This is a genomic window from Phycisphaeraceae bacterium (assembly GCA_015709595.1).
GTDB lineage: Bacteria > Planctomycetota > Phycisphaerae > Phycisphaerales > SM1A02 > CAADGA01.
Map to the genome: position 1 here is coordinate 518,027 of CP054178.1, position 56,847 is coordinate 574,873.

A 56,847-nucleotide genomic window follows, 5' to 3' on the forward strand; every position below is an offset into this window, starting at 1 on the left:
CCACTTGGGGCTGACGAAACTGGTGACTTCAATCTCCGCCACCCCGCTGGCGGAAAGCGCATCAATGTACGCCACCTTGTGCTCGGTGGAGATGACGACCTTCTCGTTCTGCAGCCCATCGCGCGGGCCGACATCGGTGACACGGATGGAGTTGGGCACGTCGCTCACGTCGCAGTCCCTTTCTCAATAGGCCAGAACCGCAGCGACTGCACGACGGCGGCATACGCCGCACCCTCTGCATGCACCACCAGGCGCGTGCCCGGCGCGGCGTGACTGGAGCGCACCATGCCGAAGGCGATCGGCGTCGCGCCGAGCATGGGGCTGAGCGTGCTCGAGGTCACCACGCCCACCTGCGGGCCGGGAGCATCGCTCACAACCCCTGATTCCGGCAGCGCGAAGATCTGCGCCTCGGCCACGGGCAGTCCCTCGCCTTCCACGCGAAGCCCCACCAACTGCTGCTTCGGCCTGCCCAGATGGTGCAGGCGCGAGACGACCTCCTGGCCCAGGTAGCAACCCTTGGTGAAAGACACACGCTGGTCCACGATGCCCGTTTCGTGAGGCAGCTCGGTCACGCCGAAATCCACGTTGAACAGCGGCGTGCCATGTTCGATGCGCGCGATGTTGTACGCATACCACCCCACAGGCCGGATGCGGCGCTTGCCTTCCGCCAGCGACGCGTCCGAGTCCAGCAGCGCATCCCACGCGCCCACCACGGACTCGCGCGACACGAACAGTTCAAACCCCGGCTCGCCCGTGTCGTCGAATCGCACCGCGTGGATCGTGGCGCCGAAGATCTCGCCTGACCAGACGCCGCCGACCGGTGGCGCGGGCATCGGCGGTGCAGGCGTCCCGCCGGCCCACCGCAACACCTCCCACGCGCGCGGGCCGTGGATCGACAGCCGGTGGAACGACTGCCGCGCATCCTCGAACACCACGTCCTCGGCGAAGGCGTAGGAGCCGAGCGACTGGATCGTCGGCCCGACCAGGTGCGCATCCACGTCGATCAGCAGGTCATCGGCACGCGCCATGAGCAGCAGGTCGGCCTCGATGCGGCCCTTGCGATTGAGCCAGAACGATCGCACGCCGCGAGCCGTCTCCGCCGGGCCTGCCGCCAGTCCCCGCAGATCCTGCGTGAGCATGCGATGAAGAAAATCCACGCGATCCGCCCCCGTCACGCGGATCACGCCTCGCTCTGGCCGGTCCATCAGCCCCGCCCCGCGGCGGATGGCGGCGTACTCCGCCTCCACCAGACCCCACGTGGCGACGATCTGCGTCGACTGGTCAGGCGGACCGTACGGGATCGTCTCGACTTCCGCCCGGAGCAGCAACGACGCGGCTTCGGTTTCTGAAATCACGCCGCCTGCCTGCGGCGCCGTCCCGCTTCGCCCGCCCCCCAGGGCGCGCAGCGACCGCGCGTAGTCATCGTGTCGGTTGCGAAGTGGCGAGGTTTCGGCCATGATCTGCATCCCTCCGGGGACCGCATGGTAGTCATGCGGTCCCCGGCGTCAGCCGTTCGCCATCAGCAAGAAACCAACAGCACCATGAACATCGACCTTCTCCGTCGTCTCTGCGAAACACCCGGCATTCCCGGCCGCGAGGAGCGCGTCCGCGCCTTGATCGAGCGGGAAGTTGCCGGCCTCTTCGACGAAGTCATCACCGACTCGATGGGCTCACTCATCTGCACGCGCCATCCCACACGTCCCCCCGTGGGCCGGAACAAATCCGCCCGCCCCACGCGCGTGATGATCGCCGCCCACATGGATGAAATCGGCTTCTACGTGCGCCACATCGACGAAAAGGGCTTCCTGTGGGTCAACCCCGCTGGCGGGTTCGACACGCGCAACCTCTTCTCCCGCCGCGTGCTCGTCTGCACCCGGCACGGCGACTTCGTCGGCGTGATGAACCCCGGCGGCCGCCCCGTCCACATCTCGAAGGAAGATGAACGCAAGAAAGTGCCCACTGTCTCCGAGTTCTTCATCGACCTGGGCATGGACGCCAAGGAGGTGAGCAGGAAGGTGCTCATCGGCGACTATGTGGTCATGCACGAACCCTTCATCGAGCAGCCCCAGAGCATCGTCTCCAAGGCCCTGGACAACCGCATCGCCTGCTGGGTGGGCGTCGAGACCATCCGCGCCCTGACCCGTGCCAAGGGCGACGCAGGCAAGCACAGCGCGTCGATCACCGTGGCCTTCACCGTGCAGGAGGAGGTCGGGCTGCGCGGCGCGCTCACCAGCGCCAACCGCGTCAGCGCCGACATCGGCATCGGTCTGGACGTCACGCTCGCCTGCGACACGCCCGGCGTGCCCGACAACGAGCGCGTGACGAAGCAGGGCGACGGCGTGGGAGTCATGGTGCAGGATTCATCCATGATCGCCGACCATCAGCTCACCGAGGAGCTCTGCGCGGTGGCGACGAAGAAGAAGATCAAGCACCAGCGCTGCATCCTGCCCGCGGGCGGCCAGGACGGGGCCGCGATCCAGCGCTCCGGCCACGGCGCCCGCTGCGCCGCGGTGGTCGTCGGCACGCGCTACATCCACACCGTGACGGAGTCCATCTTCAAGAAGGATCTGCAAGGCGCGGTCGATCTGCTCGCGGCGTGGCTGCCCACGGTCAAGTGACGTGGCGCGAGACGGCGGGGTGCAGCCGCCACCCAACACCCCTCTACCATCGCCCATGTCCACGCACGAAATCATCATCACCCGCCCGCTGCCGGGCGATCCCGCCGGGCGGCTGCGGCAGGCGGGGTTCACGCGGCTCTGGATCAACCCGGCGGATGAGCGGCTGTCGCCCGAGCAGTTCCGTGAAGTGGTGAACAGCGCACACGGTGTCCGCGCCATCATCACCACGCCTGTTGATCGCGTGGATGGCCCGCTGCTCGACGCGGCGGGCGGGGGGCTGGTGATCGTCAGCAACTACGCCGTGGGCGTGGACAACATCGATCTCGCCGAGTGTCAGCGGCGGAGCGTCATCGTCGGCCACACGCCCGACGCCGTAACCGAGCCGACCGCGGACATCGCGTGGCTGCTGCTGCTGGGTGCGGCCCGTCGCGCCTGGGAGGGGGTTGACCTCATCCGCACCGCCGGGCGGACGGATGGCACGGCGTGGAAGGGCGTGGCCCCGTGTGAACTCAACGGCACGCGCGTACTGGGCAAGACGCTGTTCATCGTCGGCGCGGGGCGCATCGGGCTGGCCACGGCGAGACGGGCGCTGGGGTGGAACATGCGCATCCTGTACCACGCGCGGTCGCGCCATGCCGAGTTCGAGGCGTCGCCGGTCAACGCACAGCGCGTGACACTCGAAGAGGGGCTGCAACTGGCGGACTTCGTGTCACTCCACACACCGCTGACGAATGAAACGCGGCACCTCATCAATGCGCAGCGACTGGCGCTGATGAAGCCCGAGGCGATTCTCATCAACACCGCCCGCGGTGCGGTGGTGGATGAAGCCGCGCTGGTCGAGGCGCTGCGGACACGGACCATCGCCGCGGCGGGGCTGGATGTCTACGAACATGAACCGAAGGTGCATCCGGGACTGCTGGCGCTGCCCAACGTGTTCCTGCTGCCTCACCTGGGCAGCGCCACGCGCGAGGATCGCGAGTGGATGATGCGTCTGGCGGTGGACAACGCGGTCGCGGCCCTGCGGGGTAAGCCCGTGCCGCACCGGGTGGCGTGAGGAATGCTCTCGGTGAGCCGCGCGTGCGAGCGCGCGGTCGGTCCATCGCTCCCCGACGGTCGCGGCTCGCTTGGAGCGCCCCCCTATCCTCCTCCTCCGAGGGGCTGGGCCGGGGCTAATCCTCGGCTCCGGAGGGCGGCGCGATCGCGGGCCAGCCGAGTTCGGCGCGGGCGGCGGCGTCGCGTCGCCAGGCCTCGTTCCATCCAGCGGCATCGACCTTGCGGGCGTCGCCGTTCTCGGAGACGATGAACCGGCGACCATCGGGGTCAGGCAGCGCCCAGCCGAAGATCAGGTCCGCGCGGTTCTTCCACGTCGTGTTGCGGATGAACCAGTAATCGCCGAAACGGTAGATCGGCCGGTCGGCGACCGACGCGATGGCGCGTTCGAGCAGGCCGCGGTCGAGCAGCTCCATGCCGCGGGCGGCCTTGTCGCCTCGCATCTCCTCGACGTAGGGCTTGGCATCCACGGCGAGATCGCCTTCACCCACTGTCCACACCGTACCGCCCGGCTGGCGCGGATCGACCAGCAGTTTGGCGCGAAAGTAGTTGTTCGGCAGCAGCAGGGCCATGTGCTCGGGGTAGCGGCCCTCATGCTCCTCGGCCCAGACGGCGGCGGCCTTCCACACCATCGCCAGGCCGATGCCCGCCTGATTGGAGCGCACGTTGGCCGCCCCGTCGATCATGACCAGCGTCGAGGCCACGCCCGTCACAAGCACGACGGCGAGGAAGACGATCACGATGAGCTTGCCGGTGGTCATGCCTGCTCCCGCGGAACGAGGGATGATAGGGAGCGATCGCGTACGGACCCGAAGCCCGTGCTCGGCTAGCATCCACCGCGTTCCCGAACGATCATCCCCCGACCGCGAGGCGCCGCCGTGACTCACCCCGCTCAGCAGCTCTTTGACACCCACCGCTCAACGCTCGATCACGCGCTGAGCGCCATCCGCAACCGCACGTACTGGAGCGCGTACCCCGAGGTGCCCAGCGGCAAGGTGTACGGCGAGACCGCCCGCGACGACGGCCAGAAGGCGTACGAAGCGCGGCTCAACGCCCGCTTCGATCCGGATCAGCCCGCCACGCTGGGGTGGGTCGGCGGCGAGGTGTCGCCCTACGGCCCCGCGCTGGGCGTCACGTATCCCAAGGTGGATGTGCCGGGACTGCTTGCGGCGGCCCACAGCGCGATGAAGTCGTGGGGAAGCGCTTCCATCGAAGCGCGCGTGGGCGTATGCCTGGAGATTCTCCACCGCCTCAACAGGCGGTCCTTCGAGATGTCCTTCGCCGTCATGCACACCACCGGGCAGGGCTGGATGATGGCGTTTCAGGCCGGTGGTCCGCACGCGCAGGACCGCGGGCTGGAGGCGGTGGCCTACGCCTACGACGAGATGACCCGCACCCCGGCGCACGCGACCTGGGTGAAACGCGTGGGCAAGGAGGAGACGGTGACGCTGGAGAAACGCTACCGTCTCGTACCGCGCGGCGTGGCGGTGACCATCGGCTGCTCAACCTTCCCCACCTGGAACGGCTATCCGGGGCTGTTCGCGTCGCTGGCCACGGGCAACGCGGTGGTGATGAAGCCCCATCCAGGGGCGATTCTGCCGCTGGCGATCACGGTGGAGATCGCGCGGGCGGTGCTGAAGGAAGCCGGCTTCGACCCCAACGTGGTCACCCTGGCCGCGGACACGCACGACGCCCCGATCACCAAGGAACTGGTGACGCACCCGCTGGTGCGCATCGTCGATTACACCGGCGGCAGCGCGTTCGGGGAATGGATCGAGCAGCACGCGCGGCAGGCGACGGTCTACACCGAGAAGGCGGGCGTCAACTCGGTCGTCATCGACAGCGTGGAGAACCTCAAGCCCGTCACGGGGAATCTCGCCTTCTCGCTGTCGCTCTACTCCGGACAGATGTGCACCACGCCGCAGAACATCTTCATCCCCCGCACGGGCATCGATACGGCGGAGGGGCGGAAGTCCTTCGATGAGGTGGCCGGGGCGATCGTCAAGGCGCTCGACTGGCTGCTTGGCGACCCCAAGCGCGGCGCGGAGATTCTCGGGGCGATCCAGAACGAGCACACGCTGAGGCGAATTGGTGAAGCCCGCGCCGTCGCTCTGGCCGCGGGGGGGGCGGTGCTGCGCGAGAGCACGCCCGTGGCGAACGAGCAGTATCCCGCCGCACGGGTGCGAAGTCCGCTCGTGGTGCGCGTGGAGGCGGCGCGTGAGGAGGCGTTCATGCGCGAGTGGTTCGGGCCGATCGTGGTCATCGTCCCTACCGACGGAACGGAGCAGTCGATCGACCTGGCGGCGAAGGGGGCGAAGCGCTGCGGGGCGATCACCGCGGCGGTGTACTCCACGAACGCCGACGTGCTGGCGCGGGCGGAAGAGGCCCTGGCTGAGGCGGGCGTGTCGCTTTCGTGCAATCTGACGGGGTCGATCTGGGTCAACCAGGCGGCGGCGTTCAGCGACTTTCACGTGTCCGGGGCGAACCCCGCCGGCAACGCCACGCTGTGCGACAGCGCGTTCGTGGCGGGTCGATTCCGCGTGGTGCAGAGCCGCGTGCTGGCGCCCACGGCGGCCGCGGTGGCGGGGTGAACAGTTGGGTGCGAGGATGAGGGGCGAGGCGAAGACCCTCACCCCGGCCCTCTCCCGGAAGGAGAGGGAGTTCGAGCGTTCTCACCCCGGTCTTTTCCCATGGGAAGAGGGGAAGAACGCAACACGACGCTTGGGGACTCCACTACTCGGTCGCGGCGCGTTCGATCACGATCGTGGCGTCGTGCCCGTTGAGGTAATCCTGCCGGAAGCGCACCAGCGGCGACTGGTCGAGCGACCACTCCAGCATGGCCACGGTGTCGAACCGGCGGGCCGGTCGCATGACGTGAGGGTTGATGCTCGCATCGTGCCGATCCGAGAGAAAGTTGAAGACGACGCCCCGCCTGGCGGCGACGAAGGCGGCGTGGATCACACCGCGGGCCTTGCTTTCGGACAGCGTGTTCAGCGAGCCGGAAAAGCAGACCCAGTCCGGCTCGATCAGCCGAAAGGCCCCGGCGTCGCGCACGAAATCCGCCACGTGAAACTCGCAGCGCGGCAGCCGGCGCTCACGGGCCAGAGCGATCTGCTGCTCCACCGCGTCCACGCCGATGAACCGGGCGAAGGGGACGTGACGTTCGATGAGCCGGACCGCGAAGTCGCCCGACCCGCACCCGGCATCCAGCAGCGTGGCGCCATGAAAGCAGGCCATCTCGGCCATGATGTCGAACCGCAGCACCTGGGCCTCGCGGCTCTTCCACATGGTGGCCTCGAACCCCCCGCCGTGCCGCTCGGCGGCGGCCCGGTACGGCGCGAGATAATCTTCGTTTCCAACCGGGTTCATGGAGGAACGATGCTATGCAGACGGGACATGCCCGCCGGAGAAGCGACGGCGCATCATGTCCCGGATCGACCGGCGGCGACTCGATTCGCCCGGTACACTGGATGCGGACGCATGGTCCAACCACCCTGTTCATCTCGGCTGCCCGCCCCGGCGGCGCGATTGGCGACGTTGCTGATGTGCCTCGTCGCGTGGACCGCCGCGGCGCAGACCGACATCACCGCCGACAACCTGCGCGATGAGCACGTGCAACTGGCGATCAACGCGTTGGTGGAGGAGATCCACGCCCGCAGAACCGTCGACCGCTTCTGGGAACCGAACCCCTACCCCGGCGACACCACGCGCACGCAGGCGGGCGGCTACACCGCGCTCGCCGTGCTGGCCCTGTTCTACGCGGGCGAAACCTACCAGAGCGAGCGGCTGAAGGACGCAATCGAATACCTCACCCGGACGGACTTCGGCGGCACGTACGCCATCGGCATCCGCGCCCACGTATGGGCGATGCTGCCTCCCAAGTTCGATGCGCTGCTGGACAAGGATCGCACCTGGCTGCTCAGCGCCTTCAGCGACCGCGCCGCCGGGTGGAACTACGAGCACGAGCCGACTACGGGCCGGCGCGACAACTCGATCACGCAGTACGGGGCGCTGGGGTTGTGGGAGGCCGCCAAGCGCGGGCAGCGCGTCGAGCCGCGCTACTGGCAGCTCATGGAGGATCGCTTCATCGCCATGCAGCTGGCCGACGGCGGCTGGAACTACACCGGCGACGGCCCATCCACCGGCTCCATGACGACGGCGGGACTGACCGTGCTCTTCATCACGCAGGACTTCCTGCACGCGCAGGACGCCGCCAGGGTGGGCGCGGCGAAGGAATCGCCCAACCAGGCGGCCATCAACCGCGGGCTCCAGTGGATGGACGCCAACTTCTCCGCCACGAACAACCCCGGCCGCGATCTCGATTACTACTACTACCTCTACGGCGTGGAGCGCGTGGGGCTGGCCAGCGGGTACAAGTTCTTCGCCGGGAAGGACTGGTACCGGGAAGGGGCGGCGGAACTCATCCGCCGACTCTGCGCCTGGAACCCCGAGGCGAAAACCATGACCATTCACCGCACGCTGGGCGGCAACCCGCGCGCGGGTGAACTGCGCACCGTGGACCTGTGCTTCGCGCTCATGTTCCTGTCGCGCGGGCGCGTGCCCGTGGCCATCAACAAACTGAGCGACCCCGCCAGCACGTGGAACAACCGGCCCCGCGACGTGGCCAATCTGACGCGGCGCATCGCCGAGAACGCCGAGGCGGGGCTGAACTGGCAGATCGTGAGCACCCAGGCCGAGCCGGAGCAGTGGCTGGATGCGCCGCTTCTCTACCTGGCCTCGCATGAGTATCCCGCGTGGATTCCGCGCGACCCGGCGGTCATCAGGCGGGCGACGGAGGAGCAGCAGCAGTTCCGCGCCCGCCGCGCCGCGGGCGAGGCGAACGGGCAGACGCCCCCCGCGCTGCCCACGACGGAGCTGGACAAACTTCGGCGCTACCTCGACCTGGGCGGCACACTCTTCGCCGTGTCCGAAGGCCGCAGCACCGCGCTGGCCGACGCCGTCCTGGCCGCGGGACGCATGATGTATCCGCACCTGGAGTGGCGCGACCTGCCCCGCGATCACCCGGCGTACACGATCTACCAGCCGGTGCGCGGCGCCATCCCGGTGCTGCGGGGATTGTCGAACGGGGTGCGGGAGCTCATCATCCTCTCGCCCGTCACCGACTTCAGCGAGATGTTCCAGGTTTCGCCCGGCAAGGAAGACCCGCTGTTCAACATCGGGATGAACATCTTCCTGTACGCCTCGGAGATGAACCGGGCGCGCCCCCGGCTGGATCAGCACGTGCTGCAGCGCGATGCGGCGCGGGTTGGCTCTGTGCCCGCCACGATCGTTCACGCGACGCACGCCGGGGCGTGGGACGCCGAACCGCTGGCCCTCGACGTGTTCGCGGCGTGGGCATGGAACGAACGTGGGCTGGATGTCACCGTGCTGAACCGCCCCCTCGCGACGATCCACACGATCTCGCCGAGACCGTCGCTGGTGATCGTGAGCGGGCTGACCGGCCTCGAACTGTCCGAGGCCGAGCGTCACGCCGTTCGCGCCTTCGCCGAGGCGGGGGGAATGATCCTCTTCGAGAACACCGGGGGCCGGGGCGATTTCACGCTGAAAGCGGAGGACGCCCTTCGCGGCCTGTTCGCCAACCCCATCCGCGCGCTGCTGCGTCACCCCGTCATCACCGGCGAGGGAACGCCCGGCGCGACATCCGTGGGACGCATCACCTACCGTCCGTTCTCGTTCGAGGTGTTCGGCTCGCGCGAGACGGCGACGCGCATCCGCGGCATTCTCGGCGCGGATGATCGCCCGCTGGCGCTCTTCAGCCGCGAAGACCTGCTCAACGGCGTGCTCGACCAGCCGACATGGGGCGTCAACGGGTACGCCTCGAACTGGTCGCGCGAGATTCTCGCCAACATCGTGCAGTACGCGGCGACGCGGCGATGAGTTCCGGCTCGACCGAGGGTGATCCGTGGAGGTGTTTGAGCAGCATGGTGAGGATGTGCTCATCCGCGTCAAGGCGGTGCCGGGATCGTCGCGCGACGAAGTTTCCGGCGTTCTCGGCGATCGGTTGAAGGTGCGCCTCAGCGCGCCGCCGGAGGGCGGCAAAGCCAACCGGGCGCTGCGCGGGCTGCTCGCCGCCGCTCTGGGCGTACGGACGCGCGACGTCACCGTGGAATCGGGAGCGGCGAGTCCCGAAAAGGTGGTGCGGGTGCAAGGCGTGAACGTGGCTCACGCACGACAACGACTCCTGGCCTGACCATCGCGATATTCGTCCCGTCGCAGCGCCCGGCGACGCGCGAAATGACCTCGATCCGGTACGATGGTTTGTCATGGGCGGCGGCCCCGTGGGATGACCCGCATGTCTGACGATGAAACCGCAATCACCGTTGTGTCGCTCGTCATCGGGCTGATCCTGTGGTTCAGGTGGTACCTGCGCGTGGCGCGGGTTTCACGCCGACTCTCCTCGCCCGCGCGGCGGCTGCCCCTGATGCTCACGCCGCCCGCGGCGGCAGGCGGGTTGTTGATCGTGCTTCGGCTCTTCGCCGATGACGAGGTGCGGTACGCGCCGCAATACCTGCTGCTGTACAGCGCGATGGGGTTCGCCTGGACGGGCGTCTTCATCCACGTGATGGCCTCGATGGGGCTGTGCGCCCGCGACGATGTCGCCGAACGCAACAACGCCGCCGCCGTCCCCGCGCTCATGGGAGCCATCCTCGGCTCGATGGGCGCGTTCGCGGGCGGCAACATCGGCGAGGGACCGGGGTGGTGGGTGGTGGTTTTCTCCAGCGGGCTGGCGACGATCACGCTGCTGGCGATGTGGATCATTTTCGACCGCACCTGTCACGTCATCGAGCACGTCACCGTCGACCGCGACCCCGCCACCGGCTGGCGCGCCGGAGCAATGCTGCTGGCGACCGGGGCGATCACGGGCCGGGCGGCGGCGGGAGACTGGGAGTCACCCATCGGCACGGTCATCGACTTCGCGGTGCTGGGCTGGCCCGCCGCGCTGGTGCTGATGATCGCGATTCTGCTGGAGCGCGTGTTCGGCGTGAAGCCGCAGCATGAGCCGGGCGGCGCATTCCTCACCGGCTTCCTGCCGGGGCTGGTCCTCCTGTCGCTGGCGACCGCGTACCTGGTCCTGCTGGGGTGGTGGACATGACGGCGCCGTGGATGCCGGTGAGGTCGCTGGATGAAGCCGAGCGGCGGACGCTGCGCCGCCGCATGATCTTCGAGCATGGCAAGTTCGACCCGCGTGTGGGAGACGTGGAGGTGATCGCGCCGTTTCCCATCATCCTGCGGCCCGAGGCGTGGAGCGAGATTGCTGACGCCGCGGAAGCACTGGCAGCCGAGGCGATGGCGGCTGAACAGGAGTTGATGGACAGGCCGGAGCTGCATCGCTCGCTCGGGTTGCCCCGGTCGATCCGGGCCGCGCTGCGTCGAGGCGATGCACCGGTTTCGATCGCACGGCAGATTCGCTTCGACTTCCACTGGACGACCGAGGGATGGCGCATCTCCGAGGCCAATACCGACGTACCGGGCGGCTACCTTGAGGCGGAGGGACTCTCCCGGCTGATGGTGGAGCATCATTCCGACTTCCACCCATGCGGCGACCCCATGGCGGCGCTGGTGCGATCCGTCGCGGCGGGGACCGACCCGGACTCGGTCATCGCGCTCGTTCACGCCACCGCCTACACGGACGATCGTCAGACCATGGCGGCGATGCAGCGCCGTTTCGAGGTGATCGGGCGGCGGGCGGTGCTCATCGCGCCGGACCACGTCACATGGCGAAGCGGCAGGGCGCGCCTCGACCACGCGTGGGCCGACGGCGACATGGGCGCGATGATCCGATTCTTCCCGGCGGAGTGGCTGGCCAATCTCCCGCGGCGCACTGGCTGGCGTCACTTCTTCGCCGGTTCGACAACGCCTCAAAGCAACCCCGCCTGCGCGCTGCTGACGCAGAGCAAACGCTGGTCATTGCTCACCGATCGGCTCAGGGCGCCGCTGGAGCACTGGCGGACCTTCCTGCCCGAGACGCGCGACCCGCGTGAGGTGGCGTGGAAACGAGATGAGGGCTGGGTCATCAAGCCCGCGCTGGGTCGCGTGGGTGATGGTGTGGGCATCCGGGGCGTGACGCCGGAAAAGGATTGGCGACGCATCGCCCGCGCCTGTTCGTGGTTCCCCGGCCACTGGGTCGCGCAGCGACGCTTCCAGTCGGCGCCGATGGAGACGGACGACGGGCCGGTATATCCGTGCATCGGCGTGTTCGCCATCGACGGCCGCGCCTGCGGGGCATACGGGCGCGTGAGCCGCATGCCGCTCATCGACCAGCACGCGATGGAGGCGGCGGTGCTGGTGGCCGCGCCGCGGCCCGTGGGCGACAGCCGCGGATCGGGCGCGAGGGGAAAGGAGGCCGCACATGCAGCCGCTCGACCTGTTTGACGTGTGGGCGCCCTCCGGCGGACGCTGGACCGGATGGGCCAAGCCGGTGCTCTTCGCCAGCGTGCGCCCGGACGCCCTGCGAGACGTGCCGGCGACGTTCATCGAGGCCGTCCGTTCGATGGACGTGTCGTGGGCGCCGCCCTCCAAGGAGGACGCCGCCCTGGTCATCGACCTGCCGGGGGCGCAGTCCCTCACCACGGGGCTTGCCCTGGCGTTCCGGGGCTACTGGCCCGTGCCGCTCTACAACACCACGATGCACCGGGCGGCGATCGTGGAAGTGGATTCGATCATCGGCCTGCTGGAGCAGGGTGCGGCGGTGCTTCGGAAAGCCGACCCGCCTCAGACCGGCCCGCCGGCCTTTCTGCTCGACAGCCGCCGGATGACCGGCAGCCCCGCGCCGCTCAAATACGACAACCGATGGATGACCTTTCCGCAGGACTTTCCCTCCGCGACGTACCTGCAGCGATACAAGATTCTCGACGCGGTGGTGGTGCAGGAGAAGACCGGGCAGCCCGCCTCGGACCTGCAGCACATCCTGCGGCGATGGCAGGAGGCGGGCATCCGCATCTCGACCGTGCGCCCGGAAGCGGGACAGAAGCCAACGTCGATCGATGTCGCCAGGCCTTCGGGCTTCCGATCGCTGTGGCACCGGATGATGGCCACGTTCGGGCTGCGGCGCAACAGCGCGGGGGGCTTCGGCGCCGTGGTGCCGCAGCCGTCGCAATCCGGCGGGTATGGTTGAGGGCCTCGTCTCAGCCGCGTGAGCGCGCCCTATCCCGCCGCGGCCTGGCGCCTCTCAACGCTGGCGTGCCTGGGCGTCGCCGCCCATTCGGCCAGACGGTCAACGCCCTCCACCACGTTGCGGCAGTGATGGTGCAGGAAGTCATCCGGCAGGGGTTGGTCGAGCGGGATCGACTCCGAGGCGGCCAGCGCGGCGGCGCCGTCGAAGTCCACCAGGGCGAGCCGGGCGGTCAGCTCCGCCCGGGAGCGTCCGAAGGACGCTCCCGGCAGGGCCGCCGCGCCGACATCCGTCAGCGCGCGCTCGCAGAGCGACCAGCCGTCCACCACCTCGCGCGAGGCGAGTGCGTCGGAGTGGGGCGAGAAGTCGGGGAACAGGTAGAACGCGCCATCCGCGGATATCAGACGCGCGCCCGAGCCGCGCAGCGAGTCGGCGCAGCGGGCGGCCAGCGCGGCCAGAATACGCCGCGCGTGCGCCAGATAACGCTCGATCTCAGGCCCGCAGCGAAAGGCCTGGATCGCGGCGTACTGAATCGGGGCGCTGACGGCGGTGTACGTCTCGCTGGCCACCGCGGTCATGGCGTCGCGCAGCCAGCGCAGGTCGGGCGGGAAGGTGAACGTGCCCAGCCGCCACCCGCCGGCGCCGCACCACTTGGACAGTCCCGAACTCTGAATCGTGCCTTCAGGGTAGAAATGCGCAATCGACGTGTGTCCGCCTGAGAAATGCAGCTGGGCGTAGATCTCGTCGGAGAGCACGACGACCTCGTATTCGCGGGCCACGTCGGCGATGGCGCGAAGCTCCAGTTCGTTGTAGGTGCCGCCGGTGGGGTTGCCGGGGTAGTTGAGGATGAGCAGGCGCGGCCGCGAATCGTCGCTGACGGCCTTCAGCGCGTGATGAAACTGCTCGGCGGTCAGCTTCCAGCCGGATTCGTGCGTGGTGTGGATGAGACTGATGCGCCGCCCGATGATTCGCGCCTGCGGCAGGTACGAGACCCAGCAGGGCGTGGGCAGAATGATCTCGCCGTAGTAGGCGATCTGCAGCAGGAACATCAGCTCCTTGGAGCCGGGGCCGACGATCACATCATCCGGATCGCGGTCGATGCGATCCTTGCGCCGGTGAAAGTCCGCCACGGCCTCGCGAAGGGCGGGCAGGCCGCGCACGGGCAGGTAGTCCTTCTCCGGCGCCGCCAGCCGCAGCGCCTCCACCACCGGCTCGGGCACGGGAAACGGCGACTGACCCAGCCCCAGGTCGTAGACATGGCGACCCTCGCGGCGCAGCGTGCGTACGCGGTCCTTGATGCCCAGCGTGGCGGATGTTCCCATGCCGCGGACGTTGAGATTGAGACTGACCTGCTTGCGAAGCGTCATGCGTGACCTCAGTCGCCCCTGATCTCTGATCGGTCGGCGAAGGGCGATGCGTTCAACTTGCGCCGGACGCCCATGCCGCAGAGCCACGGCGACAGCACGGGCGCCCCGTTCAATCCGGACCATCCGAGGCGTCAAACGCCTCCGGGGACGGGAATCGAGGCGCATCTGCCGCCGCCGGCTTGAGGTCGTCGAGCCAGTGCGCCTGATCGTTCCGCTCGTAGATCATGAAGCGCCCGCGATTGGCGGCGTCCTTGGCGCGGTGGTAGCGCAGGTAGATGTGCCGCTCATCCACGGCGAGAATCTCCACCTTGCCGGTCTCATGCGACATGGTGTAGCGGGCCCGACGCGCCAGCCCGGAGCCATGGCGCAGGGCTTCGCGGAAGATCTCCCACCCGCGCGTCAGCGGCACGCTGTAGGGCTCGTTGCCCGCCGTCGGGCGGCACTGGAACAGGTAGTAGGGCGGCACGCCGATCCACGAAAGCGTGCGATAGAGATCGCTGAGCGTCTTCGGGTCATCGTTGATGCCGCGGATGAGCGGACACTGGTTGACGCAGATCACGCCGCACCTGATGAAGCAGTCCAGCCCGTTGATGGCGTCGTCGGTCAGTTCGCGCGGATGGTCGAAGTGGGCCATCAGGTAGATGCGGGCCCTGGGGGTCGAGTAGGTGCGGAAGGCGTTCTGCAGCTCCTCATCGCGCGTCAACCGCCACGGGTCGAAGGCGGGCATCTTGGAGCCGATGCGGATGATCTTGACGTGCGGGATGGCGCGGAGCTGCTTGAGGATCTCCACGATGCGCCGCGTGCTCATCAGCAGCGGGTCGCCGCCCGTCAGCAGCACGTTGGTGACGTTGGGGTTGGAAGCGATGTACCTGATTCCCTCGGAGACGTCGTTGGTGACCTCGTCGTTCTCATCCATGAACAGGCGCTTGCGGAAGCAGTAGCGGCAGTACGCCCCGCACACCTCGTTGCAGAGCAGCAGCACGGTGTGGGGGTACTTATGCTGCACGCCCTTGGCCACGGTGACGGCGGCCTCGTTGCTGGCGTCGAGACGGCCCCACTCCTTCAGTTCCTCCTCGCGCGGGATGATGAGCTGCCTGATCGGGTCGTTGGGGTCGTTCCAGTCGATGAGAGAGAGGTAGTAGTCGTTGGCGCGGAAGACGTATTTTTCGGTGACGGGGCGCAGCGCTTCGCGCTGGTTCTCCGGGATGTTGGCCACCTGATCGACCGTGCGGATGTACCTGACCTTGCGTCTGGGGTCGTACGCGCCGGGCGGTGTGTCGGCCACGGGGAGGGAAATGCGCGACATGGCTGTGCTCCGTGCAGGGTCATCTGTCCGGCGTGCGAACGGAGACGCTGAGTTGTCGTGGGATGGCGGCCCGACCATCCGGTATGCCTGCGCGCCCGCACGGGCACGCACCCTTGTTCATCGTTTCTACCCGCGCAAGCGGCGCGGGTCAACGAAGAAGCGGAAGATTGTCAGTCATCGACGATCATGCCGGCGTCGGCAGCACGCCCGGCGCGTCCGGCCCCGCCTGCTCGCCGGACCGCGGCTGCTGGGCCGCGGCGGCGCGGGCGTCCTTGCGGGCCTCCGCCTGCAGCAGATCGGCGACCGTGGGCTTATGCAGACGCTCGCCTCGCATCAGGCGGTCGATGTCGTCGGCGCTGAGCGTCTCGTGACGCAGCAGCGCGTCGGCCACCGCGACCACCTTGTCCCAGTGCTCCTCGATCAGTCTCTTCGCGTCGGCGTAGGCCTCGTCGGTGAGCCGCTTGATCTCCTGGTCGATCACGGCGGCGGTCTCGTCCGAGTAGCCGCGCTCCGGGATGAACAGGTCGCGCGTGTCCTCTCCGGCGTAGTTGACGAAGCCGAGCTTGTCGCTCATGCCCCACTCGAGAATCATGTGACGCGCGTACGCGGTGGCCATCTTGATGTCCATGCCCGCGCCGCTGGAGATGTCGCCGGTCTTCTTCTCCTCGGCGATGCGCCCGCCGCACAGCACGCGCATGGTGGCCTGCAGGTATTTGCGCCCGTAGCCGTAGCGGTCCTTCTCGGGCAGCGAGAAGGTGGCGCCCAGGGCTTGCCCGCGGGGGATGATCGTCACCTTGTGAACCGGGTCGGCGTCGGGCATCAGCGCCTGCACCACCGCGTGGCCCGCCTCGTGGTAGGCGGTGGCGATGCGCTCCTTCTCCTCGATGCGGCGGCTCTTCTGGGCGCGGCCGAAGCGCACCTTGTCGCGGGCCTCCTCGAGATCCTCCATCTCGATGAAGTCCTTCTCGCCCATGGTGGCGATGATGGCCGCCTCGTTGATGACCGCCGCCAGGTCCGCACCGGAGAACATGGGCGTCCCGCGGGCCAGCCGCTCCAGGTCCACGTTGGGGCCGAGCTTCACCTTCTTGGCATGCACCTTGAGGATGTCGTACCGCCCCTTCATGTCGGGCAGCGACACCGTCACCTGCCGGTCAAACCGGCCCGGGCGCGTGAGCGCCGGGTCCAGCACGTCCGCACGGTTGGTGGCGGCGATCACGATCACCTGGTCGTTGGCCTCGAAGCCGTCCATCTCGACGAGAATGGCGTTGAGCGTCTGCTCGCGCTCATCATGCCCGCCGGTGGTGAACCCGCCGCCGCGGCGGCGTCCCACCGCGTCGATCTCATCCAGGAAGATGATGCAGGGCGAGTTTTCCTTGGCCTGCTTGAACAGGTCGCGCACGCGGCTGGCGCCCACGCCCACGAACATCTCCACGAAGTCCGAGCCGGAGATCGAGAAGAAGGGAACATCCGCCTCGCCCGCGATGGCCTTGGCCAGCAGCGTCTTGCCGCACCCCGGGGGGCCCACCAGCAGTACGCCGCGCGGGATGCGCCCGCCCAGCCGCTGGAACTTCTTGGGGTTCTTGAGGAACTCGACGAGTTCGTGAACCTCATCCTTGGCTTCATCCACGCCGGCCACGTCGTTGAAGGTGACGCTGACGGTGTCCTTGGTGGACAACCGATGCCGCGACTTGCCGAAGCTGCCCAGCATGCCGCCCGGCCCGGCGCCAGCGCTGCGCATCGAGCGCGCGATGAAGAACCACACCAGCAGCAGGATCAGCACGACCGGGCCGAAGTTGAGCAGGATGGGAATCCAGATCGAAGGCCCGCGCTCGTCCTGGAAGTTGTTGGCGGTGATCTCCGCGATCTGGTTGGTGTACCACTCCCGGTTGGCCGGGTTCATCTCGAAGTAGATCTGCAGCGGCTTCTCGTTGTTGAACGCCCGGTCGCCGGACCTGATCGTGGCCACGATGCGGTCATCGCGCAGGATGACGGGCATGTTCGGCTCCAGCCGGTCGGGCGCGATGTGCTGAACGAACTGGGCCCAGGTCTTGATCTGCGTGCCGCCCGACGTGCTGGTATTGAGCACCACGAACACAAAGACCAGCAGCAGCACCAGCAGGAACAGCCCCCACGGGTTGCGGTTGACCTTGGGAGGCATGGGCGGCCGCCCACCGGACCCGCCATCCTGCGGGTTCCCGCCGGGCTGGCTGGGCCTCTGCCCCGGTCCTGATTGATCCTGGCGTGGGCTGGGCATGTCGGTCCTACTGGGTTCCCCCCGCAATGGTTCGTCAGGTGAGGTCGGCGGTTCCACCCGCCCGGTTCACCAGTCGGCCCGCATTTCGGCGACGATGTCCTTCGCCAGCCGCTGGGCCGCCGCAAAGACAGCATAGTCCTGCGGTTCGGAATGCGGCTGGGAGGGCACGAACAGCGAGTTCGCCGTGAACCCCCGCCTCGATTCGATCACCTGCCCGCTGCGGGCGTCGACCCACTCAAAGTCCACCGTCACGCTGAGGATGACTTCCTCGCCCAGCCCGGTGCGCCGGGACTTGGAAATCTGGTCCCGCTTCACCTCCACGATGCGACCGCGCAGCACCGTGTCCGCCCGCGACGAGGCGGTCACCTTGTATGGTGTCCGCTGCTCGATCTCCTTCACCAGCGCATCGGCCAGCTCGAACTCGATGTCGCGGTCAAAGGTGTCGTTCTCGAAGATCGGCACCGCCACCGTGCGGTAGCCCGCCGGAAAGGTGGTCGCCGTGGAATATCCCTGGGTCGGGTCGCTGGCGCAACCGACAAGCGCAAGAAGCAGAACCGCAACGGCCGCCATCGGTCGCATCATGGCTGCGACCCTCCCTCGGAACCGCCCGGAGTTTCTGAACCGGCCTCAACGGTTTCCTCACCCAGAATGGCCAGCCGCTTGGCGGCGTAGAACGGCTCCGCCTCCGCGCGCACGTTGGCTGAAAGTCGTTCGATGACCTCGGGAGCCAGCCGGATCGCCTCCGTGGCGGCAATCGTCCGCTCGTGCTTGCGCAGCAGGCGGCGCAGCGTCAGGTCCGCCGCGATCACATCGTTGGTCTTCAGGTAGTACCGCGCGGTGACCAGCATCTTGGCGGCCATGCGCTCGTCGATGCCCGCCAGCAGCCCTTCCGCGCCCAGCTGCTCGGCGGCGGCGGGCTCCAGCACGCGCATCTCGCGCAAGCGCTCGCGGGCGTTCTGCAATCCCGTGGCGTCGAACGCCGGGCCCTTGGACGACGCCAGGTGAGCCGCGATCAACCGCTGCCGCGCCCGCGTGACGCGCGGCGAATCCGGGTAGTTCTGGATGAACAGGTCGTAGGCATCCGCCGCCAGGCGCATCTCGCCCCGGCGGAAGTAGAAGTCGCCCAGCTCCATGCCCGCCTCCTCGGCGAGGTTGCTGCCCGGCAGTCGCTCCTGCACCCGGATGAGCAGTTCCTCGCCCTCGGATGACGCCCCGACGATGCGCATGCCCCACAGCTTCCGCTTGCCGCCCCGCGCGTAGTCGCGCCCGATGGCCAGCTCGCGCTCCAGCGCGGTGATGAACACGTCGCTGCCGGGGTAGACGCGGGCGATGGTCTCGTAGTCGAACAGGGCCTTGTACTCGTTGCCGCCGAAGTACAGCGCGTCCCCCCGTGTCAGGTACGCCAGCGGCGCCAGCGCGTGACGCGGGTGCTGCTTGAGCCAGTTGTCCGTGATCTGTCTGGCCCGGGCGTACTGCTTGTCGGCCAGCGCCCGCCGGGCGGCGGCCAGTTGCCCCTCGGGCGACGCCGGGTCGGCGGAGTCGACCAGCTTCCACGCATCGTCCGCGCCGAGGTCGTAGGTGTCCTGCGCCGCAGCCCGGTGGGTCAGCGGCGTGGCCGCCAAGACGAGCAGCAGCACCGGCACGATGGTGGGGATGGAGAAACGACCTCGCATGGGTACGCGATGGTACGGCATTCAGGGGGAATGCTCAATGGGCCGTCAGGGGCTGTCGGCCCCCGGCTGTCAGCCGCCGTCCGGAAAGGTCAGGCACCACCGCGATGATCACCTCCCAATTCGTGGCGACGCCCGCTGAGGGGACTTCACAAGGGCCCATCGGGCTGGTCGGCCGCGTGGATGGCACGCACGGCGCGCCCCTCGCTGGGAAAGTGCAGCGCCGCCATCAGCACCACGCAACCGCCCGCGATGGCCAGATCGATCGGCTCACGACCGAGCAGATGAATCACGACGCCGAACAGCGCCGGGCCTTCGAGCAGCGCCAGTCCAACGATCGTGGCTACGAAGAACCGCTGAAATGCCCAGTGCTCCGGACTGGAAACCTGCATCGTCATTCCCGACGTGGGCGCCGGGAGACGCGACATCGACTGCCTGATGACCAGCCCGCCAACGAGGCCGCTCCCGGCCAGCCCCAGGCAGATCAGGCGCAACATCTGGATGTCCAGCCCCGGCGCGCCCGCCCCGCCCCCTCCACCGCTTCCCGCGCCGCCGGTCATCGGCGGCATCGCCGCAACCACGGCGCCGAAGATCATCACGCCCATCACCAGCGCGGCGGTGATGACCTGAAGGACACGCAAACGCGGCCGCAGATCGGGGGGAAGTTCCTGGATCATCGAAACGCTCTCCTGATGGCGCGATCGCGCGGAAACCACTTCCTCTCCGCGTTCGGGGTCATTCTTCGGTATTATGCCCGCGTTCGTTCAGCGGTGCAATCCGCCAGTTTGAGGAGAGTCGCCTATGCACGATCCCCTTCGCCGACACGTGTTCGCCTTGTTGACCGTGCTGGCCGTCATCGTTGGCGCCAGCGCCGAGGCCCAGCCCGCGCTCAATCTGCCCGACGGGCTCGCCCCGCGCCTGATCGAGCGCCTCGAACAGGAGATCGAGAAGCAGGGGCTGGTCGGGCTTTCCGCGGGCGTGGTGATGGACGGCAAGGTCGCGGGCACGCTCCACTTCGGTCACGAGGATCGCGAGAACGGCATCGCCTCCTCCAGGGACACCATGTACCGCTGGGCCTCGATCTCCAAGCCGCTCACCGCCATCGTGGCCATGCTCGCGGCGGAAGATGGAAGACTCGACCTTGATGCCGACATACGGACTTACGTGCCCGAGTTTCCCGAGAAGCCGTGGACCATCACCGCGCGGCAGCTGCTCACGCATCAGGGCGGCGTCGTCCATTACTCCAACGGGCCGGTCATCCGCACCAGGCGCGAGTACGACGTGGCGAACCCGTACAAGGACACCATCCTTTCGCTCGACACGTTCAAGGAATCACCCCTCGTCTGCGAACCGGGCACGAAGCACTCGTACACCACGCACGGCTACATGCTGCTGGCGGCCGTGGTCGAGCGGGCCACGAACACGCCCTACGCCGAACTCGTGCGAAAGCGCATCGCCCGGCCGCTGGGCATGAGCACGCTGCGGCCTGACTACCAGTGGGAGGACATTCCACATCGGGCCGTCGGGTATCGCACGAACCGGCAGGGCGAAGCCGTCCAGTCCACCAACACCGATGTGAGCTGGAAACTGGGCGGCGGCGGGTGGATCTCCTCCGTCGAGGATCTGGCCCGGCTGGCCGCGGGGCTGATGGATGATTCGATCGTGCCAGCGCCCGTGCGTGAGCGAATGTGGACGCGACAGCGCACACGCGACGGGGCGGAGACCGGCTACGGACTGGGCTTCACCGTCGGCGTACTGGATGGCATGCGGCTCGTCGGCCACAGCGGGTCGCAGGAGAAGACGCGCACCAACATGCTCCTCTGTCCGGAACTGGGGGCCGCAATCGTGCTGATGAGCAACTCGGAACACGCCGAACTTGGCGCGCTCACACGCGACCTGCTGCGGGCCGTGGTGGAGGCGACGAAAGCCGCACGCGACGAATCACAAGACACCGGGACCGGCGACAAGCAGCCGCTCAAGCAGGAGGCGTGAGATCGACGCGCGAACCGGAGCATCGCGCCACCCACTCCCTGGCGGCTCACACCTCACTCCTTCCCTCATCCCTTCCCCTCAACTCATCGCCGTGGCGTACTCCGCCAGCCGCCGCAGCACCTCGTAGGGTCCCTGCACGAGCAGAGAATCCCCTTCGTGGATCGTCGTCGCGGGCGGCGGGAACAGCGCCGCCTCGCTTGGCCCGCGCCGCAGTTTCACGATTGACACCCCGTGGCGGGCCATGATGTCGGCGATCGTCATTCCCATCAGCGGCCCGCCGGGCCTCACATCCCATCGCTGCAGCACCACCAGGTCATCCCCCACGATGAACGAATGGATGATCGACGGCTCCACCGCCGACATGGCGAAGGCCGGCGCCGACACCGCCGACTGCGACATCGACTGGTGGATGTTGAATCCCTCGCCCACCTTGTTGGCCATGTTCTGGTCGAACATGCGCAGCACCACGCGGATCCGGGGGTTGATCCGACGCGCGTCCAGCGCGACTTCCAGGTTGGCCAGGTCATCGTTGGTGGCCACGATGATGCTCTTGGCGTGGGCGATGTTGGCGTCCCCCAGCAGCACGTCGCGACGGGCGTCGCCGATCAGCAGCGGCACGCCGTCGCGCCGCAGTTCCTCGAAGAACTGGTTGTTCGGGTCGCGCTCGACGACGACCACGCTTTCGCCCAGCCGTCGCAGCAGCAGGTACGTGCTGTAGCCGAGCTTGCCGAACCCCACGAGCACGATGTGATTGCGCAGTTGCGAAGCCATCATCACGCACCAGCTCCGTTCCGACCGCTTCCGGTCGCGCAGGACGAGGGCGAAGTCGATGATGCCCTCGATGATCACCGTCAGCCCGAGAATCGGCATGACGAAATACATCAGGTCGAGCACCAGCGAGTCAGGGAAGTCATAGGGCGGGGTCTCGGCGAAGATCAGCAGCCACGCCGACCACAGGGCCTTGAGGTAGGGCATGTCCCGCTCGGGGCCGAGCGTCTTGAAGAGCAGCGCTCCGCCGTTGAGCACCGCCAGCATGATGATCGCCCGCACCGCGAAATGCCGCCCCAGCACGCGCAGGAAGCACCACTCACGCCACACCCGCAGCCGCCACCGATTGCGGCGGGGATGCGCCAGGGCGAGATGATCGAATGGGGTGACGGGCACAGGGGTTCCGAGGACGGCCTCGCGGGAGACGCGACGGCGGGACGGACGACCGAGGATACCGCGCTCGTACCGGTTGGGGGGTCGCGTCGAGTCATCATCGACTCGCGCAACAGGCGGGACGCTTGATTCCGTACAATCCACGCATGAGCACCGCCGCACTCACCGTCACGGACGCTCGCAAGCACTACGGCCGCACGCCGGCCCTGACGGGCGCCTCCTTCCATCTGCAGCGCGGCGAATGGCTGGGCCTGCTCGGCCCCAACGGAGCGGGCAAATCCACGCTCGTCAAGGCCATCGCTGGGCGCGTTCGGCTGGATGGCGGCGCCATCATGCTTCTCGATGCCTGCGTCGCTGGTGAGGGCGCGGCGAGAGACGACCGACCTTCCGCGTCGCCCGCCGACGCCCGGGCGCGGCTTGGCGTCGTGCCCCAGGAGATCGCCATCTACCCTCTTCTCACCGCGCGTGAGAACCTGGAGGTGTTCGGCTCACTGGCGGGTCTGGCCGGCGCGGCGCTCGCCGAGCGCGTGACATGGGCCCTGGACTTCGCCGGACTGGCCGACCGGGCGCGCGACCGGGCCGGCACATTCTCGGGGGGCATGAAGCGGCGGCTGAACATCGGTTGCTCCATCCTTCACAGGCCGCAGGTGATCCTGTTGGATGAGCCGACCGTTGGCGTCGATCCGCAAAGCCGCGAGCGCATCTGGCAGATGCTCGCCCAGCTGCGGAACGACGGGGCCTCGATTCTGCTCACCTCTCATCAGCTTGATGAGGTCGAACGCGTCTGCGACCGCATCGTCATCATCGACCACGGCAAGGTCGTGGCCGAGGGTACCGTGGAGTCGTTGATCGCCGCCACCATCGGACGCGAGCGTCGCGTGACGATCACGCTCGACCGCGCCGCGAGCGACGTGTCGCTCAATGACTTCACTTTTGATGGTCCGCGCGCTGTCGGGCGCATGGGCAACGTGGCGGCGGAGCTGCCTGCGATTCTCACGCGGCTGGCCGAGCGCGGCTGCCGCGTGGAAGACGTTCACATCGACACACCCACCCTCCAGGCGGTCTTCATCCACCTCACCGGACGCGAACTGCGGGAGTGACCCTTTCCCAGCGGCGCAGGCGTCTCGCCTGCGTCACAGAACCCTCGGGAATGCTCGCCCCCAACCTCGACACAACCCATCAATGAACACCCTTCTCCGCATCAACTGGCTCAATCTCAAGCGCGACCACGTGGCGCTGGGGCTGACATTCGTGCTGCCGATCATCTTTTTTTCGATCTTCGCGTCCATCTTCGCGGGCATGAGCGGCGGCGGCGTGGGAGGCGACAACGCGATTGATGTCATCGTGGTCGATGAGGATGGCACCGAGGTCGCCCGCCGCTTCATCGACACGCTCACGCGGACGGACGGGCTGGCCATCCACACCGCGCCGCGCGCGACGCACGAGAACCCATCCCCAGCGCGGTACACCCGCGACACGGCCCGTCAGCGCGTCCGCTCCGGCGCCGTGCCCGCGGCGGTCATCATCCCGCCCGGCTTCGGCGACGGCTTCGGCGACTTCGCCGCCGCCTCGCAGGGAGCTGGCGGAGCGAGCGTGCAACTCATCTACGACCCCGCCGACCCCATCGCGCAGTTCGCCGTCAGCGGGTTGATGCAGGCGGCGGCCTTCCGCGCCGCGCCGGACATCCTGATGGAGCGAGGGCTGGGCGCTCTCGACCAATTCGGCGGCGGACTCACCGAGCAGCAGCGGCAGGCGATTGACCAACTGCGGCCCTTCCTGCGAGGCGAGCAGGCGTGGAACGACATGGAAGGCGTGAGGGACGAGCCGCCAGCCACCGGAGGCGACAAGCCGGCGGCCGATCGCCAATCGCCCACGGCCGGCTTCGAGGGACTCATCCGCGTCGAATCCCTCAACGTGCGCGCCGATGACGCCGCGAAGGAATCGCCATCCATGATTCCCTATTACGCCGCGGGCATCGGCGTCATGTTCCTGCTGTTTTCCATGGCCGGCGCGGCCGGGTCGCTGCTGGAGGAGCAGGAGGCCGGCGTGCTCGACCGCCTGCTCACCGGCCGCTCCACCATGACGGGCCTGCTTGTCAGCAAGTGGCTGTTCTTCACGCTGATCGGCTTCATGCAGGTGTCGATCATGTTCATCTGGGGCGCGCTGCTCTTCGGGTTGGAACTCTTCACGCCCACGCGGCTGACGGGGTTTGTCATGATGGCGCTGATCACCGCCGCCGCCGCCAGCGCCTTCGGCCTGGTGCTGGCCACCCTCAGCCGCAGCCGGGCGCAGTTGAGCGGGCTTTCGACGATCATCATTCTCATCATGTCGGCGGTGGGCGGAAGCATGATTCCCCGCATGTTCATGCCCGAGGCCATGAAGGCCGCCGGACGATTCACGTTCAACGGCCACGCGCTGGATGGCTTTCTGAAGGTGTTCTGGAACGACGATCCCGGCGCGACTGTGGCGTCATCCTTGGCGTCCATCGCGCCGCAGGTGGGCATCCTTGCTGCAATGGGGGCGGCGTGCCTGATTCTGAGCCGAGTCTTCGCCCGCAGGTGGGAGACGGCGTAAGCAATGGTGAGCGTCGGCGCGACCGCGAACGACGCCAGCGTGGCGGCGGTTGAACGCATACCCACGCCAGTGCGTGAGGAATGGCCGCAACTCAGCGGTCGCTTCGGTCGTCGAACCGGAACTCGAAATCCTCCCGCTCCGGCGGCAGCCCCGGCTGGCGCGACTTCTGACGGGATCGAAGAAATCGCAGGCGGCGCTCACCGGCCTCATCCAATCCCGAGTTCTCCGATCCCGGTCGACGCACGTCGGGCGCAGCGGGCTGCCGCGCCGGCTGGCCGGGCGCCATCGGCTCACCGGCATTCCGCATGGTCGGATCCGATTGCATGGTCTCGCCGCGCATGGGCTGATCGCCCTGCATCGCCTGGCCTCCCGCGCGTGACCCTCGCTCCCGGGCGGCGCGCTCGGCCATGACTCGGGCGGCCTCTTCGGCCAGCATGGTCTTGAAGCGCGACTGCTGCTCCTCCGTCAGCAGTTTCCACGCCTGCTCCTGCACCGATTCCAGCCGGGGCATGGCGGACATGAGTCGCTGACTCTCGGCGACCAGGTCGGGGTCGAGAGGTCGGCGGGACTGCTCGGCCTCGCGCCGGAGGCGGTCCAGCCGGCGCAATCGCTCGCCATGCTCCTCGCGGAAAGCGGCCTGCCGATCGCGGAAGTCCGCGAGCAGTCGCTGCAAATTCCCCCGTTGATCCTCGGAGAGTTCGAAGGCGAAGAGCATCCGCAACCAGCGCTCGGGCGGGATGGGGGGCTCCTGGGGGCGTCGATCGCCTCGACGGTCGAAGGGCGAGCCGCCTCGGGCGTCCTCGATGACCTCCGGCCCGCCGAGAATGCCTCCATCGCGGGTGGCAGAGGCGTCATCGGACTTGTTCCGCTCGCGCTGGGCGGGGGGATCCGTCCGAGAGGATGCGGGCGGGGAATCCTGACCAGATGATGCGCCAAATGACGCCAGCGACGTGGCCAGACAGATGGAGAGCAGCAGGACGCCTCGTGGCATGTCGATTCCTCCATCGGGAGAGTGACCGCTCGGACAACGAATGGACCTGACGGCTATTGCACCCCCGCGGGGTCGCCGGGACGGGCCTGCGGGGATATCCCGTCTGGACCGATAGGCGCGGGCTGCGGGGGTTCACCGGCCAAGGTGGGTGCGTCGGGAGACGCTGAAGCCGCATGGTCGGCGGCGGACAGCAACGTGGTTGAAACACGCGTGATTCCCGCATCGCCGGTGTCCGACGAATCCGGCAGGGCGTCATCCAGAGTCTCTGGCGGCGGGGGCGCGACCTCGCCAGGCGCGTGAATGCTCAGGTGCTCAACCAGCGAGGCGTGCCAGCGCTCCCACCGGTCGATGAGCGCGCGGGTGCGCCGGACCTCACGAATCAGCTCGTCGCGCGTCATCTGCATCGGGTCGCGTCGGTCTCGGGCCGGCTTGACGCCCAGCCGCCGTCGGAAACGATCGGTCGCCTCCAGACCGATCAGCAGCGTCACGACGTAGCGGAGCAGCTTCATCCCCACGCCACGCAACGCAAAGACGCGGCTGGTGCGCGCCAGCGCGGCGACCCGGATGGGCCGCAGCAGGGGTAGACAGAGGACGACGATGTCGAGCCAGTTGCGACGGCAATACTCGACGCGGCATTCCGCGATGGCCACCTTGATGGCGAACTCGATGAAGAAGGCCGCCCAGATGACGGCGATCGACGCCGCGCTCGCCCACCATTGCCATGTGCCCGGCTCCGGCGGCCAGAGCAGCTCCCACGCCAGCAGGGGCAGGATCGCCAGCGCCAGGATGATCATCGGCCAGTAGAACAAGTGATCGACGCGACGGCGCAGGTCGTCATCGGCCACCACCAGCCCGATGGTGAACACGCGCACATGGCGTACGCCGGGGCGGGGCGGGGGCACGACTTCTCCCCGCCGGATGACGCGGATCGGGTGCACCCGGCCCGCGGCGGACCGGCGCGATGCATGCTGGCGTCCGGAACCGTCGTCCATGCGTCAGTCCTTCAGGACGTGCTCGCGGAGTTTCTTCACCGCCTCCAGCCCCGCCTGCTCGCCCGTGCCCGCGTTGGAGCAGACGACGATGGCCAGATCATCTTCGGGGAAGACCCACATCCACGCAAAGAACATGCCCGCGCTGCCGTTGTGGGCCGTGCCGGGCGTGCCGAACTGCCCCGAGGAGAACCACCCCATGGCGTAGTCGTTGAGCGCGGGCTGATGCAGCCGCTTGATGGTTGCGGCCTTGAGCAGTTTCGTGTCCTCGCCGCGCAGGCCCTTGAGGTGCAGGGCGACGAACCTGGCGAAGTCCTCGATCGTCGCGTGAATGTCGCCGCCGGGTTGGAGCACGGGAGGCAGATTCACGCGCGGGTCCGGCGCGATCGGCGCCAGACCATTGCTCATGGCGAAGTGGCCCCACGGCTGGTCGGGCGTCTCCTGCCGCTCGCGCGAGCCGGGGAGTCCGAAGCCGCTCCGATTCATGTCCAGCGGTTTGAAGATGCGCTCGCGGATGAGGTCTTCCCATGACTGGCCGGTGAGCCGCTCCAGCATCGCCGCGACGATGGTGTAACCCGCGTTGGAGTACTCGTACTTCGTGCCCACTTCATGCAAAGGCGGCTGCTTGAGAAGCCGTTCGATGAACGCACGCCGCTGCTCCGCGGGCGTGCCTTCGAGACGACCGGCGACCTGGCTTTCGGTCGGCCCGTTGCGCGTGAAGGCCATCACCCCCGCGCGGTGGGTGAGAAGCATTTCCAGCGTGACGGCCTCGTACGCAGGGTGAACCACGCCTTTGAGCTCGGGCAGAATGTCCACGATGGTCGTGGACCAGTCGAGTTTCCCCTCCTCGATGAACATGGCGACCAGCGTGGAGGTGAACGCCTTGGTGCAGGAGCCGATATGGAATCGGTCGTCGATCTGGACCGGGGCGGATTCAGTATTGCGTCGGCGCAGCCCGACGGCGCCGCGGGCGATGGTTTCGCCGCCCCGCACCACTGCCGCGGCCATGGCGGGCTGCTCGTGCTTGGCGCGGATCGGCTCAAGCACGGGGCCAATGTCGATGACGTCGCCCGCCCGCGCGGTGAACGCGAGCGAGGCGAGCGCGACCACCAGCAGCCGACGCTCCATCACGCGCATGGTCCGAGTCCTCCGAACGCTCCACCCCCCGCTCGTCTCACCGATCCCGACACGCTCGCCCGTTCACCCAGTCGTCCAATCGCCAGATATCACTGTCCACCCCTCCGCGACTCTCGGTGGCCCCCGTGTTTCAAACTTCAGGGCGTTCACACCGCCGCCGGCAGCTCCACGCGGATGTGCAGCTCCTCCAACTGGTCCGGGTCGGCCACGCTCGGCGCCTCGGCCATCAGATCCTGCCCGATGGCCGTCTTGGGGAAGGCGATCACGTCGCGGATGTTCTCCGTGCCCACCATGAGCATGACGATGCGGTCCAGCCCGAAGGCCAGCCCGCCGTGCGGCGGCGCGCCGTAGCGCAGCGCATCAAGCAGGAAGCCGAACTTGCGCTTCGCCTCGTCGCGCGACAGGCCGAGGATGTCGAACACCTTCGATTGGATGTCCTGCCGGTGGATGCGGATCGACCCGCTGGCGCATTCGTACCCGTTGATGACGAAGTCATAACTGGTGGACACGCACTGCCCGGGGTCGGATTCCAGCAGATGCAGTTGATCGGGGCGCGGCATGACGAAGGGGTGATGCTCCGACACCCAGCGGCCGGCCTCCTCGTCCCGCTGGAACATGGGGAAGTCGGTCACCCAGAGCATCCTCCACTCGCCGGTGCGGATCAGCCCCAGGTCGCGCGCCACGCGGTTGCGCACGTGCCCCATGGCGACGGACGCCACGCGCTCGGTGTCGGCGGTGAACAGAACGACATCCCCGGGCGCCAGATTCAGGCGCTTCACGAGTTCCGCGGCAATGGGCTCGACGAAGCGGGCGATGCCGGTTTCAAAGCCCCCGGTTGCCGAGCCGCCCGTGTACTTGACGACAGGCACTCCTCCCGCCTTGTAGGACTTGACGAGTTCGCTGTAGCCGTCGGTCAGTTTGCGGGTGAGTTTCTCCGCACCCCCCCCGGACGCTGAGCCGGGAACGCGCATGGCGCGCACCACGCCGCCCGGCTTGGCCAGCGCATCCAGGAAGACCCGGAACTCCGTCCTGACCGCCAGGTCCGACACGTCCGCGATCTCAAGATCGAAGCGCAGGTCCGGCTTGTCGGTGCCGTAGCGGGCCATGGCCTCGGCGTAGGACATCACGGGAATGTCGGAGATGGCGGCGTCCACCACCTCCTTGAACAGGTGGCGCATGAAGTCGCTCATGATGGCGAAGATGTCTTCGCGCGTGACGAAGGACATCTCGAGATCGATCTGGCTGAACTCGGCCTGACGGTCGGCTCGCGGGTCTTCATCCCGGAAGCACTTGCAGATCTGCATATACCGGTCGCAGCCCGACATCATGAGAATCTGCTTGTAAATCTGGGGGCTCTGCGGCAGGGCGTACCACATGCCCGGCAGGTGGCGCGAGGGGACGATGAAGTCCCGCGCGCCTTCGGGCGTGGTCTTGATGAGGATCGGCGTCTCCACCTCGATGAAGCCGTGGCGATCGAAGAAATCGCGCGTCACCTTGGTGACGCGGTGGCGCGTCCGCAGGATGTGCTGCATGCGCGCCCGGCGCAGGTCGAGGTAGCGGTAGGTCAGGCGCGTCTCCTCCGCGATCTTCTCGGCGTCATGCTCGTCGGGCAGGATGGGCGGCGTGTCGGTGCGGGTGAGCACCTCGAGCTCCTTCGCCACCAGCTCCACCTCGCCCGTGGCCAGCCGCGGGTTAGCGCCGGCTTCGCGCCGGCGCACCTCGCCTCGCACGGCGATCACGTCCTCGCGCCGAAGCGACCGCGCCTCCTGCATGGTCTGCTCGCTCACGTCCTCGGCGTGAAAGACCACCTGCGTCAGTCCCGCGAAGTCGCGCAGGTCGATGAACACCAGTCCCTTGCCCTGATCGCGGTAGGTGTTCACCCATCCGTTCAACGTGACGGCTTGTCCGACGTGATTCGTGCGGAGTTGACCGCAGGTGTGCGTGCGCTTCAGTTGCATGAGCGGGGATTCCTGTCCGTGTGGGCGGGAATCCTAGCGGCGGGGCACGCGAAGGGAATGAGAAGCGTTCACTCGTCCGGGGCCGTCATCAGTCCCAGGAATAGACGGACAACCCCTCCTGCTCGCGGACAATCACCTGTCTCCCCGCGACGGCCAGATGCGCCCATGTTTCCGCGTTCGTGAGCTCCGCCCGGTCGATGATCTCGAACTTCTCGGGATTCGCCCGGATCAGGGACAGGTCGCCGTCCTGGCTCAGCGCCAGAATCCGGTCGCCCTGAGCGATCAGCGACCAGTATTCGTCGCCGGTGGGACCGCTCGTCCACTTGATGGTCCCCGTGGCAAGTTCAAGGCATGTGAAGCGGTTGCTGCGGGTGAAGTAATACACGTGACCCGCAATGAGCACCGGGGAGGTCATGTACCCCTGAGCGCCGTTGTCCCAGACGCGCTCAACCGCCCAGACCTTCTCGCCCTTGACGATGCGCAACAACTGGGCGCGCCCGCCATACGTGGCGGTGAAGATCGTGTCGCCATCGACGATCGGCGTCAGGATGTTCATCCCCCGGAAGGCGCGAATCTCCGCGCTCCAGAGCACGTCGCCAGATCGCGGGTCGATGCCCGCCAGTTGGGTGCGGCTCTGGACCACGAGTTGCCTCACCCCGCACAGTTCCGCCATGATGGGAGACGCAAAGGCGCTGCCGTTCATGCCGCCTTCGTCCACCAGCGATCGCCAGATCGTTTCTCCGGTCATCTTGTCCAGTTTGACCACGGAAGCGCCGGCCTGAACGTAGACCGCGTCGCCATCGATCAGGGGCGATGAGACGAATCCGAACGCCGGGAGCGGCGTTCGATACCGCTCCATGAAGTCGGCCCGCCAGAGAATGACGCCGGTGCGGGCGTCGAGGCAGCAGAGCACGTCGCGCATCCCGCCCACGTACAGACGATCGCCATCCAGCGCCGGAGTCGATCGAACCCATGAGCCATTGCGCGCCGCGAAGAAGGGCACGGCCATGGCGCCTTCCCATTCGGTGCTCCACACCCGTTCTCCGGTGGACCGATCGAAGCAGGTGACCACCTCCGCTTTCTTGTCGCGGGTTTCGACGGTGTAGATGAAATAGTCGCTCACGATCGGACCCGTGTAGCTCGGACCCAGGTCGCCGGCCCGCCAGGCGAGCCGCAGGGCCGCCGTGGCGCCGGGCTCAGCGGGCGTGAGACGCTCGGGCCACGTGGGACCGTTCCATTGCCCGTCGCGCGTGGGGCCTCGCCACTGGGGCCACTGGTCGCCGACGGCATCCACCTGAAACCCGACCAGCAGTGCGAGGAGGGCCGGAGAACCGAACCGGCACTGGCGCCGTGTTGACCGTCGCATCGTCATCATCCTTCGTCCATGAGACCACCCGCCCCCGGCGACGGGAATCCGGGTGCTTTCGACTCCCGCCGATTCCCGGATTCACGCGTCGGCTGTTTTCAACCCGACGGCGCAATCGGCGCACGGATCGGCCGCCCGCAATCACCGCGGCCAGCCCTGCGATGACGCGCCGCACTCGTCGACGCCCTATCCTGCGAGGCATGCGCATCATTTCGCTTCTCCCTTCCGCCACTGAACTGCTTGTCGCCGCGGGCGGGGAGCGCCTGCTGGTCGGACGCTCCCACGAGTGCGACTGGCCTCCTTCCATCACCGATCGACCGGTTCTGACCGGCCAGCGCACGCACGCCGCGACCAGCACCGAAATCGACGCGCAGGTCAGCGCGTCGCTGGCCGCGGGACAGTCGCTGTACTCGCTGGATGTCGAGCGTCTCAAGGCCCTCAGGCCCGATCTCATCCTCACACAGGACTTGTGCGAAGTCTGCTCGATCGACCTGAACACCGTGCGAATGGTGGCGGGGTCCATCGACCCGCCGCCGCGCGTGCTTTCGCTCGATCCACGCACGCTGGAGGACGTTTTTGACGATCTGCTTCGCGTGGGCGAAGCCGCCGGCCTGCAGGACTCGGCCCGCGACGCGATGGTGGCCCTGCGCGGCCGATACTGGGAAGCCCGCGACCACGTGAACGCATACCTCGATGGGCCGGAAGTCGCGTTTCTGGAGTGGATGGACCCGCTGTACGTCGGCGGACACTGGACCCCCGGCCTGATCCGCGACGCCGGCGGGCGGCACTCTCTCAACCCGCCTGGCGTCAAGTCGCGCCGGGTGACGCCGGAGGAACTGGTCGCGTCCTCGCCGGACCGCCTCATCGTGTGTCCCTGCGGCTACGACCTGAACGCCATCCGCCGCGAACTTCCCGCACTCATGCGGCAGTGGTGGTGGAATGACCTGACCGCGGTGCGGTCCGGCCATGTGGCGCTGGTGGATGGCAACCAGATGTTCAACCGCCCCGGCCCGCGGTTGGTGGACGCCTTCGAGTGGCTGGTGGGCTGGCTGAATGATCGTCCGGACGTGTCGCCGCCGGACTTTCCGGTGGTCGATGCAATCGCGTCGAAGTGCTGAAACCCGGACGGGAGCGCAAACGCTCGCGCTTGCGTGCGTTCCCCGCCATGGCGTCGAGAAGGGCGCTTGCAGGCGAGACGCCTGCGCCACCAAAGACGTTGTCGATTCCGGCAGTAATCGCGCCGCGCAAGCCGCGCGCCAGATGGACGAATCCATCACGTCGCCTATCGTCCGCCGTCATGATTCGCGACGCCGCCACGCTCAGCCAGCCCGTCTCCCGGCATGTGAAGCCGGTGGAGACGACCATTCAGGCGGATCTCACGATCGCGGACGCCATCCGCTCGCTGCGGTCGAGGAAGATCGGCCAGACCGTCGTGTACTTCTACGTGGTGGACGGTGACAATCGGCTCGTCGGGGTGGTGCCCACGCGCACGCTGCTGCTCGAGGAGCCCACCAGGGCCATCCGAGACGTGATGATCGGCGCCGTCATCAGCATCAACGCCGACATGACGCTGGAACTGGCGCTGGAGCTCTTCGCCATGCATCGCCTTCTGGCCCTGCCGGTGGTGGATGCCGACGGACGGCTGCTGGGCGTGGTGGACGTGCAGCTCTACGCCGATGAGACCTTCGACCTGGCGGAGTCGCGCCGTCGCGACGACCTCTTCCAGCTCATGGGCGTTTCGCTGGAGCAGGCGCGTCACGCCAAGGCGATTCTCGGCTTCCGGCTCCGCATGCCCTGGCTCACGGCCAACATCGCTGGTGGGCTGATCTGCGCGGCGATCGGGGCGGCCTTCGACGACGTGCTGGCGAAGGTCGTCGTCCTCTCCATGTTCATCCCCCTGGTTCTCACGCTGTCCGAGTCCATCTCCATTCAGTCAATGACCATGTCGCTGCAGTTCATGCACGGCCGAGATGTGCCCTGGAAGCAGGTGCGTCAGCGGCTGAACCGGGAATGGAAGACCTCGCTGCTGCTGGGCGTCGCCAGCGCGATCATGGTGAGCACGGTGGCCCTGCTGTGGGTGCGAGGCGGAAGCGTGGCCCCCGTGGGCGTGATCGGACTGAGCATCGCCGCGACCATGGTCTTCGCCGCCATGGAAGGCGCGCTGGTGCCGGTTCTCCTGCACGCGGCGCGGCTGGACCCGAGACTCGCCTCCGGTCCGCTGGTGCTGGTGCTGGCGGATATCCTTGCCCTCACCACCTACCTCGGGTTGGGCACGTGGTGGCTGCTGTAGCGGATGCGCCACCGATCCCAGCCCGAACACAAACCCTCGGATTTCAACGCCCCATGACGACACTGGCATCAGCGTCCGCCGTCACGCTCCCCCGCGACTCCAACCAGGCACTCGGCATCGGCCGCTTCGCCGTGGACTTCATGGGTACGGGCGGAACCGCTCAACTCGGTGAACCAGACCCGGCGGTCTTCGAGCGCACCACGATGTTCTTCACCGACAGCGTGCTGTGCGGCCTCTCGGCCATTGCATTGGGCGCCAACTCCCCCACCCTGCTGCGGGCCGAGGCGATGGAGTATCCGAAGAAGAACGGCGTGCCCGTGTTCGGCTCCACCGCGACCGTGGCGCCGGAAAAGGCCATCGTCGCCAACGGCGCCGCGGTGCGGGAGTGGGACAGCAACGGCACCAACTTCGGCTACAACCCGGCGCTTGGGCACACCGCGGGCGAGTTCGGCCACAACGACTTCTACGCCGTGCCCGTGGCGGCGGCACAACTGGCCGGGCGGGATGGCGCCTTCGCCCTGCGCGGCATGGTGCTGCTGGATGAAATCCGAGGGCGTCTGGCCGAGGTCTTCTCGCTCAAGTCGTACAAGATCGACCACGTGGTGCATGGGGCCATCGCCTCCGCCGCCACCTACGGAGCCATGCTGGGGGCGACGCCCGAACAGATCGAAAGCGCCGTCGGCATGTTCATCGCCCACCACATTCCGTGGCGGGCCATCCGGGCCGGCAAGCAGTTGAGTGATTCCAAGGGCGCCAGCGCGGCGATCTCCACCGAGGCGGCGGTGTTGTGCATGATGCGATCGATGCGCGGGTTCATCGGCCCCAAGGACATCTTCCGCAACCCCGAGGCGATCTTCCGCTTCTTCGAACCCACCACGCAGGGCAAGGAGCGATGGAAAGAGACCGGCCCTTCGCCCTTCGACCTGGTGCTCAGCCACTCGGGCGACGACTTCGCGGTGATGGGCATGCACTTCAAACTGGGGTTGTACGAACACCAGTCGGCGGGCGCGCTGCAGGGCATCATCGATCTCGTGGCGAAGCACCCGGAACTGCTCGCCGACCCGACGGGCGGCGCCATCGCGGAGATCCGCATCCTCGCCTACGAGCCCGCCTTCGGCATCATCGGCAACCCCGCCAAGATGGACCCGCACACGCGGCAGAGCGCGGACCACTCGATGGCCTACATCGTCGCCACGCTGCTGCGCAAGGCGCTCCAGTGGCGGGCGAAGCGTGGGGCGCTGCCGGCGGGCGGCGGCGCGCATGACGCGGTGTGGAAAGCCCTCATGCTCCTGCCCGAGGATTACATGGAGGATGAAACCGCCATCTTCCACCCGCTCACCCGAGCGCTCATGAAGAAGATCCGCTTCGAGCACGGCGGACCAGAGTACGACGCCAGGTACCCCGACGGCATCCCCACATCACTCGTCATCACCGGTACGAACGGCTCGAAGTACGACTCCGGCCTGGTGATGTACCCCGCCGGTCACGCCCGCAACACCACGGCCGACCTGCATGACATTCTCGCCGCCAAGTTCGACCGGCTGGGACGCCTGGCGCTGGACGACCCGAAGCCGGTCATCGACCGGCTCAACGCGATCGGATCGCTGTCGGCGCAGGAACTGGCGTCGCTGTACGACTTCCGCATCGTGCATCGGGGCGGGTTTGAGGTGAGGTAGCATGCCATTGCCCGGTGCCGAGTCCATCGCGTCGTCGCTCGGCGGTTTCGACCGCGACGGCTTCACCATCATCCCCGGCATGCTGGACGAGCCCGATGTCGCCGTGCCGCTGACCATCTGCGAGCGGCTCTCGGCCGGCGATGGCGTGCGCCGCCGCGGAAACGCCACGTACGCCGTACGGTCGTTTTTCGAGGCGGCGGCGTCGAGGTTCGTGCTGCACATCGAATACGCCGGCCACCCCCTACCATCCCCACTCCAATGGGCGACGGCCTGAACCAAACCGCGGCCGAGAACCGACATCCCACCTTCCGCCAGGCCCTGCGGTTCTGGCTGAAACTGGGCTTCATCTCCTTCGGTGGGCCAACAGGCCAGATCGCCATCATGCACGCCGAGCTGGTCGAGCGGAAACGCTGGATCAGCGAGGCAAGGTTCATCCACGCGCTCAACTACTGCATGTTGCTGCCGGGTCCGGAGGCCCAGCAACTGGCCACGTACATCGGCTGGCTGCTTCACCGAACGTGGGGCGGCATCATTGCGGGCGTGCTCTTCGTCCTGCCCTCGATGTTCATTCTCTGGGGACTCTCCTTCATCTACGCGGCGTACGGCTCCGTGCCGACCGTGGAGGCCATCTTTCACGGGCTCAAGGCGGCGGTGCTGGCCATCGTGGCCCACGCCGTCATCCGCATCGGCCGCAAGGTGCTGAAGAACTGGGTCATGTGGACCATCGCGGCGGCGGCCTTCGTGGCGATCTACTTCCTGAAGGCCCCCTTTCCCGCGATCATCGCGGGAGCGGGCATGATCGGCTTCATCGGCGGCGTGGCGGCGCCGCGGTGGTTCCGCGTCCTGAAGTCGCACGGCTCGAAGGGCGGCGATGCGGGGCACGCCAACAACCAGCGGGCCGTCCTCCACGACGATCAGGAGATTGCGGCCCATCATCGCCCCACGCTGGGACGCTCCCTGCGCGTGCTGGTCGTGTGCCTGATGCTCTGGGCCGCGCCGATCCTGCTGGCGGGCGGCATGCTCGGCTGGCGCAGCGCGCTCGCCCAGGAAGGCATTTTCTTCTCCAAGGCGGCGATGGTCACGTTCGGCGGGGCCTACGCCGTCCTGCCCTACGTGGCCCAGCAGGCGGTGGAGAAGCACGAATGGCTCTCGAAGGCCGAGATGATGGACGGTTTGGGACTGGCGGAGACCACGCCGGGTCCGCTCATCATCGTGGTGCAGTTCGTCGGCTTCATGGGAGGGTGGAACCACCCGATCGAGTGGGACGACGGGACGAGGGCGTCTCCCCTCCTCTCCGCCACGCTGGGCGCCTTGATGGCCACGTGGACGACGTTCGTACCCTGCTTCCTGTGGATCTTCCTGGGCGCGCCGTACGTGGAAGGGCTGCGCGAGAACGTGCGGCTGACCAGCGCGCTGGCCACCATCACCGCCGCCGTGGTGGGCGTGGTGCTCAACCTCGCCGTGTGGTTCGGCCTGCACGCCATCTTCCCGGGCGATGCCGTGACGCTGGAGAACGTGAACTGGTTCGTGGTCGTCGTGGCCGCCGCCACATTTCTGGGTCTGCTCAGGTGGAACTGGGGCGTGGTGGGTGTGGTGCTGGGATGCGCCGCGGCGGGGTTGCTGCATGGAGCGGTGACGGGAGCGTTGTGAGACTCGCCGGGAACGCACGATACGGTGATCCCGGCGGCTTCCGCTCCTGACCCTCAGAATCCGGACCTCGGTGCTGGTGTCCACGGCCCGATCCTCGCCGCGCCCCCACCCCCTCCCCTCCCCGCCCGGCCGTCGGGAACCGACCTGACCATCCGGCCACTTGATTCCCCATGCCGGCAGGCGATAATCCCTTCCTGTCCTGTTCCCGTGATCTGAAGCGAGGTTCCTGACGTGCCCAACTCCGTATCGGCCAAGAAGCGCGTGCGCCAGAACGCCCGTCGTCGTGCTCGCAACCGGTGGCGTGAGCGGGTGATCAAGGACCAGGTGAAGTCGTTCCTCGGCGCGGTGCAGGCCAAGGATGTCGCCAAGGCGGAGGACGAGTTCCGCAAGACCGTCGCCGTGCTGGACAAGATTGCCTCCACCGGCACGATCCACAAGAACACCGCGTCCCGCCGCAAGAGCCGTCTGGCCCGCCGGCTCAACGAACTGCGCAAGACGCCGGCCTGACCCCGCCTCTCGGAGGTCGCGCCGATCGGCCGCCTCGCATCATGGCGCGCCCCAAAGCCACACGCCGCGCTTCGTCAACCAACGCCGTCCGATCCAACGATCCCGGCCCGCTGGACCGGTACTGGGATCAGTCGCGCCAGCCGCTGCAGATCCTGGTCTTCCTGCTGCCGCTCGTGATCTTCTACGAGCTGGCGATGCTGTCCTTTCTGCGGCGGGCGGACGCCACCTTCACCAATCTGGCGCACAAGACATTGCTGACGCTCTTTGACGCGGCGGGCATTCGCGGGCTGGGGTGGTATCTGCCCGGCGCGGTGCTGGTGGTCGTGCTGCTGGTGTCGCACCTGCTCAGCGGCAAGCGATGGCAGGTCCACGCGCCCACGCTGGGCGGCATGGTGGTGGAGTCCGCCGCGCTCACCCTGCCTTTGCTGGCGCTGGGGCAACTGGTGGCGCGGCTTCAGAACACAGTGCTGGCGGCGGGGATGGACGCCGGACGCGGCGCCGCGGACGTGGCCGCGTTCGACCTGAGCGGGCGCATCGCCTTCAGCGTCGGCGCGGGGCTGTACGAGGAACTGGTCTTCCGCATGCTGTTGTGCAACGTGATCCACGCCATCGTGGTGGATGTGGGCAAGGCCTCGCAGCGCACGGGGGTCATCTGGGCCGTGTCGATCTCGTCCGTGCTCTTCATGGCCTACCACTGGATCGGCGCGGGGCCGGGGTCTTCCACGCTGGTGGTCAGCGCGTTCTACCTGGCGGCGGGCGTGTACTTCGGCCTGCTCTACGAGTGGCGCGGCTTCGGCATCGTGGTGGCGGTTCACGCCCTGTACGACACCATCACCGTCCTGCTGATGAAGGCGGCGTAGCGTCATTCCCAGACGCAGCCCTCTCCCTCTGGGAGAAGGTCGGGGTGAGGGTTCTTCTCTTCCTCGAACCCGTGAATCCGACGGAAACCGCTCGCCCGGCCCTCTAGAATCGCAGGAACGCCCGTTTCCACGTCTCGTGAGGTCGGGTCCATGCGTCACCTTCTGAATCTGGCCATCGCGACGATTCTCGCCCTGCCCGCCGCCGCCCAGTCCGGCGGGGGCGGTCTGCGGCTCAAGCCGATCGACCCGGCCAAGCCCATCCCGCCGCTGGTGGACATGTCCGATCTGCCCTCGGCGGTGGAACTCGAGGCACGGGCCAAGACCAAGGATTATCTGCGCGAACTCAAGGCCCTCCGCCACCAGTATTTCGGCGACAAGCGGAACCCGGAAACCCGCGCCAAGGGCCTCGCCCAGATGCGCGAGTTCACCGACCCCGCCGCCTTCCTGCCCATGATCGAGGTGCTGCGCGAGGAAAAGGACGATGTGCGGCTGGCGCTGCTCGACCACTTCGTCATGCAGGGCGACTGGGGCCAGGCGGCCCTGGCGTGGATCGCTCTGTACGACATGGACGCCGACTTCAACTACGAGGCGCTCAAGCGGCTCAAGGCCCCGGTCTCGCGCCAGGCGCTCAACGTCATCGACGCGGGTCTGCGCTCGGAGAATGACTTCGTCGCCAACCTCGCGGGCCGGCTGGCGGGCCAGCTCGACATCATCGACGCCATTCCCCTGCTCATTCAGGGTCAGTCCACCGAGCGGCCGGTGCGGCGCGTCGGCGACCTAGCGTGGATTCTCGTGGGCACCCAGCGAGTGGTGATCCAGGCGCTGATCCCGATTCTCGGCGAGAACTCCGGCGCCTTCCTGCCCGTGCCGGGCGTGCTGACGGAAGGCGTGATCCTGCGCGTGCTGGACGCGGTGGCGATCATCTACCGCACCGAGATTCATTACACGCTCGTCGCCATGACCACGCGCGACTGGGGCCACTCCACCGCCCACCTGGGCTACGACAAGGACCGCTGGACGGCGTGGTACAACACCGAGTACCTGCCGATGAAGCAGGAACAAGCCCGCATCAAGGAACTGGGCGAGAAGAAGCACGAGAAGATGCCGGGGTGAGGGTGCTTTCCTTGGCTCCCTCTCCCTCTGGGAGAGGGCATGGGAGGGTATCGGTTCTCGGTTCTTGGTTTTGATGAACTCGGAACTCGGAACCCGGAACTGAATCAGCACCCAGCGCGCCACTCACCCGCCGTCGACGCTTCGCGCAGACCAGCCCCGCCGCCAGCAGTGGCAGCGCGCCGGGCGCGGGAATCGTCGCCTCGATGGTCATGGCGAAGTCGGTGGGGAAGTTCAGGATGCCGGATTGGGAGATGGGCGTCCACTGGGGCACGCCGAAGTGGTCGGAGCGGAAGTAGCCCTCCGACCCGTTGACCTGCCCGTTGCCCGCCGTGCCCCACCACGCACGATCCGTCCCTGACCCGTTGCCGATGGCGTAGGGGACGACCCAGTAGCGCTGTTGCGGTGGCAAGAAGATCTTTGCCATGTCAAACCGAACTGAGTACAGGTGCAGTTCGGGATTGCCGTTCCATGCCCCCAAGTCGGTGACCTGCGAATCGGCAGATGTCTTGAACAGCGGGCCGTCTGGTGTGGCTCCTTGCCGAATCTCGAGCCGGAACTCGGTTGGCGCATTCGGGAAAGTCACGATCAACGCCACCGTGATCGACCGGATACCTGTTTTACTACCCGGCCAATTGAAGTCGTCGGCAGTCATCGCTTCCGGTGTAGATGTGCCGACTTCGGACGGCGAGCGGTCGACAAAGTCATGTGGTTGATTGAGGAAGATGTCGGCGCGCACCTGTGCAGTCAGCGCCAACGCGAACAGAACTGCCGCAACGGATGCGTGTTTACGGCGAGCAAACTGCATGACTCACCTCCGCTTCAAGCCATCAAGGAACATCGTGCCGGATTTTTCTTGACAGTCCATGTTTTTTGCAAAATGTGTGCCGATCAAACACACCGGCTGTGTCGGGCCGGGCGAATGGGACTTCGTCGCCGATGATGGGCGGATGGATGTGCGGATCGAAATGACCCGCCCGGCGAGCAGCCCCACCGATACGCTGACTTCTCATTACGACTTCGTGCAGCTGGTGGTGGTGGACAACTGACGCGAAAGAACGCCGCCACACCTCACCGCTCCGCCTTCGCCTCGCGCTCCATCAGCAGGGCCAGGGCCTCGGCGGGGGTAAGCCCTTCGAAGAGAATCCGGTGCACCGCGTCGGTGATGGGCATGTCCACGCCCAGCCGCGCGGCGAGCCGCTTCACGCTGGCGGTGGTGGCGACGCCCTCGATGATGGAGTCGGTGGTTCGGGTGATGGTGTCGAGCGATTCGCCCTTGCCCAGCCGCTCGCCGCACGTGCGGTTGCGCCCCTGCGGGCAGAAGCAGGTGGTGGCCAGGTCGCCCACGCCCGCCACGCCGTAGAAGGTGTCGGCCCGGGCGCCGAGGGCGACGCCCAGCCGGGCGATCTCCGCCAGCCCGCGCGCCAGCAGGGCCGACTTGGCGTTGTAGCCCAGTCCAAGCCCGTCCACAATGCCCGCGGCGATGGCGATGATGTTCTTCACCGCCCCGGCAATCTCGACACCCTTCACATCGTCGTTGGTGTAGATGCGCAGGTACGGCGTGGACAGCACCGCCTGCGCCTGAATCGCGTCGGCGGGTTCGGACGAGGCCGCCACCATCGTCGCGGGCAGTCGCCGCGCCAGTTCCGCGGCGATGGTCGGCCCGGAGACGCAGACGTACGGGCGGCGCGGCGGCGACTGAGCGGCGGAACCTCCTCTCCCGCCGGGAGAGGGTCGGGGTGAGGGCGGCTCGCCGTCCACCACCTGCTCCAGCACCTGCAGAGGCGTCAGCAGCGTTTCCTGCTCGATGCCCTTCGACACGGACCAGATCGGCACGCCCGGCTCGACGAAGGGAGCCAGCCGCGACCACACCGGGCGGATGAACTGGGTGGGAATGGCGTCCACCATGACGGCGGCGTGCCGGCAGGCCTCCGATTCCTCGGCCGTGATGAGAACCGAGTCCGGCAGAGCCAGCCCCGGCAATCGGCGAGGCGACTTGCGCGTTCGGACCAGTTCGACGATCTCGGAGCGGAAGGGCCCCCACAGGACCACGTCCAGCCCCTTCTCCGCCAGCAGACGGGCCAGAACCAGCCCCATCTGCCCATCGCCGATGACCGCCGCTTTGTCCGCCACGTGGTGCTCCTGATGTTGCCGGGAACCCCGCATCATGGCGTGAACCGTCGAGCATGGCAACCTCCCGGAAAATGCATCTGGCGCCTTTTCCGGCTCGAACCGCGTGGGAACGGGGTGCGTAGGATGGCTGGCCCAGCCCGCGCCCGACGGGGGCGGCGTCATGTCTTGGGCTGATCGTCCTGACGTTGCCGGTCTGTCCCGGCACTGACGCCGGGATTCTGGGCACTGGTCTGAATCGTCCTGACCTTGAGCACGCTGGAGTTGACGCATGGCCGAGAACGCGCCTGCCTCGTCCGCCCCTCACGCCGCAGCGGCGGCGCTGGACCCGTCGCTGGCGGCGGAGATCGCCACGCCCGAACTGGACAACAAGGGGGCGGAGCGGCTGGAGCGGCAGCTTTTCACGGCCCTGATCGGCGCGGTGCTGCTGCTGATGTCGTGGGTGGGCACGTTGACCGACATTCATCCGGATGTCGCCGCCATTCCCGCCGCCGTCGGCGCAGTGATGCTGGCCATTCCCCTGCTGGTGCAGGCATACCGCGAGGTGAAGTCGGGCAAGCCGTCCAGTTCCGCGCTGGCGGCCATCGCGGTGTCGGCGGCCATCGCCCTGCAGTTGTACCTGGCGGCGGGGTTCCTGGCGCTGTTTCTGCGCATGGCCGACCTGATTCTCAGCCGCACCGCGTGGGGTGCGCAGCGGGCCATCCGCGAACTGGTCGGGCTGACGCCCAAGATCGCCCGCCTGGTCACCGCCGGTGAGGAGCGCATCGCGCCGCTGAAGGAAGTGAAGGTCGGCGATGTCGTCCGCGTGCGCCCCGGCGAGAACCTGCCGGTGGACGGACGCGTCATCCGCGGGCAGAGCGACATCAACCAGGCGTCGCTCACCGGCGAGGCGGTGCCCATCGAGGCCTCCGCGGGCACGCAGGTCTACGCCGGCACCACCAACCTCACGGGCCAGATCGATATCGAGGTGACCGCCATCGCGGGCGACACCACCATCGGCAAGGTGGAGCAGCTCATCCGCGAGGCGGAGTCGGCCAAGAGCGCGCGGCAGGAGTTCGTCGAGCAACTCGCCTCCTACTACCTGCCCGTGGTGCTGATGGTGGCGCTGCTGGTGTGGTTCTTCACCTCCAAGAGCGCGGACCCCGCGGTGAGCCAGCAGGCCATCGTGCGGGCCATCACCGTACTGGTGGTCACCTGCCCCGGCGCGCTGCTGATCGCCCACCCCACCGCCATGGTGGCGGCGTTCGCGGCGGCGGCCCGCGTGGGCATCATGATCAAGCAGACGCGCACGCTCGAGGCGGCGGCCCGCATCGACACCGTCATCATGGACAAGACCGGCACGCTCACCACCGGGCGCTTCGCGGTCAGCCGGCTGGCTCCCGCCGAGGGCGTGGACGGCGCCACGCTGCTGCAGGCGGCGGCGGACGGCGAGCAGCACTCCAATCACCCGCTGGCCAAGTCCATTCTCGAAACCGCCAGGCAGGCCCGCATCACCCCCAACCGCATCGAGCGCTACGAAGAGGCGCATGGTCGGGGCGTCATCGCCCATTCGCCAGGCGGGGACATCCACGTCGGCCGCGCCTCGTGGCTCAGGGAGCTCAACCCCGCCATCGCACCCGAACTGGCCAAGGTGGAGGAGAAGATCGAAGGCATGTCGGGCGTCCACGTGATGGTCGGCGGGCGATATCTCGGCGCCGTCGGGCTGGAGGACAAGCTCCGACGCAACGCGCCGGAGGTGGTCGCCTCGCTCCGCCAGCTGGGCGTGCGCCGCGTGTGCATCTTCACCGGCGACAAGCTGGGCGTGGCCAAGCGCGTCGGGCAGGCGGTGGGCGTAGACGCCATCGAGGCCGAGTGTCTGCCCGAGGAGAAGCACGAGGAACTCAAGTACCTGCTCGCCAAGGGGCACCACTGCCTCGTGGTGGGTGACGGCATCAACGATGGTCCCATTCTCGCCAGCGCCGACGTGGGCGTGGCCATGGGTCTGTCGGGCACGGACATCGCCACCAACTCCGCCGGCGTGGCCCTGATGAACGACGACCTGCGCCACATCCCCTTCCTCATCGAGCTCGCCAATAAGACCCGCGCCATCATTGCCCAGAACATCGGCGCGTCGCTCGGCCTGGCGGTCATCGGCCTGGCGCTGGCGGCCACGGGCCTCATCACGCTCTGGATTACTCCCGTCTATTACATGCTGGGGTACATCTTCGTGCTGGGCAACAGCGCCCGACTGGTCCGGTTCGGCGAGGGCTTCGTCGAGGCGGAGGAAGCCCGGCGTCAGATCGAAGCCAGCCGCGTCGTCAAGCGGGACCGCGGCGCCCTGAGCGCCCGGACGGCCCCGGCGGGGACCGCGGGCTGACCCCCGGGCGACCCCTGAGGCGACCGAAATCGCGCGAGGTAGAATCCGTATGACCTCGCAGCGGGAAGGCCTTGCGCCATGGCGGCGCTTCGCCCCCGGCCCGCGGAAGGAGCATCGGTCATGGACCTCATCCTGCTCGGACAGGACGCCGCGGTGATGGAGCGATTCTTCGACAAGGACATGATCGCCCTGACCATTCCCATCGTCGCCATGGTGGTCGGACTGATCATCGCCGTCATCTCCATCGTCGTCGGCGGGATTCGCGCCATCGTGGTGGGGCGCGCCCGCGAGCAGACCAGGCGCGAACTGGCCGCCTACGTGGCCGAGGGAACGCTCGACGCCGACAAGGCGGTGGCGATTCTCAACGCCGGCGAAGACCTGACGAAGAAGTGCTGAATGTGACCTGTGGACGCGCGGGCCGCATCGACGCGGGCCGTCGTGCGCCGGCGCGCCAACGATCGTTCACGGAGCGAACCGCCGACTCCTGATGAAACCGGATCTCGGGAGCTCCCGCCTCGGAGTACGCGTGACTGAGTTCATCTCCGAAGTCATCACGCCGGAGCCGGGATGCTTCGAGGCCGGCCAGATGTCCAGCGGGCTGGCTTCGCTGCCCGCGGCGTTCAACTGGCGAGGACGACGATACGCGATCGTCGAGTGCCTGGAGCACGTGAAACTCACCTCGCGCGAAGGCGGGTTCGCGCAGGGCGACCGTTACCTCAGACGCCAGCGTTTCACGGTTCGCCTGGATACCGGCGACATCGCCGTCATCGACTTTCACCGCCACACGCCGGCGCGCCGGGGAAGCGCGGCAGCCAAACACCGCTGGGTGCTGTACACGATTGAGAGCGAAAAAGATGCGGAAGAAACGGCGGAACCCGGCGGCTGCTGATGATGGCGGGCTGATGCGCCATCCGTGGGCACGCTCGTCGGCGCATGCTCACCGTCCGGACTGCGACAGCCCCCGCTCGACGATCAGCTCCAGCAGCCGCACCCGGATGAAATCGCCAGGCGTTGCGGTCAGTTGCTGAGAGGAAATGGACGCCAGAAGCGATCGTGCCGCCGGTTGCCGGCCCGAGCCCGCCAGCCCCAGCGCCATGACCAGACGGCAACTGACGGGATCGGCGCCCAGCCGCGCCGCTTCCTCGGCGTAGCCAATCGCCTCGGCATGCAGGTCGTTCATCGTGCTGGCGGCGGCCAAGGTCAGAGCCGTTTCTCCGTCGCCCGGCGCCAGGCGACGGGCCTGAAGCGCCAGGTCCAGTCCCTCGGCGTGGTTGCGATGCGCCGCATCCGGCGCGAACGTGCGCGCCGTCGCCAGCGCGATGGTCAGACCGTTGTCGTCCGGCGTCATCACGCGACCATGACGCCAGGCGCGAATAGCGCCGGACCAGTCGCCCGACTGTCGCAGCGCCATGCCCCACGGGCCGTAGAAGGGCAGGTCCGGGTTGATCGCCAGCGCCTGCCTGAACCGGGACGCCGCCTCGCCGGGACGACCCATCCGCAGCAGCAGCACCGTTCCCGCCTGCGCGTGGGCCGCGGCGTACAGCGGATCGAGCGCCGCCGAGCGGTCGAACCACCGCAACGCCTCCTCATCCCGACCCTCCGCCAGCGCCAGAAGCCCGCGATTGAGGTGGTCAGCGGCCGAGGTCGGCGTGACCTGAAGCGTCCGTTCGATGATCGGTCTGGCCTCTTCCAAGCGCCCCAGCGTGGCGAGCACGGAGCCCAGGCCGCTCAGCGCCATGCCGTCATCCGCGTCGATCGCCAGGGCCTCGCGGTAGGCGGCGATGGCTTCGTCCAGTCGCCCCGCGTTGCTCAGGGCGTCGCCCAGGCGCGACCACGGTTCGGCGAAGGGCGGCCGGATGCGCGCCGCTTCGCGCTTCAAGTCATCCAGCGAACTCGCCCGCCCCCCTCCGCTCACCTCGGCGATGAGCGGGTAGAGGCCCGCGTGCGGGTCTTCCTTCATCCGCTCGGGCCAGTAGAGCCGCGCCGCCACGTCGCGCAGCGGGCCGCGCTCGACGAGCGGAGCGAGAAACGTCTCCACGTCCGGGTACACCGCGATGCGATGATCGGTCATCACCGCGTGCACCACGTCGGTCGGACGACGCGCCGGCATGTGGCAGGCGACGCAGTCATCCATCGTCAGATGCGCCGGCGCCCCCGAAGGCGACACATCGCAGTCGGCCCGTTCATGGCAGGTGAGGCACTTGTCACGATGGAACTCGCGACGGGACTCGATCGGAACCTTCCGGTGCGGATCGTGACAGGAAAGGCACGTGAGCCCGCCATTGCTTTGCGTGTAGCACGCGCTCTGGTGCATGCGGTAGGCGTGGTGGTTGATCTCGAAGCGGGCGGCGTTCTCCGCCGCGTCGCCGTAGTCGATGGGAACGAGGTGCTCGGCCAGGTCGTCGCCGGGCGTGAACTGGTACTCGCCCCTCCCGAACCGGCGCAGCAGCGTGGTGAACGCGGTCGAGGGTTGCAGGTGGCACTGCAGGCACACGTCGTCGCGCCGCTGAGACGGCAGGCGCGTCGGGTTCACGATCGACTGAATGATCTCGTCGCGCGCCGCGCCGGGGCGGGCGGCGATCTCGGCGTGACGCGCCCCCGGCCCGTGACACCGCTGGCAGCCGATGCCCTCGCGCATCTCGCGCGGAAAGACGTGCGGACGGCCGTACTGGTCGCTGCCCACCGGTGCATCCGGGTACGTGTTGTGGCACGCCATGCAGTCGCGCCCGATGCGGCGCAGCAGGTCCGGGTTGCGGACCGAGTCGAAGCCCGGCGACATGCCCCAGGTCCGTTCCTGGCTGTACCACGTCAGGGGCAGTTCAAAAAGATCGCCCGCCGCCGTCTGATGCGCGTAGCTTCGGGCATGATGGCCCGATCCGATGATCCAGTCGGCCCGTATCTCGATCTCGTTGATCGGCTCGCCATCCGGCGCGATCTGCCAACGCCGCAGGAACATCGCTCCGTCGCGCTCAACCATCTCGTAGCGTCGGCGCGACGGCGCGTGATCGAAACGCGATGACGTCAGGTTCTCGATGCGTCGCTCCGGCGTCCATCGGGCGAAGGACTGTCCCATGCCCACGTGATGAAACGAGCGCGCGATCTCCGAATGACAGCTCGAGCACTCGGCGTCATCAACCCAGCCCTCGGTGACAAGGACGGTCTGCCGCGTCACCGCTCGTGACCCGTTCACTTCGCCGCCGCTCGCGGACTGACTCGCCGGAGGCGCTGTCGGCGTCTCACCGCCACCGCACCCGCTCAGGAGCAGCGCCAGAACAAACGGGATTGCCCCGCGTGATGCCATGAGAGACCGTCATGGGCGGAACGCCCGCTCCACCGTGCAGCCAGGTGCCGGCTCACTCGTCCACGTTGAACTTTTCGTGGGCCGCGTCGCGCATCTTGACGAGATTCTCCCGGATGCGCTTGGTGGCCTGTTCGGCGTTCCTGTCGATGATGTCGATCTCCAGCCGCGCCAGTTCCTCGAGCACTTCCGTCATGGCCTTGCGATAGGCCAGCCCGTACGGCTCGCGCTCCGCGGCGGGAAGGGTGTCCAGCTTCGGCGCGGGCTGCTCCTTGGCGGCCACGATGTGCTTCTGCATCTCGGCCACCAGCTTCAGCGACTCCTGCTGCTTCGCCGGGTCGCCCACGCTGCGTGCAAGCGAGCGAAGGTTGTTGCGCAAGACCTCCATGCGGTCATGCAGGGAGACATCATCACCCCGATTCGCGCCGCGCGGTGCGGCCGCGATGAGAGCAGCCGCGACTGCCGCCACCACGACCAGCGACAGTACGGGAATGACGGAACGAACCACGGAGCGGAAACGGAACATGCGAGTCATCGAATCCTCCTGGAATGGTTGTCAGGTCGAGCATCCTACCGGCGGCGAAACCGCCGTGGAAGAGCGCGGTTGCGGTTCCTCCGGCCGTCGCCCCTCCGCCCAGTTGATGGCGTACCACGCCGCCGCGTCGGGCCGGGCGCACCACTCGCGGAAACCCGCGAGCAAGCGATCCAGAACCTGCTCCGAAAGACCACCCAGCGCGATGATCGCTTCCCGCGCCCCATCCAGAATCCGCAGCATGTTGCCCGTGATGAGCGGCCAGGTTGGGCTGCCGGCGCAACTGCCGAAGAACAGGAACGTGTTGCGCACCGGCCTGGCCCCCGCGCGATGCAGCAGCGGCACGAGATTCCGGCCCACAAATGGATCATTGCCCGCCTTCAGGTACGTCTCGATGTACGCCCTCCAGAGCGCGTTGAACCCCGGGCACTCCGGCGCCAGCCGCAGTGTGGCATGGTCGTCATCCAGCAGCACGATTCGGCCGCCCGGCCTGACGGCCCGCACCATCTGACGCACGATCGCCAGCGGCTGGGACACATGCTCCAGCAGAAACCGCGCGTGAGCCAGGTCGAATGTCCCCCACTCTTCGGACGCAAGCGGCGGATCGGTCGCATCGCCAGCGCGCAGATCCACCAGATCGCGCTCCCCCGCCGCTTCCGCCTGCCGCAGGCCCTCGGCCCGCTGAGCGTCGTCACGCTCGATGCCGACGACGACGCCGCGACCGCGCCCCCGGACGGCCCGCGCCATCGCCCGCGACAGCTGCATCAGCCCGCAACCGAAGTCGATGATCCGTTCGTCGCCGCGCAGGGCCAGTTCGTGCAGGCAGGCGTCGTTGATGAGCGTGTTGAGATCGGAAAGGCGCGACTGCTCGGCGGACGACGTGCCATGGACGTAGAAGGGCTGCGTGCTGGACATGCCGCGCGACTCCGTGGACGGACGGAGAGTGTACCGGAGTCGCGTGGCGAGGCCGCGTCCATTCCAGCCCGGCGCCGGGCGTTCCCGTGGAGCGATTCGAGCCGCGGATGGTCGCGGCTTACACCGCGTGGTCGCCCTTCTGATCGAGCAGCGCCGTCATCTGCCGCGCCATCGGCGTGAGTTCGCCCGGTTGCTCCCCCGCCCGCTCGCCGGTCAGCGCCGCCGGGTCCACCCACCGCACCGAGTCATACTCGCGCGGCTCGAAACGGATGTCGTCCGTCACGGCCGCTCGCAGTCGATACGCGATCTCCCAGCAGTCGAGCACCTTGTCGTACAGGATGGCGACGGCCACGGGATCGGCGGACGCGACCAGCCCGACTTCCTCGCGCAGTTCCTCCAGAATCGCCTGTCGCGGCTGCATCCCGCCGTCCACCACGCCCGAGGGAGCGAATTCCCACATCCCTTCGTAGGCCGACACACCCACGGCCCGGCGGCCCATGAGCACCCGCCCCTGGTGAACAAGCAGTCCCTTCACACCCAGTGAGCGCACGCCGAGATCACGCCACCCCTTCTGCACCGCGTGCCAGCGATAGGCGCACTCCATGACATGGATCGACGCCCCGCCGTGCCCGTTGCGATGCACGCCCAGCACATGCCAGATGCGCCCGTCGAAGTACGCGGGATTGCGCGCGCACAGCGTTCGCCAGCGCTGCTCCGCCTGCTCCAGCACCGGCGTCTGCACGTTCGGCACGAAGGGCTCCGGCTGCACGTGCAGCACGGGCGGGCGCCGGAGTCGGATGAGGCGGGCGGCGTTCATGCGTTCGAAGCAGTGGGCGGATGCGTCGATCCTATGATCCCCGCAGGATGGGACGATCCTCGATCATCGCGCTCGTCGTCTGCGTGCTGGCCTGCTTCGCCGCGGCGGGCATCGGCGGGCTCGCCACCAGGCCGGGCGAGTGGTACGCCTCGATCGCCAAACCCTCGTTCACGCCGCCCAACTGGCTCTTCGGCCCGGTGTGGACTCTGCTCTATGCCATGATGGCCGTCGCTGTCTGGCTGGTATGGGAGCGCCGCATGCACGCACCCGTCGGCTGGGCCCTGGCGGTGTTCAGCGTCCAACTTGTGCTCAATGCCCTGTGGTCGGTGCTGTTCTTCGGGCTGCACCGGCCCGGCGCGGCGCTGATCGACCTGGCGCTGCTGTGGCTGGCCATTCTCGCGTCGATTGTGCTGTTCTGGCGCGTTTCGATCGTCGGCGCCTGGATGCTCATGCCATACCTTGCTTGGGTCAGTTTCGCGGCGGTGCTCAACGCGTCCATCTGGTGGCTGAACCGATGAGCGACCACCCCGCGCTGCTGAAGTCACTTGCGGCACGGTATGCGCTGCGCGAGGAGACGTTTCAGCACAGGCGGCTGTCGTTGCGCCTGCTCATGCCCCGCGCCGCGGACGAACTGCTGGACGAGGCCGCGTTCGAGTGCGATGAGCGCATGCCCTACTGGGCGGAGCTCTGGCCTTCCGCGAGGACGCTGGCCCGATTCCTCATTGACCGACCGCCCCTGCCGGGCTCGCGAATCATTGAACTGGGCGCGGGCCTGGCGCTCCCGTCGCTCGTGCTGCGACGGATGGGCCTCGACCCGCTGGCGACGGATCACAACCAGGACGCCATGCCCTTCGTCGCCCTCAATGCAGCGCGGAACGGCGTGACCGACGTTCGCACGACGCTCCTCGACTGGCGCGACCCGGAGCCGCGGCTGGGCCGCTTCGACCTGATCCTCGCGGCGGACGTGCTCTATGAGCATCGCAACATCGACATGCTGGCGACCTGCCTGCCGCGACTGATGGCCCCCGGCGGCCTGTTCCTGCTGGCCGACCCGGGGCGGCGGCACCTGCCGGCATTCCTTGATCGCCTTCGCACGGATGGCTGGCGCGAGGGTGAGTCCATTGTGATCGAGGAGACGCAGCGGCTTTCGACCGGCGACGCCGTGAGCCGGGTTCGGGTGACGGGGTTGACCGCAAGTGAGTGAGGGAGTCTGGCGTGGTCGGCGTTCAGGCGTCGGTGATCGACAGGCGGCGTGGTTCGTTCGTGTGAGGGGCCGTCACTGGGCTTCTTCCCCAAACCGAATCCCCTGCGCCAGTGGCAGATCGCTGCCCCAGTTGATGGTGCAGGTCTGGCGGCGCATGTACTGTTTCCAGGCGTCGCTGCCGCTTTCACGTCCGCCGCCGGTGTCCTTCTCGCCGCCGAACGCCCCCCCGATCTCGGCGCCGCTGGTGCCGATGTTGACGTTGGCGATGCCGCAGTCGCTGCCGTCCACCGACAGGAACCGCTCCGCGCTGCGCACCGAGTCGGTGAAGATCGCGCTCGACAGCCCCTGCGCCACCGAGTTCTGGATGGCGATGGCGTCATCCAGATCCTCGAACTCCATCACGTACAGGATCGGGGCGAAGGTTTCTTCCTGCACGACGTCGGGAATCCGCAACCCTCTCCCCTTGGGAGAGGGCTGGGTGAGGGCGTTTTCGCCTGCTGTATTGCCGCCCTTCACCCCCGACCCCTCTCCCGCGGGGAGAGGGGAGACAGGCACGCGCACGATGGTCGGCTCGACGAAATAGCCCGGCTTGTCTCTCCACCGGTCCAGACCCGCGAGGCCCCCGCAGAGGATCTCGCAGCCATCCGCCTCTGCCCGCTCCAGCGCGGCCCGCATCGCGTCCACCGCCTGCCGGTTGATGAGCGGTCCCATCAATGTGCCCGGCGTCATCGGGTCGCCGATGGGCACGGACCGGTAGGCCTGCACCAGCCGTTCGGTGACGATGTTGACGATGTCGCGGTGACAGATGAGCCGACGCGTCGTGGTGCAGCGCTGTCCCGCGGTGCCCACCGCGCCGAAGAGCACGCCGCGTACGACCAATTCCAGATCCGCGTCCGGCGTCACGATGATGGCGTTGTTGCCGCCCAGCTCCAGCAGCGTGCGCCCCAGTCGCTGCGCCACCACGGCGCCCACGTGGCGCCCCATGCGGCAGGAGCCGGTGGCGCTGATGAGCGGCAGCCGCCCGTCGCGGATCATCGTCTCCCCCACCTCCGCGTCCGTGCCGATCACCAGCCCGAACACGTCCGCCGGGTCACCCTCGCCCTGCGGGGGCCGGAAGATGTCCTGCTCGCGCATCACCCGCCGCGCGAGGTTGTTGATCGCGATGGCGCAGAGCGGCGCGGCGAGCGACGGCTTCCACACCATTGTGTCGCCGCACACCGCTGCGATCATGGCGTTCCACGCCCATACCGCCACGGGGAAGTTGAACGCCGTGATGACGCCGATCACGCCCAGCGGGTGCCACTGCTCGTACATGCGGTGCCTGGGTCGCTCGGAGTGCATGGACAGCCCGTACAACTGTCGCGACAGCCCCACGGCGAAGTCGGCGATGTCGATGCATTCGACCACCTCGCCCACACCCTCGGCCCTGATCTTGCCGACTTCCAGCGTCACCAGTTCACCAAGTTGCTGCTCGTGCTGGCGAATGGCCAACCCGATGCGGCGGACGATCTCCCCCCGCTTGGGGGCAGGCAGCCGCCGCCATGCCCGTTGCACGAGCACGGCCCGGCGAACCGTGTCGTCGTACTGATTCCGATTCTGCAGGCGGACCGCCGCGATGGGCTGCCCGGTGGCGGGGTTCTCGGAAAGGACGGCGTCCGTTCCGGCGGCCTCGGGGGGCAGCACACGGGGATCATCCAACAGAAGAGAACGAAGCGATTCCAAGGCCATGCGCCAGTGTACGCGCCGACGCCTGACCATGCCGAACCATTCCGGGCGAGTGGATATCTCCGCCGCCAAGGACCATCCGGTGAAGTCGCTTCGATCCGGTGGGCTTCCGGCCAGCGGGCTCCCGCGGGGGGTACGAGCCGAGTTCCCCAATCCATCAAAAAAGATGAAAAAAGTTGTCACTTCCCTCTGGCGGAGCGGTTCGGGCTGAGGTAGTTTAGTTATCGCTCGGAACTCCAGAAGCCGCCGGCAGCGGAGTTCAGGGTCGATCCGCCCGCCCATTCATGTCTTGCGGGTTGATCGAGGTGGTGCGTCACCACCGAACCAAGTTCGTCACGAGACGTTCCGCAGAAGTGGGGTCCTTCTCCGGTTCGCCGCGTTGACATCGCATGCGTCGCCTTCGGGCGTCGCGTGGTTGGCTCAGCATGTCTACCTGCTGCCGGCCGACTGTGAGAAAGGAAACGCAATGCATAGCAAGCGTGGCTTCACCCTCATCGAACTGCTGGTGGTGATCTCGATCATCGCCCTGCTGATCGGGCTTCTGCTGCCCGCCATCGGCAAGGCGCGTGACTCGGCCAAGGTCACCATCTCCCTGAGCAACCTCCGCAACTTCGGAGCCGCTCACGCCACCTACGCCTCGGAGTGGAACGGGCGTCAGTGGACCACCTGCCCGGATGACCTCACCGTCATGGTGACGGCGCCCGTGTGGAAGTCTTCCTACGCCGGCACCCCGGTGCCCCCGGTTCCGCTGGGGTTCGACAAGAACGGTCTGCACTTCCAGACCACCAGCGGCTGGGCGATCATCCCCATGTGGTGGCCGGGCAACTGCTCGCTGGGCTCGTTCCGCGCCTTCCACACCAAGCCCTTCAACCAGTACATCAACAAGAAGGTCTACGACCCGATCTTCTGGTGCCCGAAGGACTACACGATCAACGACAAGATCTACCAGTGGCAGGATGATCCGGGCGAGTGGGTCAACGGCGCTTCGTTCTACTTCTCGTCGTACTGCACCTCGGTGGCGGCCCAGGTCAGCCCCGACGTGTACCGCGGCGTGAACCAGGGCGGCGCCCAGCGGGCGGACATCCTTCCCGCCGGTCACCGGTCGCCCAACCTGTCCAGCGCGACCTACCCGGACCTGAAGACCCACATGCTGGAGCACTACTGGCTCCAGAACAACCCCTCGGAGTCGATCCCCGGCACCGCGGGCGTGCCGTGGTTCTTCAACATGGGACCGGACTCGACTCCCGCCACGCTCTTCTTCGACGGGCACTGCCGCATGATGAGCGTGCGTGAGGCGGTCGCCTCCAGCCGCCGCGTCGTGAACCAGGGCGGCGAGCGTCTGGATGCTCAGGATCCCGGCTGCTTCGGCTCGGGCGGCTACTTCCAGTCGTACGGCTACGCCGGCGCCAACACCCGTGGCGAGATCAACTCGTACCACGTGTTCACCCGCGACGGCATCAAGGGCCGCGACACCATCGGCAGCGGCTGATCCCGCGATCACGCACTGCTGAAACGCCCGACGGTTCTCCGAGCACGACGGGCGAACGAAGACCCCGAAAGCCCGCGCAGCAATGCGCGGGTTTTTCATTGCGCGACCAGGTGTTCAGAAACTCTTCGGATCATCCGTAGAATGGCCGAAGAGACTTCCCAATGAGTCAAAACCATGTCCGACGCCCGCCCACCACAGGATGACCGCCCGTCGCTGTGGCGCGACCTTGTTGCCGGCCAGCTTGGCTTCATCCCGCGACTGGCGCTGAGTTTCACCTCAGCCGTCCTTGTGACCGCAGGTCTTCTGCTCGGGCTGGCGATGATCCAGCAGGTGCGCCACGTGTGGGTTGACGATGTCTCCATCGGCGCGGGCCTGGCGGTGATCGTCTGGATCGGCACGCTCGTCTGGCTGTGGCGGGGGTATCCGCGATACAGGCGGATCATTCGGGCCACGCTGCTGTGCCTGGGCATCTGGACGGCGGTCATCGTCGCGTGCGTCGCCGCGTCGATGGCGACGTGGGAGGAGGAGTTCTGGATCGCGGGGTTCATATTCCTCGGCTTCGCGGCGACGTTCATCGTCATCACCGCCTCGGCCTACGGCGGGTCGCGTGGACGCCCCATCGCATCCAGCAAGGGCGGCGTCAACGTCAGCTGTGTGCAGTGCGGCTACTCCATGATGGGGCTCAACGACTGCACCTGCCCGGAGTGCGGACGGCGCTACACCATCGACGAGTTGATCGTGCTGCAGGATTACGAGGCCATCCGTCGCGGCGCTGGCGGGGCTCCCGCGCCAGACGCGCCGTCGCCTGAACGATCCCAGTAACGCCGCACCGCCACCGCCAGGATGGTCAGGTCCGCGGGGTTGACGCCCGCCAGACGCCCCGCCTGCCCCAGCGTGGCGGGACGAAACTTCTCCAGCGCCTCGCGGGTTTCGCGGCGAAGACCGGGGACCGACTGAACATCCAGGTCCGCGGGCAATCGCGTGTGCTCGGCGCGCTGGTGACGTTTGATTTCAGCCCGTTGCCGCGCGATGTAGCCCTCGTACTGCACGTCGATCATCACGCGTTCGACGAGCCGTCGATCGACGCCCGGCTCACCCAGCAGCTCGAGCAGCCGCTCCAGCGTCGCCTCGGGGCGGCGGGCCCACTCCGCCAGCGATCTCCCATCGCGTCGCACGGCGTGGAACGCGGCGCGAAGCCGGTCCAACTCGCGGACGCGGGCCTCGAACATCCGCCAGCGATGGTCGTCCACCAGCCCCAGTTCACGTCCCAGCGGCGTGAGACGCGCGTCCGCGTTGTCGGCCCGCAGCAGCAGCCGATGCTCGGCCCGGCTGGTGAACATGCGATAGGGTTCGCGCGGCGTCTTGGTGACCAGATCATCCATCATCACGCCGATGTAGGCCGCGTCGCGCCCCAGCGTGACGGCATCCTGCCCGCGCGCAAACCGCGCGGCGTTCAGCCCCGCGACCAGCCCCTGACCCGCGGCCTCCTCGTATCCGCTGGTGCCGTTGATCTGTCCCGCCAGGAACAGTCCCGGCACGCGCCGCGTCATGCCCGTGGCGTCGATCTGGTGCGGCCAGACCATGTCGTACTCCACCGCATAGCCCCAGCGCAGGATGGCCGCACGTTCACACCCCGGCATGGTGCGCACCAGCCGCTCCTGCACCTCACGCGGCAGGGACGTGGAGATGCCGTTGCAGTACACCTCGTTGGTGTGCAGCGACTCGGGTTCGAGAAAGACGTGGTGCGACTCGCGCTCGGCGAAACGGACCACCTTGTCCTCGATTGACGGACAGTAGCGCGGCCCGCATTCCGCCTCGATCTGGCCGGAGTACATCGGGGCGCGGTGAATGTTGGCGCGGATCAGGTCGTGCGCCTCGCGCGTGGTCGCCGTCTGATGGCACAACGTCTGCGGCAGATTCGGGAAACACCCGGCGGGCATCGCGTCGGGCGAAAGGTCAGAGAACGGAACCGGCGCCGCGTCGCCCGGCTGGGGCGTCAGCGATTCGAAGTCGATGGACTGAGCAGCCAGCCGAGGCGGCGTGCCCGTCTTCAGGCGCCCCAACTCGAACCCAAGCGAGCGCAGCATCGCCGAAATGCCCACCGCGCTGCCCTCGCCCACGCGCCCGCCGGGCGTGCGATCCTCGCCGGTGTGCATCAGCGCCCGCATGAACGTGCCCGTCGTCAGGACAACCGAGCGGGCGAAGAGTCGATGCACGCCCGCGATCGCCTCACGAGACGGCGCGGCGAAGACCGGCCTGGCCAGCCCGGCGTTGGACAGGTTCCACTCGATCGCCCGCGCGTCGGGCGCCGCCACCGAGGCGGAACCGGGAAGCACCACGCCTCGCACGCGGCCATCCTCGACGATGAGTTCATCCACCGTGCCCGCGATCACCTCGATGCCGGGGTGGCCGGCGATCAGGCGCTGCACCTCGGCGGCGTAGGCGTACTTGTCGCACTGCGCCCGCGGCCCGCGCACGGCGGGGCCCTTGGACATGTTGAGCACGCGAAACTGGATGCCGGTGGCGTCGGCGGCCAGCGCCATCACGCCGCCCAGCGCGTCAATCTCGCGCACGATCTGCCCCTTGGCCAGCCCGCCGATGGCGGGGTTGCATGACATGGCGCCGATCTTCGACGGGTCCATGGTGACCAGCGCCACGCGCGGCCCTCCGGGAACGCGCTTGCTCCGAGGGGAAAACCCGAGACGGACATCGTCCGCAACCG

General features: G+C 67.7%; 51 protein-coding genes (2 of these 51 only partly in view). 27 read left to right on the forward strand and 24 right to left on the reverse strand.

What is annotated here, in order from left to right:
* On the reverse strand, positions 1-168 hold the 5' portion of the coding sequence (locus HRU76_02290) for a hydroxymethylglutaryl-CoA lyase (GenBank protein ID QOJ16489.1). The gene continues 762 nt to the left of window position 1, outside the view; the window shows 168 of its 930 coding nt (coding positions 1-168); its start codon is at positions 166-168; its stop codon lies beyond the left edge, outside the window.
* Positions 165-1,457: an aminomethyl transferase family protein gene (locus HRU76_02295; protein ID QOJ16490.1), complete on the reverse strand. Its 1,293-nt coding sequence runs from the start codon at positions 1,455-1,457 to the stop codon at positions 165-167. Before HRU76_02295 ends, HRU76_02290 begins: the two co-directional genes overlap by 4 nt.
* A gap of 84 nt (positions 1,458-1,541) precedes the next feature.
* Here HRU76_02295 and HRU76_02300 point away from each other — a divergent pair, with 84 nt between their 5' ends.
* Together HRU76_02300 and HRU76_02305 are read left to right on the forward strand one after the other, a co-directional pair.
* A complete protein-coding gene (locus tag HRU76_02300; GenBank protein QOJ16491.1) occupies positions 1,542-2,618 on the forward strand; it encodes a M20/M25/M40 family metallo-hydrolase in 1,077 nt (358 codons plus the stop codon).
* Positions 2,619-2,673: 55 nt separating this feature from the next.
* Complete coding sequence (locus HRU76_02305) at positions 2,674-3,672, forward strand: D-glycerate dehydrogenase (protein QOJ16492.1); 999 nt, start codon at positions 2,674-2,676, stop codon at positions 3,670-3,672.
* A gap of 115 nt (positions 3,673-3,787) precedes the next feature.
* Here HRU76_02305 and HRU76_02310 read toward each other — a convergent pair whose 3' ends face one another.
* A complete protein-coding gene (locus HRU76_02310; GenBank protein QOJ16493.1) occupies positions 3,788-4,429 on the reverse strand; it encodes a hypothetical protein in 642 nt (213 codons plus the stop codon).
* Between the two features lie 117 nt (positions 4,430-4,546).
* On the opposite strand from HRU76_02310, the gene paaN reads away from it, so the two are divergent.
* Positions 4,547-6,259: a phenylacetic acid degradation protein PaaN gene (gene paaN / locus HRU76_02315; protein QOJ16494.1), complete on the forward strand. Its 1,713-nt coding sequence runs from the start codon at positions 4,547-4,549 to the stop codon at positions 6,257-6,259.
* 142 nt (positions 6,260-6,401) lie between these two features.
* On the opposite strand, the gene HRU76_02320 is transcribed toward paaN, so the two are convergent.
* A complete protein-coding gene (locus tag HRU76_02320) occupies positions 6,402-7,037 on the reverse strand; it encodes a class I SAM-dependent methyltransferase (GenBank protein QOJ16495.1) in 636 nt (211 codons plus the stop codon).
* A gap of 111 nt (positions 7,038-7,148) precedes the next feature.
* Between HRU76_02320 and HRU76_02325 the strand changes: the two genes are divergently transcribed.
* The 5 genes from HRU76_02325 to HRU76_02345 all read left to right on the forward strand — a co-directional run bounded on the left by HRU76_02325 (position 7,149) and on the right by HRU76_02345 (position 12,804).
* The gene (locus HRU76_02325; GenBank protein QOJ16496.1) at positions 7,149-9,566 is read left to right on the forward strand and encodes a hypothetical protein; all 2,418 of its coding nucleotides are present in this window, start codon (positions 7,149-7,151) and stop codon (positions 9,564-9,566) included.
* A 61-nt stretch (positions 9,567-9,627) separates the two neighbouring features.
* A complete protein-coding gene (locus tag HRU76_02330; protein ID QOJ19064.1) occupies positions 9,628-9,879 on the forward strand; it encodes a DUF167 domain-containing protein in 252 nt (83 codons plus the stop codon).
* A gap of 102 nt (positions 9,880-9,981) precedes the next feature.
* Positions 9,982-10,782, forward strand: a complete 801-nt coding sequence (locus tag HRU76_02335) for a hypothetical protein (GenBank protein ID QOJ16497.1) — start codon at positions 9,982-9,984, stop codon at positions 10,780-10,782.
* Entirely contained in the window at positions 10,779-12,062 is a 1,284-nt protein-coding gene (locus HRU76_02340; protein ID QOJ16498.1) for a glutathionylspermidine synthase family protein, read from the forward strand. The genes HRU76_02335 and HRU76_02340 overlap by 4 nt, the downstream gene beginning before the upstream one ends.
* A complete protein-coding gene (locus HRU76_02345) occupies positions 12,040-12,804 on the forward strand; it encodes a hypothetical protein (GenBank protein QOJ16499.1) in 765 nt (254 codons plus the stop codon). The genes HRU76_02340 and HRU76_02345 overlap by 23 nt, the downstream gene beginning before the upstream one ends.
* Positions 12,805-12,833: 29 nt before the next feature.
* Here the strand turns inward: HRU76_02345 and HRU76_02350 are convergent, their stop codons facing one another.
* From HRU76_02350 to HRU76_02375, 6 genes are all read right to left on the reverse strand, one after another.
* Positions 12,834-14,168 carry an aminotransferase class I/II-fold pyridoxal phosphate-dependent enzyme gene (locus tag HRU76_02350; protein ID QOJ16500.1) on the reverse strand — a complete coding sequence of 445 codons (1,335 nt, stop codon included), beginning with the start codon at positions 14,166-14,168 and terminating at the stop codon, positions 12,834-12,836.
* A 109-nt stretch (positions 14,169-14,277) separates the two neighbouring features.
* Positions 14,278-15,474: a KamA family radical SAM protein gene (locus HRU76_02355; protein ID QOJ16501.1), complete on the reverse strand. Its 1,197-nt coding sequence runs from the start codon at positions 15,472-15,474 to the stop codon at positions 14,278-14,280.
* Positions 15,475-15,658: 184 nt separating this feature from the next.
* Complete coding sequence (gene hflB, locus HRU76_02360; protein QOJ19065.1) at positions 15,659-17,470, reverse strand: ATP-dependent zinc metalloprotease FtsH; 1,812 nt, start codon at positions 17,468-17,470, stop codon at positions 15,659-15,661.
* Positions 17,471-17,794: 324 nt separating this feature from the next.
* On the reverse strand, positions 17,795-18,298 hold the full coding sequence (locus HRU76_02365) for an LptE family protein (GenBank protein ID QOJ16502.1): 504 nt from the start codon (positions 18,296-18,298) through the stop codon (positions 17,795-17,797).
* Positions 18,299-18,306: 8 nt separating this feature from the next.
* Entirely contained in the window at positions 18,307-19,401 is a 1,095-nt protein-coding gene (gene bamD, locus HRU76_02370; GenBank protein ID QOJ16503.1) for an outer membrane protein assembly factor BamD, read from the reverse strand.
* A gap of 146 nt (positions 19,402-19,547) precedes the next feature.
* Complete coding sequence (locus HRU76_02375) at positions 19,548-20,075, reverse strand: hypothetical protein (GenBank protein ID QOJ16504.1); 528 nt, start codon at positions 20,073-20,075, stop codon at positions 19,548-19,550.
* A gap of 124 nt (positions 20,076-20,199) precedes the next feature.
* Between HRU76_02375 and HRU76_02380 the strand changes: the two genes are divergently transcribed.
* Entirely contained in the window at positions 20,200-21,390 is a 1,191-nt protein-coding gene (locus tag HRU76_02380; GenBank protein ID QOJ16505.1) for a beta-lactamase family protein, read from the forward strand.
* A 78-nt stretch (positions 21,391-21,468) separates the two neighbouring features.
* Here HRU76_02380 and HRU76_02385 read toward each other — a convergent pair whose 3' ends face one another.
* Entirely contained in the window at positions 21,469-22,554 is a 1,086-nt protein-coding gene (locus HRU76_02385; GenBank protein ID QOJ16506.1) for a potassium channel protein, read from the reverse strand.
* 143 nt (positions 22,555-22,697) lie between these two features.
* Between HRU76_02385 and HRU76_02390 the strand changes: the two genes are divergently transcribed.
* Positions 22,698-23,651 carry an ABC transporter ATP-binding protein gene (locus HRU76_02390; GenBank protein QOJ16507.1) on the forward strand — a complete coding sequence of 318 codons (954 nt, stop codon included), beginning with the start codon at positions 22,698-22,700 and terminating at the stop codon, positions 23,649-23,651.
* Between the two features lie 82 nt (positions 23,652-23,733).
* Positions 23,734-25,125: an ABC transporter permease gene (locus HRU76_02395; GenBank protein ID QOJ16508.1), complete on the forward strand. Its 1,392-nt coding sequence runs from the start codon at positions 23,734-23,736 to the stop codon at positions 25,123-25,125.
* A gap of 91 nt (positions 25,126-25,216) precedes the next feature.
* On the opposite strand, the gene HRU76_02400 is transcribed toward HRU76_02395, so the two are convergent.
* From HRU76_02400 to HRU76_02420, 5 genes are all read right to left on the reverse strand, one after another.
* A complete protein-coding gene (locus tag HRU76_02400) occupies positions 25,217-26,116 on the reverse strand; it encodes a hypothetical protein (GenBank protein ID QOJ16509.1) in 900 nt (299 codons plus the stop codon).
* A gap of 53 nt (positions 26,117-26,169) precedes the next feature.
* Entirely contained in the window at positions 26,170-27,108 is a 939-nt protein-coding gene (locus HRU76_02405) for a hypothetical protein (GenBank protein QOJ16510.1), read from the reverse strand.
* 3 nt (positions 27,109-27,111) lie between these two features.
* Entirely contained in the window at positions 27,112-28,242 is a 1,131-nt protein-coding gene (locus HRU76_02410; GenBank protein ID QOJ16511.1) for a beta-lactamase family protein, read from the reverse strand.
* A 146-nt stretch (positions 28,243-28,388) separates the two neighbouring features.
* Entirely contained in the window at positions 28,389-30,200 is a 1,812-nt protein-coding gene (gene aspS, locus HRU76_02415; protein QOJ16512.1) for an aspartate--tRNA ligase, read from the reverse strand.
* Positions 30,201-30,288: 88 nt separating this feature from the next.
* Positions 30,289-31,566 carry a PQQ-like beta-propeller repeat protein gene (locus HRU76_02420; protein QOJ16513.1) on the reverse strand — a complete coding sequence of 426 codons (1,278 nt, stop codon included), beginning with the start codon at positions 31,564-31,566 and terminating at the stop codon, positions 30,289-30,291.
* A 200-nt stretch (positions 31,567-31,766) separates the two neighbouring features.
* Here HRU76_02420 and HRU76_02425 point away from each other — a divergent pair, with 200 nt between their 5' ends.
* From HRU76_02425 to HRU76_02460, 8 genes are all read left to right on the forward strand, one after another.
* The gene (locus HRU76_02425) at positions 31,767-32,684 is read left to right on the forward strand and encodes an ABC transporter substrate-binding protein (GenBank protein ID QOJ16514.1); all 918 of its coding nucleotides are present in this window, start codon (positions 31,767-31,769) and stop codon (positions 32,682-32,684) included.
* Between the two features lie 179 nt (positions 32,685-32,863).
* Positions 32,864-33,856, forward strand: a complete 993-nt coding sequence (locus tag HRU76_02430; GenBank protein ID QOJ16515.1) for a magnesium transporter — start codon at positions 32,864-32,866, stop codon at positions 33,854-33,856.
* Positions 33,857-33,909: 53 nt separating this feature from the next.
* Complete coding sequence (locus tag HRU76_02435; GenBank protein QOJ16516.1) at positions 33,910-35,532, forward strand: MmgE/PrpD family protein; 1,623 nt, start codon at positions 33,910-33,912, stop codon at positions 35,530-35,532.
* 1 nt (position 35,533) lies between these two features.
* Entirely contained in the window at positions 35,534-35,806 is a 273-nt protein-coding gene (locus HRU76_02440) for a hypothetical protein (protein QOJ16517.1), read from the forward strand.
* Complete coding sequence (gene chrA, locus HRU76_02445) at positions 35,791-37,182, forward strand: chromate efflux transporter (protein QOJ16518.1); 1,392 nt, start codon at positions 35,791-35,793, stop codon at positions 37,180-37,182. The genes HRU76_02440 and chrA overlap by 16 nt, the downstream gene beginning before the upstream one ends.
* 231 nt (positions 37,183-37,413) lie before the next feature.
* On the forward strand, positions 37,414-37,689 hold the full coding sequence (locus HRU76_02450; protein ID QOJ16519.1) for a 30S ribosomal protein S20: 276 nt from the start codon (positions 37,414-37,416) through the stop codon (positions 37,687-37,689).
* Between the two features lie 41 nt (positions 37,690-37,730).
* Complete coding sequence (locus HRU76_02455) at positions 37,731-38,549, forward strand: CPBP family intramembrane metalloprotease (GenBank protein ID QOJ16520.1); 819 nt, start codon at positions 37,731-37,733, stop codon at positions 38,547-38,549.
* A 150-nt stretch (positions 38,550-38,699) separates the two neighbouring features.
* The gene (locus tag HRU76_02460) at positions 38,700-39,662 is read left to right on the forward strand and encodes a hypothetical protein (GenBank protein ID QOJ16521.1); all 963 of its coding nucleotides are present in this window, start codon (positions 38,700-38,702) and stop codon (positions 39,660-39,662) included.
* Here the strand turns inward: HRU76_02460 and HRU76_02465 are convergent.
* A complete protein-coding gene (locus tag HRU76_02465) occupies positions 39,619-40,467 on the reverse strand; it encodes a hypothetical protein (protein QOJ16522.1) in 849 nt (282 codons plus the stop codon). The genes HRU76_02460 and HRU76_02465 overlap by 44 nt on opposite strands.
* 58 nt (positions 40,468-40,525) lie before the next feature.
* Here HRU76_02465 and HRU76_02470 point away from each other — a divergent pair, with 58 nt between their 5' ends.
* The gene (locus tag HRU76_02470; protein ID QOJ16523.1) at positions 40,526-40,708 is read left to right on the forward strand and encodes a hypothetical protein; all 183 of its coding nucleotides are present in this window, start codon (positions 40,526-40,528) and stop codon (positions 40,706-40,708) included.
* Positions 40,709-40,730: 22 nt separating this feature from the next.
* On the opposite strand, the gene HRU76_02475 is transcribed toward HRU76_02470, so the two are convergent.
* On the reverse strand, positions 40,731-41,792 hold the full coding sequence (locus HRU76_02475) for an NAD(P)-dependent glycerol-3-phosphate dehydrogenase (protein QOJ16524.1): 1,062 nt from the start codon (positions 41,790-41,792) through the stop codon (positions 40,731-40,733).
* Between the two features lie 268 nt (positions 41,793-42,060).
* Between HRU76_02475 and HRU76_02480 the strand changes: the two genes are divergently transcribed.
* The 3 genes from HRU76_02480 (at position 42,061) to HRU76_02490 (ending at position 45,034) form a co-directional block, all read left to right on the forward strand.
* Positions 42,061-44,145 (forward strand): heavy metal translocating P-type ATPase, encoded by a 2,085-nt coding sequence (locus tag HRU76_02480; protein QOJ16525.1) that lies wholly within the window; start codon positions 42,061-42,063, stop codon positions 44,143-44,145.
* Positions 44,146-44,265: 120 nt separating this feature from the next.
* Positions 44,266-44,541, forward strand: coding sequence for a hypothetical protein (locus tag HRU76_02485; protein ID QOJ16526.1), 276 nt, complete (start codon positions 44,266-44,268; stop codon positions 44,539-44,541).
* Positions 44,542-44,671: 130 nt separating this feature from the next.
* The gene (locus HRU76_02490) at positions 44,672-45,034 is read left to right on the forward strand and encodes a hypothetical protein (protein QOJ16527.1); all 363 of its coding nucleotides are present in this window, start codon (positions 44,672-44,674) and stop codon (positions 45,032-45,034) included.
* A gap of 48 nt (positions 45,035-45,082) precedes the next feature.
* Here the strand turns inward: HRU76_02490 and HRU76_02495 are convergent, their stop codons facing one another.
* From HRU76_02495 to HRU76_02510, 4 genes are all read right to left on the reverse strand, one after another.
* Positions 45,083-47,218, reverse strand: coding sequence for a tetratricopeptide repeat protein (locus HRU76_02495; GenBank protein QOJ16528.1), 2,136 nt, complete (start codon positions 47,216-47,218; stop codon positions 45,083-45,085).
* A gap of 280 nt (positions 47,219-47,498) precedes the next feature.
* Entirely contained in the window at positions 47,499-47,978 is a 480-nt protein-coding gene (locus HRU76_02500) for a hypothetical protein (protein ID QOJ16529.1), read from the reverse strand.
* Between the two features lie 21 nt (positions 47,979-47,999).
* On the reverse strand, positions 48,000-48,890 hold the full coding sequence (locus HRU76_02505) for a methyltransferase domain-containing protein (GenBank protein QOJ16530.1): 891 nt from the start codon (positions 48,888-48,890) through the stop codon (positions 48,000-48,002).
* 118 nt (positions 48,891-49,008) lie between these two features.
* A complete protein-coding gene (locus HRU76_02510) occupies positions 49,009-49,707 on the reverse strand; it encodes an NUDIX domain-containing protein (GenBank protein ID QOJ16531.1) in 699 nt (232 codons plus the stop codon).
* 47 nt (positions 49,708-49,754) lie between these two features.
* Between HRU76_02510 and HRU76_02515 the strand changes: the two genes are divergently transcribed.
* Both HRU76_02515 and HRU76_02520 read left to right on the forward strand, forming a co-directional pair.
* Entirely contained in the window at positions 49,755-50,225 is a 471-nt protein-coding gene (locus HRU76_02515; GenBank protein QOJ16532.1) for a tryptophan-rich sensory protein, read from the forward strand.
* Positions 50,222-50,911 carry a methyltransferase domain-containing protein gene (locus HRU76_02520; protein ID QOJ16533.1) on the forward strand — a complete coding sequence of 230 codons (690 nt, stop codon included), beginning with the start codon at positions 50,222-50,224 and terminating at the stop codon, positions 50,909-50,911. Before HRU76_02515 ends, HRU76_02520 begins: the two co-directional genes overlap by 4 nt.
* A gap of 72 nt (positions 50,912-50,983) precedes the next feature.
* Here the strand turns inward: HRU76_02520 and HRU76_02525 are convergent, their stop codons facing one another.
* Complete coding sequence (locus tag HRU76_02525; protein ID QOJ19066.1) at positions 50,984-52,639, reverse strand: aldehyde dehydrogenase family protein; 1,656 nt, start codon at positions 52,637-52,639, stop codon at positions 50,984-50,986.
* A gap of 463 nt (positions 52,640-53,102) precedes the next feature.
* Here HRU76_02525 and HRU76_02530 point away from each other — a divergent pair, with 463 nt between their 5' ends.
* Positions 53,103-54,125 carry a prepilin-type N-terminal cleavage/methylation domain-containing protein gene (locus HRU76_02530; protein QOJ16534.1) on the forward strand — a complete coding sequence of 341 codons (1,023 nt, stop codon included), beginning with the start codon at positions 53,103-53,105 and terminating at the stop codon, positions 54,123-54,125.
* A gap of 174 nt (positions 54,126-54,299) precedes the next feature.
* Positions 54,300-54,947 carry a hypothetical protein gene (locus tag HRU76_02535; GenBank protein ID QOJ16535.1) on the forward strand — a complete coding sequence of 216 codons (648 nt, stop codon included), beginning with the start codon at positions 54,300-54,302 and terminating at the stop codon, positions 54,945-54,947.
* On the opposite strand, the gene mnmG is transcribed toward HRU76_02535, so the two are convergent.
* Positions 54,875-56,847 carry the 3' portion of a tRNA uridine-5-carboxymethylaminomethyl(34) synthesis enzyme MnmG gene (gene mnmG / locus HRU76_02540; protein QOJ16536.1) on the reverse strand. 118 nt of this gene lie beyond the right edge of the window, so the window shows 1,973 of its 2,091 coding nt (coding positions 119-2,091); its start codon lies off the right edge, out of view; the stop codon is at positions 54,875-54,877. The genes HRU76_02535 and mnmG overlap by 73 nt on opposite strands.

Excerpts from the sequence above, each read along its gene's own strand:
- HRU76_02295 (QOJ16490.1), bottom strand. The coding sequence starts at position 1,457 with ATGGCCGAAACCTCGCCACTTCGCAACCGACACGATGACTACGCGCGG.
- HRU76_02300 (QOJ16491.1), top strand. The coding sequence starts at position 1,542 with ATGAACATCGACCTTCTCCGTCGTCTCTGCGAAACACCCGGCATTCCC.
- HRU76_02305 (QOJ16492.1), top strand. The coding sequence starts at position 2,674 with ATGTCCACGCACGAAATCATCATCACCCGCCCGCTGCCGGGCGATCCC.
- HRU76_02310 (QOJ16493.1), bottom strand. The coding sequence starts at position 4,429 with ATGACCACCGGCAAGCTCATCGTGATCGTCTTCCTCGCCGTCGTGCTT.
- HRU76_02320 (QOJ16495.1), bottom strand. The coding sequence starts at position 7,037 with ATGAACCCGGTTGGAAACGAAGATTATCTCGCGCCGTACCGGGCCGCC.
- HRU76_02325 (QOJ16496.1), top strand. The coding sequence starts at position 7,149 with ATGGTCCAACCACCCTGTTCATCTCGGCTGCCCGCCCCGGCGGCGCGA.
- HRU76_02335 (QOJ16497.1), top strand. The coding sequence starts at position 9,982 with ATGTCTGACGATGAAACCGCAATCACCGTTGTGTCGCTCGTCATCGGG.
- HRU76_02340 (QOJ16498.1), top strand. The coding sequence starts at position 10,779 with ATGACGGCGCCGTGGATGCCGGTGAGGTCGCTGGATGAAGCCGAGCGG.
- HRU76_02345 (QOJ16499.1), top strand. The coding sequence starts at position 12,040 with ATGCAGCCGCTCGACCTGTTTGACGTGTGGGCGCCCTCCGGCGGACGC.
- HRU76_02350 (QOJ16500.1), bottom strand. The coding sequence starts at position 14,168 with ATGACGCTTCGCAAGCAGGTCAGTCTCAATCTCAACGTCCGCGGCATG.
- HRU76_02355 (QOJ16501.1), bottom strand. The coding sequence starts at position 15,474 with ATGTCGCGCATTTCCCTCCCCGTGGCCGACACACCGCCCGGCGCGTAC.
- hflB (QOJ19065.1), bottom strand. The coding sequence starts at position 17,470 with ATGCCCGTCATCCTGCGCGATGACCGCATCGTGGCCACGATCAGGTCC.
- HRU76_02365 (QOJ16502.1), bottom strand. The coding sequence starts at position 18,298 with ATGGCGGCCGTTGCGGTTCTGCTTCTTGCGCTTGTCGGTTGCGCCAGC.
- bamD (QOJ16503.1), bottom strand. The coding sequence starts at position 19,401 with ATGCGAGGTCGTTTCTCCATCCCCACCATCGTGCCGGTGCTGCTGCTC.
- HRU76_02375 (QOJ16504.1), bottom strand. The coding sequence starts at position 20,075 with ATGATCCAGGAACTTCCCCCCGATCTGCGGCCGCGTTTGCGTGTCCTT.
- HRU76_02380 (QOJ16505.1), top strand. The coding sequence starts at position 20,200 with ATGCACGATCCCCTTCGCCGACACGTGTTCGCCTTGTTGACCGTGCTG.
- HRU76_02390 (QOJ16507.1), top strand. The coding sequence starts at position 22,698 with ATGAGCACCGCCGCACTCACCGTCACGGACGCTCGCAAGCACTACGGC.
- HRU76_02395 (QOJ16508.1), top strand. The coding sequence starts at position 23,734 with ATGAACACCCTTCTCCGCATCAACTGGCTCAATCTCAAGCGCGACCAC.
- HRU76_02400 (QOJ16509.1), bottom strand. The coding sequence starts at position 26,116 with ATGCCACGAGGCGTCCTGCTGCTCTCCATCTGTCTGGCCACGTCGCTG.
- HRU76_02405 (QOJ16510.1), bottom strand. The coding sequence starts at position 27,108 with ATGGACGACGGTTCCGGACGCCAGCATGCATCGCGCCGGTCCGCCGCG.
- HRU76_02410 (QOJ16511.1), bottom strand. The coding sequence starts at position 28,242 with ATGCGCGTGATGGAGCGTCGGCTGCTGGTGGTCGCGCTCGCCTCGCTC.
- aspS (QOJ16512.1), bottom strand. The coding sequence starts at position 30,200 with ATGCAACTGAAGCGCACGCACACCTGCGGTCAACTCCGCACGAATCAC.
- HRU76_02420 (QOJ16513.1), bottom strand. The coding sequence starts at position 31,566 with ATGCGACGGTCAACACGGCGCCAGTGCCGGTTCGGTTCTCCGGCCCTC.
- HRU76_02425 (QOJ16514.1), top strand. The coding sequence starts at position 31,767 with ATGCGCATCATTTCGCTTCTCCCTTCCGCCACTGAACTGCTTGTCGCC.
- HRU76_02430 (QOJ16515.1), top strand. The coding sequence starts at position 32,864 with ATGATTCGCGACGCCGCCACGCTCAGCCAGCCCGTCTCCCGGCATGTG.
- HRU76_02435 (QOJ16516.1), top strand. The coding sequence starts at position 33,910 with ATGACGACACTGGCATCAGCGTCCGCCGTCACGCTCCCCCGCGACTCC.
- HRU76_02440 (QOJ16517.1), top strand. The coding sequence starts at position 35,534 with ATGCCATTGCCCGGTGCCGAGTCCATCGCGTCGTCGCTCGGCGGTTTC.
- chrA (QOJ16518.1), top strand. The coding sequence starts at position 35,791 with ATGGGCGACGGCCTGAACCAAACCGCGGCCGAGAACCGACATCCCACC.
- HRU76_02455 (QOJ16520.1), top strand. The coding sequence starts at position 37,731 with ATGGCGCGCCCCAAAGCCACACGCCGCGCTTCGTCAACCAACGCCGTC.
- HRU76_02460 (QOJ16521.1), top strand. The coding sequence starts at position 38,700 with ATGCGTCACCTTCTGAATCTGGCCATCGCGACGATTCTCGCCCTGCCC.
- HRU76_02465 (QOJ16522.1), bottom strand. The coding sequence starts at position 40,467 with ATGCAGTTTGCTCGCCGTAAACACGCATCCGTTGCGGCAGTTCTGTTC.
- HRU76_02470 (QOJ16523.1), top strand. The coding sequence starts at position 40,526 with ATGTTTTTTGCAAAATGTGTGCCGATCAAACACACCGGCTGTGTCGGG.
- HRU76_02480 (QOJ16525.1), top strand. The coding sequence starts at position 42,061 with ATGGCCGAGAACGCGCCTGCCTCGTCCGCCCCTCACGCCGCAGCGGCG.
- HRU76_02485 (QOJ16526.1), top strand. The coding sequence starts at position 44,266 with ATGGACCTCATCCTGCTCGGACAGGACGCCGCGGTGATGGAGCGATTC.
- HRU76_02495 (QOJ16528.1), bottom strand. The coding sequence starts at position 47,218 with ATGGGACAGTCCTTCGCCCGATGGACGCCGGAGCGACGCATCGAGAAC.
- HRU76_02500 (QOJ16529.1), bottom strand. The coding sequence starts at position 47,978 with ATGACTCGCATGTTCCGTTTCCGCTCCGTGGTTCGTTCCGTCATTCCC.
- HRU76_02505 (QOJ16530.1), bottom strand. The coding sequence starts at position 48,890 with ATGTCCAGCACGCAGCCCTTCTACGTCCATGGCACGTCGTCCGCCGAG.
- HRU76_02510 (QOJ16531.1), bottom strand. The coding sequence starts at position 49,707 with ATGAACGCCGCCCGCCTCATCCGACTCCGGCGCCCGCCCGTGCTGCAC.
- HRU76_02515 (QOJ16532.1), top strand. The coding sequence starts at position 49,755 with ATGGGACGATCCTCGATCATCGCGCTCGTCGTCTGCGTGCTGGCCTGC.
- HRU76_02520 (QOJ16533.1), top strand. The coding sequence starts at position 50,222 with ATGAGCGACCACCCCGCGCTGCTGAAGTCACTTGCGGCACGGTATGCG.
- HRU76_02525 (QOJ19066.1), bottom strand. The coding sequence starts at position 52,639 with ATGGCCTTGGAATCGCTTCGTTCTCTTCTGTTGGATGATCCCCGTGTG.
- HRU76_02530 (QOJ16534.1), top strand. The coding sequence starts at position 53,103 with ATGCATAGCAAGCGTGGCTTCACCCTCATCGAACTGCTGGTGGTGATC.
- HRU76_02535 (QOJ16535.1), top strand. The coding sequence starts at position 54,300 with ATGTCCGACGCCCGCCCACCACAGGATGACCGCCCGTCGCTGTGGCGC.